This is a genomic window from Kitasatospora sp. GAS204B (assembly GCF_029892155.1).
Taxonomy (GTDB): Bacteria; Actinomycetota; Actinomycetes; order Streptomycetales; family Streptomycetaceae; genus Kitasatospora.
Window position 1 is genome coordinate 1 of sequence record NZ_JARZAG010000044.1, and the last position, 42,039, is coordinate 42,039.

29 protein-coding genes are annotated in these 42,039 nt (G+C 72.6%); 13 read left to right on the forward strand and 16 right to left on the reverse strand.

The annotated features are described in order from the left end of the window. Positions 1–90: 90 nt before the first annotated feature. From polX to P3T41_RS34810, 3 genes are read right to left on the reverse strand one after another with little or no spacing between them, the layout of a single operon-like run. Positions 91–1,809 carry a DNA polymerase/3'-5' exonuclease PolX gene (gene polX, locus P3T41_RS34800; RefSeq protein ID WP_280694654.1) on the reverse strand — a complete coding sequence of 573 codons (1,719 nt, stop codon included), beginning with the start codon at positions 1,807–1,809 and terminating at the stop codon, positions 91–93. Between the two features lie 9 nt (positions 1,810–1,818). Then, positions 1,819–2,685, reverse strand: a complete 867-nt coding sequence (locus P3T41_RS34805) for a glycoprotein (RefSeq protein ID WP_280694655.1) — start codon at positions 2,683–2,685, stop codon at positions 1,819–1,821. After that, entirely contained in the window at positions 2,682–3,239 is a 558-nt protein-coding gene (locus P3T41_RS34810) for a sigma-70 family RNA polymerase sigma factor (RefSeq protein ID WP_280694656.1), read from the reverse strand. Before P3T41_RS34810 ends, P3T41_RS34805 begins: the two co-directional genes overlap by 4 nt. Before the next feature lie 400 nt (positions 3,240–3,639). Between P3T41_RS34810 and P3T41_RS34815 the strand changes: the two genes are divergently transcribed. Continuing rightward, positions 3,640–4,446, forward strand: coding sequence for an SAM-dependent methyltransferase (locus P3T41_RS34815; protein ID WP_280694657.1), 807 nt, complete (start codon positions 3,640–3,642; stop codon positions 4,444–4,446). A gap of 91 nt (positions 4,447–4,537) precedes the next feature. On the opposite strand, the gene P3T41_RS34820 is transcribed toward P3T41_RS34815, so the two are convergent. From P3T41_RS34820 to P3T41_RS34830, 3 genes are all read right to left on the reverse strand, one after another. Further along, entirely contained in the window at positions 4,538–5,872 is a 1,335-nt protein-coding gene (locus tag P3T41_RS34820; protein ID WP_280694658.1) for a globin domain-containing protein, read from the reverse strand. 415 nt (positions 5,873–6,287) lie between these two features. Continuing rightward, the gene (locus P3T41_RS34825; RefSeq protein ID WP_280694659.1) at positions 6,288–6,551 is read right to left on the reverse strand and encodes a hypothetical protein; all 264 of its coding nucleotides are present in this window, start codon (positions 6,549–6,551) and stop codon (positions 6,288–6,290) included. Between the two features lie 13 nt (positions 6,552–6,564). After that, positions 6,565–8,319: a sodium:solute symporter family protein gene (locus P3T41_RS34830; protein ID WP_280694660.1), complete on the reverse strand. Its 1,755-nt coding sequence runs from the start codon at positions 8,317–8,319 to the stop codon at positions 6,565–6,567. Positions 8,320–8,713: 394 nt separating this feature from the next. Here P3T41_RS34830 and P3T41_RS34835 point away from each other — a divergent pair, with 394 nt between their 5' ends. Continuing rightward, the gene (locus P3T41_RS34835) at positions 8,714–10,507 is read left to right on the forward strand and encodes an alkaline phosphatase family protein (protein WP_280694661.1); all 1,794 of its coding nucleotides are present in this window, start codon (positions 8,714–8,716) and stop codon (positions 10,505–10,507) included. An 86-nt stretch (positions 10,508–10,593) separates the two neighbouring features. Here P3T41_RS34835 and P3T41_RS34840 read toward each other — a convergent pair whose 3' ends face one another. Further along, positions 10,594–12,213, reverse strand: coding sequence for a SpoIIE family protein phosphatase (locus P3T41_RS34840; RefSeq protein ID WP_280694662.1), 1,620 nt, complete (start codon positions 12,211–12,213; stop codon positions 10,594–10,596). A gap of 576 nt (positions 12,214–12,789) precedes the next feature. Here P3T41_RS34840 and P3T41_RS34845 point away from each other — a divergent pair. The 9 genes from P3T41_RS34845 (at position 12,790) to P3T41_RS34885 (ending at position 26,581) form a co-directional block, all read left to right on the forward strand. Further along, positions 12,790–14,229, forward strand: a complete 1,440-nt coding sequence (locus P3T41_RS34845) for a family 2B encapsulin nanocompartment shell protein (protein WP_280694663.1) — start codon at positions 12,790–12,792, stop codon at positions 14,227–14,229. Between the two features lie 3 nt (positions 14,230–14,232). Further along, positions 14,233–15,384 (forward strand): family 2 encapsulin nanocompartment cargo protein terpene cyclase, encoded by a 1,152-nt coding sequence (locus P3T41_RS34850; RefSeq protein ID WP_280694665.1) that lies wholly within the window; start codon positions 14,233–14,235, stop codon positions 15,382–15,384. Positions 15,385–15,455: 71 nt separating this feature from the next. After that, positions 15,456–16,334 (forward strand): geranyl diphosphate 2-C-methyltransferase, encoded by an 879-nt coding sequence (locus tag P3T41_RS34855; protein WP_280694666.1) that lies wholly within the window; start codon positions 15,456–15,458, stop codon positions 16,332–16,334. A gap of 245 nt (positions 16,335–16,579) precedes the next feature. After that, on the forward strand, positions 16,580–17,221 hold the full coding sequence (locus P3T41_RS34860) for a hypothetical protein (protein ID WP_280694667.1): 642 nt from the start codon (positions 16,580–16,582) through the stop codon (positions 17,219–17,221). Between the two features lie 132 nt (positions 17,222–17,353). Then, positions 17,354–18,223 carry an aldo/keto reductase gene (locus tag P3T41_RS34865; protein WP_280694668.1) on the forward strand — a complete coding sequence of 290 codons (870 nt, stop codon included), beginning with the start codon at positions 17,354–17,356 and terminating at the stop codon, positions 18,221–18,223. A gap of 84 nt (positions 18,224–18,307) precedes the next feature. Then, on the forward strand, positions 18,308–18,652 hold the full coding sequence (locus P3T41_RS34870; protein WP_280694669.1) for a CU044_2847 family protein: 345 nt from the start codon (positions 18,308–18,310) through the stop codon (positions 18,650–18,652). Positions 18,653–18,656: 4 nt separating this feature from the next. Further along, entirely contained in the window at positions 18,657–20,426 is a 1,770-nt protein-coding gene (locus tag P3T41_RS34875) for a trypsin-like peptidase domain-containing protein (RefSeq protein WP_280694670.1), read from the forward strand. Between the two features lie 58 nt (positions 20,427–20,484). Beyond that, on the forward strand, positions 20,485–21,516 hold the full coding sequence (locus P3T41_RS34880) for a MoxR family ATPase (protein ID WP_280694671.1): 1,032 nt from the start codon (positions 20,485–20,487) through the stop codon (positions 21,514–21,516). After that, positions 21,506–26,581, forward strand: a complete 5,076-nt coding sequence (locus P3T41_RS34885; RefSeq protein ID WP_280694672.1) for an SAV_2336 N-terminal domain-related protein — start codon at positions 21,506–21,508, stop codon at positions 26,579–26,581. Before P3T41_RS34880 ends, P3T41_RS34885 begins: the two co-directional genes overlap by 11 nt. 6 nt (positions 26,582–26,587) lie before the next feature. On the opposite strand, the gene P3T41_RS34890 is transcribed toward P3T41_RS34885, so the two are convergent. Genes P3T41_RS34890 through dacB form a run of 6 tightly spaced genes read right to left on the reverse strand, consistent with a single transcriptional unit; the run spans position 26,588 to position 33,756 of the window. Next, on the reverse strand, positions 26,588–28,147 hold the full coding sequence (locus P3T41_RS34890; RefSeq protein WP_280694673.1) for an NAD(P)/FAD-dependent oxidoreductase: 1,560 nt from the start codon (positions 28,145–28,147) through the stop codon (positions 26,588–26,590). A gap of 3 nt (positions 28,148–28,150) precedes the next feature. Then, the gene (locus tag P3T41_RS34895; protein WP_280694674.1) at positions 28,151–28,597 is read right to left on the reverse strand and encodes a nucleoside deaminase; all 447 of its coding nucleotides are present in this window, start codon (positions 28,595–28,597) and stop codon (positions 28,151–28,153) included. 60 nt (positions 28,598–28,657) lie between these two features. Beyond that, the gene (locus P3T41_RS34900) at positions 28,658–29,602 is read right to left on the reverse strand and encodes an ABC transporter permease (protein ID WP_280694675.1); all 945 of its coding nucleotides are present in this window, start codon (positions 29,600–29,602) and stop codon (positions 28,658–28,660) included. After that, the gene (locus P3T41_RS34905; protein WP_280694676.1) at positions 29,595–30,521 is read right to left on the reverse strand and encodes an ABC transporter permease; all 927 of its coding nucleotides are present in this window, start codon (positions 30,519–30,521) and stop codon (positions 29,595–29,597) included. The genes P3T41_RS34900 and P3T41_RS34905 overlap by 8 nt, the downstream gene beginning before the upstream one ends. A 32-nt stretch (positions 30,522–30,553) precedes the next feature. After that, a complete protein-coding gene (locus P3T41_RS34910; protein WP_280694677.1) occupies positions 30,554–32,209 on the reverse strand; it encodes an ABC transporter substrate-binding protein in 1,656 nt (551 codons plus the stop codon). Beyond that, the gene (gene dacB, locus P3T41_RS34915; RefSeq protein WP_280694678.1) at positions 32,203–33,756 is read right to left on the reverse strand and encodes a D-alanyl-D-alanine carboxypeptidase/D-alanyl-D-alanine-endopeptidase; all 1,554 of its coding nucleotides are present in this window, start codon (positions 33,754–33,756) and stop codon (positions 32,203–32,205) included. The genes P3T41_RS34910 and dacB overlap by 7 nt, the downstream gene beginning before the upstream one ends. 336 nt (positions 33,757–34,092) lie before the next feature. Here dacB and P3T41_RS34920 point away from each other — a divergent pair, with 336 nt between their 5' ends. Then, entirely contained in the window at positions 34,093–36,396 is a 2,304-nt protein-coding gene (locus P3T41_RS34920) for a SpoIIE family protein phosphatase (RefSeq protein WP_280694680.1), read from the forward strand. Positions 36,397–36,414: 18 nt separating this feature from the next. Here P3T41_RS34920 and P3T41_RS34925 read toward each other — a convergent pair whose 3' ends face one another. The 3 genes from P3T41_RS34925 to P3T41_RS34935 all read right to left on the reverse strand — a co-directional run bounded on the left by P3T41_RS34925 (position 36,415) and on the right by P3T41_RS34935 (position 40,642). Further along, positions 36,415–39,324 (reverse strand): LuxR family transcriptional regulator, encoded by a 2,910-nt coding sequence (locus P3T41_RS34925; RefSeq protein WP_280694681.1) that lies wholly within the window; start codon positions 39,322–39,324, stop codon positions 36,415–36,417. A 109-nt stretch (positions 39,325–39,433) separates the two neighbouring features. Beyond that, positions 39,434–39,619: a hypothetical protein gene (locus P3T41_RS34930; RefSeq protein WP_280694682.1), complete on the reverse strand. Its 186-nt coding sequence runs from the start codon at positions 39,617–39,619 to the stop codon at positions 39,434–39,436. Positions 39,620–39,769: 150 nt separating this feature from the next. Continuing rightward, the gene (locus P3T41_RS34935) at positions 39,770–40,642 is read right to left on the reverse strand and encodes a hypothetical protein (protein WP_280694683.1); all 873 of its coding nucleotides are present in this window, start codon (positions 40,640–40,642) and stop codon (positions 39,770–39,772) included. A gap of 303 nt (positions 40,643–40,945) precedes the next feature. On the opposite strand from P3T41_RS34935, the gene P3T41_RS34940 reads away from it, so the two are divergent. After that, a complete protein-coding gene (locus tag P3T41_RS34940) occupies positions 40,946–41,941 on the forward strand; it encodes a helix-turn-helix domain-containing protein (RefSeq protein ID WP_280694684.1) in 996 nt (331 codons plus the stop codon). Positions 41,942–42,039: the final 98 nt, after the last annotated feature.

The following is a 42,039-nucleotide window of genomic DNA, read 5'->3' on the forward strand; positions in this document are numbered from 1 at the left end:
GACCTCGGCCATCTCCCCAGGTGTCACACACCATCAACGCGCCAACCGGGACAAAGACACGCCACAGCGAGTACACCTGACCAAGCCCTACTAGGCGTGGCGCAGGAATCGGCGCAGGCGGGTGAGGGGCCAGGTGTTGATGATCTCGTCGCTGGTGAGCCAGCCGCGTTGGGCGGTGCCGATGCCGTAGCGCAGGTTGGCCAGGTGCGGGATCGAGTGCGCGTCGGTGTTCACCGCGAAGCGGACGCCGTGGCGGCGGGCCGCCAGGAGCTGTTCGTCGTTCAGATCGAGGCGTTCGGGCGAGGAGTTGACCTCCAGAGCGGTACCGGTGCGGGCACAGGCGGCGTAGAGCGCGTCGAGGTCGACGTCGATGGGTGGGCGCCGACCGAGCAGGCGGGTGGTGGGGTGGCCGATGATGTGGACGTACGGGTTCTCGCAGGCCCGCACCAGGCGGCGGGTCTGCTCGGCGCGGTCGGCCCGGAAGTGGGAGTGGATCGAGGCCACGCAGAGGTCGAAGCCGGCCAGGAACTCGGGCGGCCAGTCGACGTCGCCGTCCGGGCCGATGTTGAGTTCGGTGCCGTGCAGCAGGCGCATCTTCCCGAAGTGGCCGTCGAGTTCGCGTAGCCGCTCACGTTGGGCGAGCATCTTCTCGTCCGTCATCCGCTGCATCGAGAGGTCCGGCGCGTGGTCGGTGACGGCGTAGTACGCGTAGCCGCGCTCGGCCGCTGCCGCGAGCATGTCCGCCAGCGTGGCCAGGCCGTCGGTCAGGTCGGTGTGGGTGTGCAGATCGCCGCGCACCTCGCGCTCGGTGACCAGGTCCGGCAGCTCGCCGCTCAGGCCCGCCTCGATCTCGCCGCGGTCCTCGCGAAGGGTGGGCGGGATCCAGGGCAGGCCGAGTGCCTGGTAGATCTCGAGCTCCGTCCGGGAGGCCAGCTTCCGGCCGCCCGCCACCTCGAACAGGCCGTACTCGGAGAGCTTGAGGCCGGCCTTGACGGCTCGGGCGCGCAGCTTGATGTTGTGCGCCTTGGAGCCCGTGAAGTAGACCAGCGCGGCGCCCCAGTCCTCGGGCGGGACCACCCGCAGGTCCACCTGGAGGCCGTCGGTGGTCCGGATCGAGGTCTTGGTGGGGCCGCTGACCAGGACCTCCGCGGTGCCGGGCAGCGCCTTCAGGGCCGCCATCAGCGGGGCGGAGTCCTTGGCGGCGGCGAGGATGTCGAGGTCGCCGACGGTCTCCCGCAGCCGGCGCAGCGAGCCCGCGCACCCGCACCGCACGCAGCCCGGCACCTCGGCCAGCCGGGCCACCAGCTCGTCCGCCAGCTCGGTCGCGACGTTCAGCAGGGTGCGCCCGCCGCCCTGGCGCAGCTGCTCGATGCCGTGCCGGATGTTCTCCGCCGTGCGCGGCCCCAGCCGGGGCAGGTCGTTCAACCGCTCGTCCCGGGTCGCCGCCAGCAGCTCGTCGACCGTGGCGATGCCCAGTTCCCGGTAGATGATCGCGGCCTTCTTGGGGCCCACGGTGGGGATCGCCATGATCTCCCGCAGGCCGGGCGGGACCTTCGCGCGCAGCTGTTCCAGGGTGGCGATGCGCCCGTGGGTCAGGTACTCGGTGATCTTCTGCGCGGTCGACTTCCCGACGCCGGGGATCTCCAGCAGCCCCGCCGCGTCGAGCTGGGCGAGGTCCCGGTGGTACCCGCCCACCGCCCGGGCGGCCTTCTCGTAGGAGCGCGCGCGGTAGGCGTCGCCGCCGGTCAGCAGGATGAGGTCGGCGTACTCCTGCAGCAGTGCCGCGACCCCGTCGTTGAGACGGGCCATGGGGCCAGTCTAGGCGGGGCGGGGCGGGCGGGTGCGGCAGCTGGGGGCGGCCTCGAAGTCTCCGGCCTCGAGCTCTGCGGCGTCGAGCTCTCCGGCCTCGAGCTCTGCGGCGTCGAGTGCGGGTGCGTCGGGTGCTGGGGCTGCGGGTGCGGTGCGGGCGGGCCCGGTCCGGGGCTCCAGGCCGTCGATGGCGAACGCGTCCGGCCGCGGCACGTGCCCGAAGTCGGGATCGTCGGCCCTGACCGGGAGTTGGTTGATCACCGCCTCCAGGGCCGCCGGGAGCCGGGGCGCCAGGCCGCGGTGGCAGCGGGCCAGGATGTCGCGGCGGACGGCCTCGGGCAGCAGCGGCTGGCTGGAGCGCAGCGGCCGCGGCGGGGTCGGGCGGGCCCGCTCGGCGAGGTCGCGGGACCAGGCCAGCCAGTAGTCCGCGTCGCCCGACTCGCCCAGCCGCAGGTGGTGCAGGTGCAGGCAGTAGGCGGAGATCCGGCTGCCGGAGCCGGCCGCGAAGCGCCACCAGAACTCGGCGCCGTCGACCCGCTCGCTGGCGTAGAGCAGCGCGGCGAACACCTCGGCGCCCTCGGGATGGATCTGCCGGCTGTTGACCAGCAGGTCCAGGCCGCGGGCCGCCTCCGGCGCGTCCAGGATCAGCGCGACGACCAGGCCGAGTTCGAACTTCGCCTGCTCGTGCTCCGAGGGCAGGTTGGCCGGGGCAGCGGTGAGCCGGGCCTGGCGGGCGGCCGCGATCAGCTCCTCGTAGGGGCGGACGGGAGCGGGAACCGAGAGCGCGGGCTCCAGCCGCGCGCCCGCCTGGTCGGTGCCGTCGGGCTCGCAGCCGAGCCACTCGGGCAGCGCCGCCGACCTGGGCCGCCGGGTCACCGCTCGGCCCGCCGATCCGGCAGCTCGCCGATCCCCAGCCGCCGGGCCAGCCGCTCGCGGGCGTGCCGCAGGTTGCTGCGGACGGTCTCCACCGGGCGGTCCAGGTAGGCGGCGATCTCCGGGTCGTCGAGGTCGAGCACGTAACGCAGGATCACCACGTCACGTTGCCGGTCCGGCAGTGCCAGGATGGCGCCGTACAGGCCGACCTGGTCCGCCTCGCTGCGCAGGCTGTCGCCGGCCAGCTCCTTGAAGCGGTCGATCACCACGGCGAAGGTGGTGGCCTCGACCGCCACCTGGTCCTGGTTCCAAGCCCAGTCGTTGAGATGGGACTTGAGTAACCGCCAGGCGTACGCGGCGGGCACCTGGTGGCGCAGCGCGTGCGGCCACTGCCGGGCCAGTTCGGCCGTCATCGCCGCCACCACCAGCTCGGCGTCGGCGCGGTTGCCGATCGTGGTGCGCGCGAAGGCCAGCCAGGCCCGGCCGTGGACCTCGCAGAACACCTGGTAGGAGAGCCATAGCCGGGCATTGGCCGCGCCCTCACCGGTGCTGTCCACCGCAGGCCCTCCCGGGCGCCCGGTTGTGCGGCCGCCCTTGTCCATCGTCATCGGTCCTGCCTTCGTCAAGGTTCTCGGCGTTCTCAGCGTTCTCTGCGTGCTCGGTGTTCGAGCCGCGGCGCGGCCGGGCCGCCGCAGGAGGAGTCGTGCCCACCCTCGACGACCATGGAACCAGAGTGGGCTCGTCCCGGTGTAGGAGAAGAGCTGTTTGTGATGCTCAGATGATCCCACTAACTGACATGGTGTCATATGCGCATGGCATAGCTACTTCAGGGTTGCCCGGATGATGCGTTGCCGAGTGGGGAATCATGGTGCTCGTCCAGTTGTGCGGTCGGCTGCGGGGCCGCCGCGGAGCACCACCGGCGGTCGTGCGGCCACCGGGATCACGGAGGGGGATTCGATGACCGACTACGACGGTGTCAACCTGGAGCTGCACCGGGCGCACTCGGCCCGGATGTACGACTACTTCCTCGGCGGCGTCACCAACTTCGCCGCCGACCGCGAGGCGGCGGGCCAGGTGAAGGCCGTGATGCCGTTCGTGCAGACCACCGCCCGGGTCAACCGCGCCTTCATGCACCGCTCCGCCCGGGCGCTGGCCGAGGCCGGCATCGACCAGTTCCTCGACATCGGCACCGGCATCCCCACCTCGCCGAACCTCCATGAGATCGCCCAGAGCGTCAACCGCGCGGCCCGGGTGGTCTACGCCGACAACGACCCGATCGTCCTGGCACACGCCAAGGCACTGCTGATCGGCGCCCCCGAGGGCCGCACCGCCTACGTCCAGGCCGACGTCACGGACCCGGCCGCGCTGCTCGCCTCGGCGGAGCTGCGCGACACCCTCGACTTCGACCGCCCGATCGCGCTGAGCCTCAACGCCCTGCTGCACTTCATCCCCGACGACCGCGGGACCCACGGGATCGTGGAGCACTTCAAGGGCGCTCTGGTCTCCGGGAGCGCCGTCGCGATGACCCACGTGACGGAGGACTTCGCGCCCACCGAGATCGCCCGGCTGGTGCAGATCTACCAGTCCGCCGGCACACCGCTGCAGGCCCGCAGCAAGGCGGAGTTCGCCCGCTTCTTCGGCGACTGGGAGCTGGTGGCGCCCGGCATCGTGCCCACCCAGCGCTGGCGCCCGGACAGCCCCGAGGGCGCGATGGTGAGCGACGAGGAGTCCTCGGTGTATGCGGGGGTGGCGCTCAAGCCCTGAGCCGCCGGTTCTCAAGCCGACTGCTCGTCAACGTCCGTGCACCGGCCGTCCTTATGGCCGACTTTGTGGCCGACGCACGGACATTGACGCGTCAGGCGAGGTCGTCCAGCGCCACGAACGGGTCGTGGTGGATCCGGTGCAGGGGTACCCCACCCCGGGCCAGCACCCGGGCGGCCGTGACGATCATCGGGGCGGGTCCGCTGAGGTAGGCGTCGTGCTGCTTCCAGGGACCGGAATCGGCGAGCACCTTGGGCAGGAAGGCGGCGCCGTCGCGGGCCTCCTGGTCGGCGACGGCGGCGCGCACGGTGAGCCAGCGGTGGCGCTGGGACATCCGCAGCAGGTCGTCCAGCCCGTACAGGCCGGCGGCGGTGCGGGCACCGAGGAAGACGTCCACCCGTCGGCGCAGGCCGTTCAGTGCGGCCTGCTCGACCAGTGCGCGGATCGGGGCGAGTCCGGTGCCGCCCGCGATGCAGACGATGTCCCTGGCCGAGGCCGGATCGAGCACCATGTCGCCCTGCGGCGCGCCCAGTTGCAGCACGTCGCCGACCGCGGCACGCTGCACCAGCGCGCCGCTGACCCGGCCGCCGGGTACCTGCTGGACGTGGAAGGTGATGGTGCCGTCGGGCCGCGGGGCGTTGGCGGGGGAGAGGTAGCGCCACAGCTTCGGCCACCACGGGGTCGCCACGCTGACGTACTGCCCGCCGACGAAGGGGTACGGCTGGTCGGTCCGCACGGTCAACTCGGCGATCTCGTCGCCGTGTCGGTGGTGCGCGACGATCTGGGCGCCCCAGACGGCGGGGCGGATCGCCGCGTCGGCCCTGGCGGCCTGGTCCATCACCTCGGCGACCGTGGTGTACGCCCGGGACCAGGCGGCGGCGGTCCCGGCGTTCCAGGCGGGGCCCGCGTAGTGCGCCAGGGTGGCCAGCAGGCACTCGCCGACCGCCGCGTAATGTGCGCTTTCGGTGCCGAACTTGCGATGGTCGCGGCCCAGGTGTTCGCAGAACCTCGCCAGATTGGCGGGATCGTCCACCAGATCGACGATCATCAGCAGGGCCCGCAGCAAGCGGTCGTGCTGGACGTCCATGTCGGGCGGGAACAGTTCGCGGACCTGCGGATAGCGCCCGAACAAGGTCGCGTAGAAGAAGCCCGGCAGGTTCGCGGCATGCGGTTCGACCACGGAGAGACTGGCCCGGATCAGCGCACTGTCGTTCGCGGCCTGATCCACCGGGGCAGGCTGCGGGGCGAACGGCCCGGCCGTCGGCGCATTCGCCGACTGGGCCGAATTGCTCGGGAGTACGGCCCCGCCGGCCGGAACGGGCCGCTGCGGCGGCACCACGGCAGGCTGCGGAAGCGGTGGCTGCCAGCCGCTCTCCGGAATCGAGGGCTTGCGGACCTCGCCGGCAGCGCGCTTGGCGCGGAACTTCACGGTGGAGCTCTCCTGTCCAGCTCATCCTCCCCCCGGAGCTGTCGCTGTACGGCCAGAAACAATTCGATTCTGCCCACAGCTGCGCTGGGCCTGGCAAGCAGCGACCGGTGAAGCATTTGTGAAACCGCTGGTGTCCGTTCCGGGGCAGGTCAAGTCGCTGCTCGGGGTGGGTTATTACTGGTTATGACGGTAATCTGCAAGGTTTCTGGGAAGGCGAATGCCGTCCGCCTGTCGTCCGCCTGCCGTGCGCCGCGGAACCTTTCGCGGCGGGACCGTCAATTTTCCCGTTCGCCACCGTTCGACGTTTCACTGCTGCCGTTTGACTGATTCTCGCGGTCGCTGCGATCTCGTCCGGGGACTCACCGGTCCACGAACTGTGGTTGCGCGTCAGCGTACTGAAGAAGCGTCAGTGCGATCAACTCGGGGTCGGACCCTGTTCGGTCGGGCCCTGCTCCGCCTGCTCCGTCCCGCTCCGTTCCGGCAGGCGGAGCGGGCGCAGGCCGGCCCAGGTGCCGAACAGGGCCGCCCCGATGAGCATGCCGATGCCCACCCAGAGGTTCACGTTCACGCCGCCGGCCCGGGCCAGGTCCAGATCGGTGGTGAAGGCGGCGCCCAGGACGGTGAGGACGGTGCCGTAGAGGGTGAAGAGCATGGCGAGGATCCAGCGCAGGTCGAACATGGGGGAGTCCCTCTCACCAGAAGAGCACGTTGAGCACGGTCGCCAGCACCAGTGCTCCGACCCCGAGCAGCACGGGGTTGCGGTACCAGCCGGAGTCCTCCGGGGCGAGCGCTTCACGGTGCGTCTGACGTGGGGTCAGCGACCAGACCAGGCCGGCCAGTTCGCGGTCCGGCTTGGGTTCGGTGACCAGTGAGACGACGACGCTGACCGTGATGTCCAGCACGAAGGCGGCGCTGGCCGCGACGAAGCTGGGGCCCTGCCCGGACATGTGCAGCACGTGGTGCCGGTTCAGCTGGTCGACGGTGACGGCCGCGGCGGTACCGACGATCAGGCCGACCCCGCCCGCCATCGGAGTGGTCCGCTTCCAGAACATGCCCAGGATGAAGGTGGCGAAGAGCGGGGCGTTGAAGAAGGAGAACAGGGTCTGGAGGTAGTCCATGATGTTGTTGTAGCCACTGGCGATGAACGCCGTGCCGATCGCGATCGCGCAGCCCAGCACGGTGACCGTGCGCCCGACCCGCAGGTAGTACGCGTCCGGGCGGTCCTTGACCACGTACGCCTGCCACAGGTCGTAGGTGAAGACCGTGTTGAACGAGCTGACGTTGGCGGCCATGCCGGCCATGAAGGCGGCCAGCAGGCCGGTGATCGCCACGCCCAGCATGCCGGTCGGCAGCAGGTCGCGGATCAGCAGTTCGATCGCGTTGTTGTACGTCACCCCGTTCTTCAGCGTGCCGTCGCTGGCCTTGTACGCCGCCAGCTCCGGGGAGAGCACGGCAGCCAGCATCCCGGGGATCACGATCACCAGGGCGATCAGTGCTTTCGGGTACGCGCCGATCAGCGGGGTGCGGCGGGCGGCGGACGTGTTGCGGGCGGCCAGCGCGCGCTGCACCTCGGCGAAGTTGGTGGTCCAGTAGCCGAAGGAGAGCACGAAGCCGAGCCCGAAGACGATGCCGATCACCGAGAGCGCGGCGTTCTCGATGCCGGTGAGGTTGCTGCCGGGCCAGGAGTGCAGTTGGGCGGCCGCGTCGTTGTTCGTGGCCTTGATCCGATCGGTCAACCCGTGCCAGCCGCCGACCTTGTGCAGGCCGACCAGGGTGAGCGGCACCAGCATCGCCACGATCACGAAGAACTGCATCACCTCGTTGTAGACCGCCGCCGACAGCCCGCCCAGCGTGGTGTAGGCCAGCACGATCACGGCGGCGGCCACGATCGACACCCAGAGCGGCCAGCCCAGCAGCAGGTTGACCACGGTGGCCAGCGCGTAGAGGTTGACTCCGGCGATCAGCACCTGGGCGACGGCGAAGCTGAGCCCGTTGACCAGGTGCGCGAACCTGCCGAAGCGCCGCAGCAGGAACTCGGGGACGCTGCGCACCTTCGAGCCGTAGTAGAAGGGCATCATCACCAGGCCGAGGAAGACCATGGCCGGGATCGCGCCGATCCAGTAGTAGTGGAAGGTCGGCACGCCGAACTGGGCGCCGTTGGCCGTCATGCCGAAGATCTCGACCGCACCGAGGTTGGCGGAGATGAACGCCAGACCCGTCAGCCAGGCGGGCAGCGAGCGGCCGGACAGGAAGAAGTCCAGGCTGGAGGAGACCGAGCGCCGGGCGAGCGCGCCGATGCCGAGCACGACGGCGAAGTAGACGGCGAGCAGCGCGTAGTCGATCGGCCTGGCGTTCAGCCGCAGGCCGGCGTCGGCGAGCTGATGGGTGGCCGGCTGGTGTGTGGTCAGCTGCTGCGGGGCCACGTTGCTGATGGCCGGGATCTTCATGAACCTCACCCCCTCGGGGCGTCCCGTTCTAGCAGCGCGGGGCGACGGCCCGGGCTGCTCGTCACCCGGGGGTGGGCGTTTCGACTGGGCCGACCGGCTGCGCGGCTGGGTGGCCGAGCGACTCGGTGCCTGTGCGGCTGGGTGGGCGAGCGGCTGGGTGGGCGAGCGCCCGACCGCTGGACCGGCATCCGTGTCCGAAACCGGGCAGGCGGCAGGGCGAGGCCATCTTGTCTATACAACTCACCTCAGATCCCGGCCATTTCGGCCAGCATGCGTTGGCCGACCGTTAGCCGCGAGGACAGCCCGGAGCGCTACTTATGACGTGGCACGGGCAAGAGAGTTGCCATCGACGCAACTCGGCGCGATGGCGAACGACTGAAGGGTCGGCGGACATATGAGACGACTTTGGCGAGCACTGGGCGCGGTTCTCGCCCTGCTGGGCGCGCTGATCACGGTGCAGCCCGCGAGCGCGGCTGCCACCAGCGGCAACCTGATCGTGAACGGCAGTGCCGAGGCGGGCTACTGCACCAAGGACTGGACCGCTGCCACCACCATGCCGGGCTGGACGGTGCTCTCCGGCAGCCCGGACGTGGTCTGCTACTCGGTCGGCAGCTTCGGCCACCCGGCCAGCCCGGCGCCCGGCAACGCCTTCTTCGCCCCCGGCAACCAGGGTGACGGCGCGATGGAGCAGACCGTGGACGTCTCCTCCGCCGCCGGCGCCATCGACGGCGGCGGCATCAGCTACAACCTCTCGGGCTGGCTGGGCGGTTGGACCAGCTACGCGGGCAACGTCCAGGTCTCGCTGAAGTTCCAGGACGCCTCGGGCGCGCAGCTCGGTTCGACCGCGAACCTGCCCACGGTCTCGGCCGCGGACCGCTCCAACACCACCGAGTTCCTGGCCCGCGCCAGCACCGGCGCCGTCCCGGCCGGCACCCGCTCGATCCAGGTCGAGGCCCAGTTCCTGCAGAGCTCGGGCGAGTCCGGCTACCTGGACAACCTCTCGTTGACCCTGAACACCCCGGTCACCGCCGCCACCCTGGCGCCGCCGGTCTCCAAGGTGCCGGGCTACGACCACGTCTTCATGGTCATGATGGAGAACACCGACTACTCGGCGGTGATGGGCGACCCGACCGACACGCCGTACATCCACAGTCTGATGGCGCAGGGCGCGTCGATGAACAACTACCACGCCGTGTACCACCCGAGCGACGAGAACTACCTGGCCGTCGCGGGCGGTGACACCTACACCACCGGTGCCACCTACTGGCCGAACATCAACGCGCCGGGCACCAACCTGGGCGACAAGCTCGACGCCGCCGGCAAGAGCTGGAAGGCGTACGAGCAGGGCATGGGCACCCCCTGCAACACCACCACCCAGTACGACGCCAAGTACGAGCCGGACGACGCCCCGTTCATCAACTACACCGATGTCAGCGGCAACGCGTCCCGCTGCGCCGCGCACCTGTTCGACACCACTCAGCTGACCACCGACCTGAAGAGCGCGGCCACCACCCCGGCCTTCTCCTGGGTCGCCGCCGACGACTACTACGACGGCGAGGCCTCCGGCAACGGCAACACCACCAGCCTGCAGACCCAGGACGGTTGGCTGAAGCAGACGCTGGCGCCGATCATGCAGTCGCCGGCCTGGACCACCCAGAAGTCGCTGCTGATCCTCACCTGGGACGAGGACACCAGCAACGCCGACAACCAGGTGGCCGCGGTCGTCGACGGCTCGCAGGGCACCGTCCCGGCCGGCACCACCAGCGCCAGCCGCTACGACCACTACAGCACCGCCCGCACCATCGAGGCGGCGCTGGGCCTGCCCGGCATCACCGCCAACGACACCTACGCGACCCCGCTGAACGACGCCTTCGCGCCCACCACCGCCCCGGCGCCGACCACCACGCTGACCACCGGCACGCCGAGCGTCGCCAACGGCTCGAGCGTCACCTTCCAGTACGCGACGCCGGCCGCGACCACCAGCTCGACCAACTGGATCGGCATCTACCCGGCCGGCGCGACGCCCGGTTCGCAGTCCTCGATCACCTGGCAGTACGCGCCGAACGGCAGCGGCAGCCTGACCTTCGACACCACCAAGCTCAACGGTCCGGGCAGCTATGACGTCTGGTACCTCTACAACGACGGCTACACGGCGCTCGCCGGCCCGCTCACCCTCACCGTGAGCTGACCGACGACGGACCGCGAAGCCGATGGCGGCCGGCAGCACTCCCGCAGGGGGGTGCGGCCGGCCGCCGTCATGGTTGCCGGGCCCCGTCAGCCGCGACCCGGCTCCTGCGGTGGCCGGGCGCGGGCCGCGAGCAGGGCCGTGTCGTCCTGGGCCGGGGTGGCGGCGAGTTGGTGCAGGACGGTGTCCAGCAGGTCCTCCAGGTCGGCGCCGGCTTGCAGGGGCAGGTCGGCGAGCCGGGCCAGTGAGACGTCGATGTCCTCGTGGCGGCGCTCCACCAGGCCGTCGGTGTAGAGCAGCAGCACCTGGGCGGGCAGCAGGGGGCGGGTGACCTGTGCGTAGTCGGCCAGCCCGCTGCCCAGGGGTGGACCGGTGGGCAACTCAACGAGTTCGGTGGGCAGGCCGGGGGTGATCAGGGCGGGCGGCAGGTGGCCGGCGCTGGCGAAGGTCCAGCGTCGGCGGTTGGGGTCGGCCAGGGCGAGCAGGCAGGTGGCGGGGCGGGCGGTCTCGTTCTCCGAGATCAGCGCGTCCAACTGACGCAGGATCCGATGCGGCGGCAGGTCCATGCTGGCGGTGTAGCGGAGCATCGAGCGGTAGGTGCTCATGTCGACGGCCGCCTCGACGCCGTGGCCCATCACGTCGCCGATCACCAGCAGGGTCCGCCCGAACGGCAGCCGGACGGCCTCGTACCAGTCGCCGCCGACCACCGAGCTGCTGCCGGACGGCAGGTAGCGGGTGGCCAGTTGCAGGTTGGGGTGCGGGGTGGCCGGGTCGGCGAGCAGGGCCCGCTGCAGGTCCAGCGCGACGCCCTGGGAGCTGGTGTAGCGCAGCGCGTTGTCGATGCTGAGCGCGGCGTGCCCGCACAGGTCCTCGATCAGCACCAGGCCCTCGCCGCCGAACTCCGGTGCGGCGGCGCCCGGTCGGGCCAGCCAGAGGATGCCGACGGTGCGTCCGCGCGCGATCAGCGGGACGGCCAGCGACTGCTCGGCGCCGCCCGGCGCGGCGAGTTCGGCGGGCGCCTCGCCGAGCACCGGTTGGCCGGTGGTCAGGCACTGGGCGGCCACGGAGTCGTCGCCGTACCGCACGCTCTCGCCGGGCTGGGCCAGGCCGGCCAGCCGTGGCGTGAGCGCGGGAGTGGCCGCCAGCGCGGCGCGGTGCAGCCGGATCCGGCCGGTGACAGTACCGGAGTGGCTGCCCGGCAGCAGGTCGACGGCCGCGAACTCGGCGATGCCGGTGTCCACCGCGAACCGGGCCAGCTCGATGCAGGTGGTGTCCGCGTCCAGCGTGCTGCCGATCCGGTCGGCGGCGGTCTTCAGCAGGGTCAGCCGGGCCCGGACCTGCTCGTCGGCGGCGACCGTGACCAGCACCCCCGCCGCCGCGTGGTCGGACTCCAGGCGGCGGCAGCGCAGCGTCACCCCTGGGCCCAGGCTCAGCTCGGCGGACTGCGCCCCGGCGAGCGCCTGTCGGAGCGCCGGCCCGAGCTCGCGCAGCGAGGTGTCGGCCACCGGGTGGCCGAGCAGTTCGGCGGCCGAGCAGCCGGTCAGGGCGAGAAAGGCGAGGTTGGCCCGCACCCAGCGCAGCTCCGGATCCACGATGGCCAGGCCCACCGGCGCGCTGTCGAACGCGGCGCGCACCAGGGCGGCCTCGCCCGCGACGGCCGGCTCGCCGTGTGCGGAGTCGGCGTTCTGGCCCGAGGTCTCGGCGTGCACCGTCTTTCTCCTGCCCTCCTGCCCCCGCGGGCAAAACCGCACCTCTGCCCCCGCGGGCAAAACCGCACTCCGTCCATGATCGCGCCGCCTCGGGCGAAACGCATCAAGGAGCGAGCTGTCGCCCAGTGTGCCTGGCCTGCCATGGTGACGCACCATCGGGGCCGACGGGCGGTGACCCGCTGAGCGATCGTCAGGAGGCGTGCGGCGAAACCGGTTGCGACCTGCTGGGCGCGCCCGGCGGTGTGGTGGCGGATTGTAGGGGGCCGGGGCCGCACCGTGTTCGGGGCTCGTCATGATCAAGCCACTGTCGATCATCGCGTCCACCCGGGCATTTAGCGGAATGATCGATTCCGTCTGTACTCGGTGTAGCTCCTGATATCCGCTCTGACCTGGCGCGATGCCCCACTCGCGATCGTCGGGTCGAGGGCTGGAGGTTGGCGCGTTCGATCCGTACTGCTGTTCCCGGTGGGCTTATCGTTCTCACACCTGGCACGGGTGATCGAGAGCGGTTGCCCTTGCTGTACGCCGCCGCTATTGACATGGGCATGCCCTCATTCTCTCCCCTGGAGCGCCTCGATGACGATAGAACCGGACGCCACCCCCGCCGCCGCCCCCACCCAGTTCAGCCTGAGCACCGCCGCCGCGCGCACCCTGACCACCACCACCAAGTCCGTGCCCCAGATGCGCGGCATCACCTCACGCTGGCTGCTGCGCCGGCTCCCGTGGGTGCAGGTGTCCGGCGGCACCTACCGGGTCAACCGGCGGCTCTCGCTGGCCGTCGGCCGCGGCCGGGTCGGCTTCGTCCAGTCCGGGGCGGACGACGTCCGGATCATCCCCGAGACGCTGCGCGAACTGCCGGTGCTGCGCGAGTTCGGCGACGACGCGCTGCTGACCGAGCTGGCCGGCCGGTTCGTGGTGCGGGAGTTCCGCGCGGGCGAGGTGATCGCGGAGCGCGGCCGGCCGGTGGAGGAGGTCTTCGTCATCGCGCACGGCCGGATGGAGCGGATCGCGGCCGGCAAGTACGGCGACGAGGAGAAGACCATCGGCGTCCTGGCCGACGGCGACCACCTGGGTGACGAGGCCCTGCTGGACCTGGGGGCCGGCAGCGCGCGCGGGGCCGCGCCGCGCTGGAGTGCCACGGTCAGGGCCGCCACCGCCGGGACGCTGCTGGTGCTGCGCTGGGACGCCTTCCTCGACCTGTTCGACCGCTCCGCCGAACTGCGCGAGCAGGTCGGCAAGTTCGTCGCCAACAGCGAGCGGCGGGTGAACTCCAAGGGCGAGGTGGAGGTCGCCGTCGCCGCCGGGCACGAGGGCGAGGCGGAGATCCCCGGCTCCTTCGTGGACTACGAGCTCTCGCCGCGCGAGTACGAACTCTCGCTCACCCAGACCATCCTGCGGATGCACACCCGGGTCGCCGACCTCTACAACGACCCGATGAACCAGCTCGAGGAACAACTGCGGCTGACCGTCGAGGAGATCCGCGAGCGCCAGGAGTGGGAGCTGCTGAACAACCGTCAGTTCGGCCTGCTCCACAACGCCGCCTACGACCAGCGGATCAACACCTGGTCCGGGCCGCCCACTCCGGACGACATGGACGACCTGCTCTCGATGCGGCGCGGCACCGACCTCTTCCTCGCCCACCCCAAGGCCATCGCGGCGTTCTTCCGCGAGTGCACCAAGCGCGGCATCTACCCGGACAGCACCACGGTCGACGGTCACCAGGTGCCGGCCTGGCGCGGCGTGCCGATCTTCCCCAGCGGCAAGATCCCGATCACCGGCGGGCACACCTCCTCGATCCTCGCGATGCGCACCGGCGAGAAGGACCAGGGGGTCATCGGGTTGCACCAGACCGGCATTCCCGACGAGTTCGAGCCCAGCCTGAACGTCCGTTTCATGGGGATCGACGACAAGGCGATCATGCGCTACCTGGTGACCGCCTACTACTCGGTGGCGATCCTGGTCCAGGACGCCGTCGGGGTCCTGGAGAACGTCGACATCGCCGCGCCGAGGTCCTGACCGGTGGCCGTCTTCGAAGCCCTGCCCCCCGCCCGGCCGGGACGGCCGCCGGCCCCTCCCGTCGCCCGCCGGCTGCCGACCGGACCGACCGGCCTGGGCACCTCGGCGGCCCGCGTCGGCGAGTTGCTGCGGCCACGCGGCGCGGCGGCCGGTTCGGCCGCCGCGCGGCCCGAGCGTGCCCGACCTGCCTCCGACGCCGCGCTGCCCGAGCTGTACTGCCCGCCGCACCTGCGCGACGATCCGGCGCTCGGCCAGGAGATCGACGACCGGCTGGTCCGCTGGGCCGAGCAGGTCGGCATCTACGCCGGCCAGTTGGAGAAGTTCCGCCACGCCGGCTACGGACGCCTGGTCATGCTCACCCACCCCGACACCGACGACCCGGACCGGCTGCTGGCCGCGGCGCGCTGCATGGCGGCCGAGTTCGCCGTCGACGACTACTTCTGCGACGAGGCCGCCACCGGCGACCACCCCGAACGCCTCGGGCCGCAGCTGATGCTCGCCCAGTCGGCGATCGACCCGGCCCAGCTGCCAGGGCGCCACGCCGAGGCCTACCAGCGCGAGATGACCACCCAGCCCGTCTGGCACGCGCTGCGCGACTCCGTCGAGCGGCTCGCCGAGTACGCCAGCGGCGCCCAGATCACCCGCCTGCGCCAGGAGATCGCCGGGCTCTTCCTCGGCATGGACGCCGAGGCCGGCTGGCGGATCGGCGGTCGCCCGCCGGCCGTCTGGGAGTACCTGGCGAACCGTCAGATGAACAGCTTCCTGCCCTGCATGACGCTGGTGGACACGATGGGCGGCTACGAGCTGCCCGCCACCGTCTACGGCAGCTCCGCGGTCCGCCGGGCCACCGTGCAGGCCGCGCTCGCCTCGGTGCTGCTCAACGACGTCTACTCGATGCGCAAGGAGGGCGGTGCGGCGGGCCTGGAGTACAACCTGCCCACCGTGATCGCGGCGGAGGAGGGCTGTTCGCTGGCCGAGGCCACCCACCGGGCCGCCGACCTGCACAACGAGCTCGTGCACTCCTTCGAGGCCGCCGCCGCCGCGCTCAGCGCCAGCGGCGACCCGCTGCTGACCCGCTACCTGGGCGCGCTGTGGGCCTGGCTCGGCGGCAACAAGGAGTGGCACGCCAGCAGTCCCCGCTACAACCAGCCGTAACCAGGCATGGCCATTCCTGGCCATGCCTGACCACACCCGACCATTCCTGACCATTCCTGAGGACGGACATCATGACCCTGCTCGACAGCGCCACCCCGAACGCCCGGTCCACCCAGGTGCTGGCCACCAAGTACCAGCAGTCCGTGGCCGAGTACTGGAACAACGAGAAGGCGCCGGTCAACCTGCGGCTCGGTGAGGTCAGCGGAACCTTCCACCACCACTACGGCATCGGCGAGGTCGACCGGTCCGTGCTGGAGGGCGACGAGGCCACCCGCGAGCAGCGGATCGTGGCGGAGCTGCACCGCCTGGAGGCGGCCCAGGCCGAGTACCTGCTCGACCAGCTCGGCCCGCTCGGCGCCGGGGACCGGATCCTGGACGCCGGGTCCGGACGGGGCGGCACCAGCTTCCTGGCGAACCTCCGCTTCGGCTGCCAGGTGGACGGCATCTCGATCTCCGAGGAGCAGGTGCGGTTCGCCAACAACCAGGCGGGCGAGCGCGGGGTCGCCGACAAGGTGGCCTTCCACTTCCGCAACATGTTGCACAACGAGTTCCCCGACGCCACCTTCCAGGCGATCTGGAACAACGAGAGCACCATGTACGTCGACCTGCACAAGCTCTTCGCCGAGCACAGCCGGGTGCTGCGCCCTGGCGGCCGGTACGTCACGATCACCGGCTGCTACAACGACGTGCACGGTCGGCAGCCGTCCCGCGCGGTCAGCCAGATCGACGCGCACTACATCTGCGACATCCACCCGCGCAGCGAGTACTTCGCGGCGATGTCGGCCAACGACCTGGTCCCGATCAGCGTGGTCGACCTGACCGCCGCCACCATCCCCTACTGGGAGTTGCGGGCCCAGGCCGAGGTGGCGAGCGGCATCGAGGACGCGTTCCTGACGGCCTATCGCGAGGGCAGTTTCCACTACTTGATGATCGCTGCGGACAAGATCTGACCGCTCACAGCGGGTAGCGAGCGCAGGTGGACCGGCCGGGCGCCCGTCGCGGGTCGGCCTGGCCGGCACCGCTGACAGGCGTTCCTGGACGGCCGGGACCGCCGCCCGTGGAGGAAGGCGGCCGGTGGGCACAGACTGAGAGGTGGAGACCGAGCAGGGGACGGCTGCCGGTCCGCGCGGCGAACGCCCCGCGGGTCCGGGAGCAGGAACCTGCCGGTCGCGACCCGGCAGTCAGGAGGTGCGCCATGTCCAGCGCATCCGTCTCGCACAGGCATGCCGGCGCCGGCACGCCTCTGGCGCGCCAGGTGCGGCGCGCGCTCGGCCGGGACGACAGCCCCCTGTGCCGTCCGGTGGACCGCTCGCGCAGCCGGCTGCTGATCGCGCTGGCGGCGGCGATGGTGCTGGCGGTCGCGGTCGGGACACTGGTCGCGCTGATCCTGCTCGGTGGCATGCGGGCGCAGGCGCGGCAGCTCACGCTGCACCGCCACCAGGTCACCGCCGCCACGCTGAGCGCCGCCACCGACAGCCCCGCGCGCTCCCCGTGGGCGGCGCAGGCCGATGCCGCCTGGACCTACCCGCAGTCGGTGCCGCACACCGGCGTGATCGGGGTGCCGATCGGCACCCCGCGGGGCGGCCAGGTGCCGCTCTTCGTCGACGACGGCGGCGCTCCGGCCGCGCCGCCGCAGCCCGACAGCGAGCTGGCGACCGCCGCCGCGCTGTACGGGATCGGCGCGCTGAGCGGGTTCGGCGCCGTGTCGCTGGTCGGCTACCGGGTGCGACGGCACACGCTGGACCACCGGGCCGAGCGCGACTGGGAGCTGGCCTGGGAGCGGGTCGAGCCGGGCTGGTCGGGGCGCGGGCACCGGCGGGGGACCGGGGAGCTGTAAGCCGCCGGGGCAGCTCGGTGACCATCTTGACGGCTTGTCAGCCGGTCGCCCTCCGGCGCGGGGACTGGCACCACGACAGGCCTTAGGCTGCCCGCGTCACCATTCACTCCTACCGAGCTCGGGAGTCTCCTGATGAGCGCCACCACCACGCGTCCCGCCGATGCGTCCGGCACCTTCGCCCTGGGCGGGGACCTGCCCGTCAACCGGCTCGGCTTCGGGGCCATGCGGCTCACCGGCCCCGGCATCTGGGGCGACCCGGCGGACCCGGCCGAGGCGGTGCGGGTGCTGCGCCGCGCGGTCGAGCTGGGCATCACCTTCATCGACACCGCCGACTCCTACGGGCCGTTCGTCAGCGAGCAGCTGATCCGCCAGGCGCTGCACCCCTACGCCGACGACCTGGTGATCGCCACCAAGGGCGGGCTGACCCGCTCGGGACCGGACGCCTGGAGTCCGGTCGGCCGCCCCGAGTACCTGCGCCAGCAGACCGAGCTGAGCCTGCGGCACCTCGGTGTCGAACGGATCGACCTGTACCAGCTGCACCGCATCGACCCCCAGGTGCCGCTGGCCGACCAGCTCGGCGAGCTCGTGCTGCTGCAGCAGGAGGGCAAGATCCGCCACATCGGCCTCTCCGAGGTCAGCGTCGAGGAACTGGTCGAGGCCCGCGCGATCGCGGAGATCGTCTCCGTGCAGAACCTCTACAACCTGGCCAACCGCCGCTCCGAGGCGGTGCTCGCCTACGCCGAGGCCGAGAACATCGCCTTCATCCCCTGGTACCCGGTCGCCACCGGTGACCTCGCCCGCCCCGGCGGCCCGCTCGACACCATCGCCAAGGACCGCGGCGCCAGTCCCGCCCAGCTCGCCCTCGCCTGGCTGCTCCGCCGCTCCCCGGTGCTGCTGCCGATCCCCGGCACCTCCCGCGTCGCGCACCTGGAGGAGAACACGGCGGCCGCGCTGCTGACGCTGACCGACGAGGAGTTCCAGGCCCTGGCCGACGCCGTCTGACGGCCGGTCAGCCAGCTGGTGGCGGCAGGCCATACCGTCCGACAGAATGACGGGCACACGATGCTTGGAATGGTGGGGGGTCTGGTGGACACGCTGGTTCAGTTCAAGACGGACAGTGGCGCCGACGTGGTCGTCGAGATGGACGACCGGCGGCCGGGTTCCCGGCCGGTATCGCGAGCCGACGACGCCCTCGCGCAGGCCACCGGGACCTTCGACAAGGCGCTGCGGAACATCCACAGTGCGGCGGAGTCCGCACTGCGGGTGTTCCGTGAGGGCGAACTCCGGCCCGACTCGGTGGAGATCGAGTTCGGGGTCAAGCTGACCGCCGAGGCCGGGGCGGTGATCGCCAAGAGCGCGGTGGAGGGGCATCTCGTCGTGAAGCTCTCATGGGCACCCGGCGAGCGCGAGGCGACGACCGGGAGCCGGTGAGCAGGTGGGCGCCAACTCCTGGCACGTTCAGGTGGTCTGCCGCGGCGAGATCGGGGCGGGGTTCCTGATCTCCGACCGGCACGTGATGACGTGCGCCCACGTGGTCGCCGGGGACGACCGGGCGGATGCGTACTTCGCGGCCCACGCCGAACTGGGCACCATCGGCGCCACCGTGGTGCTGCGCGGCGAATGGGCGGGCGGGGCGGCGGATCCGGGCGATGTCGCCGTGCTGGAGCTCGAGCGTCCGGTCGACATCAGGCCGGCCGACTTCGCCGACCCGCAGGCGGCGTACGCGTTTCCGTCGCCCAAACTGGTCAGCTATGGCTTCCCGGTCGGCTACGACGAGGGAACACTGGCCGAATCCCGGGCCACCACGCGGCAGTTGAGCGCCGACGAGTGGGTGCAACTGGAGGCGTGGACCGGCTACGGTCACGCGCTCGCCTCGGGGTTCAGCGGGGCGGCCGCGGTCCTGGCGGAGTCCGGTCGGGTGGCGGGCATGGTCTCGGCCGCCTCGAACGAGCCGGACGTCCGGGTCGGGCGCATGCTGCCGGTCCAGGTCCTGGCCAGGTACTGGCCGCCGCTGGCGGATGCGATACCGACCCCGGGGTTCGGCACGGGCAGCAAGCAGCAGCTGCGCGAGCTGCTGGAGCAGGCGGGCGGGCTGCCAGCCGAGTACTCGCTGGAGAGCCTGTACAGCAGCGCGGTCGGGCCGCTGGGCCCCGCGCACCTGTCCGAGGGGTTCCGCTCACTGTGGGACGTCGCCTGGTACGTGATGACCGAGGTGGCGGCGGCACCGGACCGCTCGCCGGTGGCCGAGTTCGCCGGCTGCCTGGCGGACCGGATCGAGGACCCGGGCATCCGGTACCGGCTGCGGGAGTGGGCCCGGCGGCACCGACCGGAGCCGGTGGCCCGGCCCGCGGCCGGCGCGACCGCCGAGGCCGGCGGGCCCGCGCGGACCGGAGCGCGCTGGTCGCCGATCCTGGTGGAGATCGACCGCAGCGGGGCGGACCGCAACACCTTCCTGGTGGAGGTGTCGGCGTTCCGGAACGGCTGCCGCCGGGTGGTGGGCACCCGGACGCTCCCGAAGGGCAAGATCCGCGCATACGTGCTGGAGCAGATCGACGAGGCGTTCCGGGAACTCGACCGCGGCAGCGAGGAACTGATCGCGTTCGCCGTGCCGCGCGAGTGGGTCAACCAGCCGATCGACCGCTGGCACCGCGCCAAGGGCGACGCGACTCCGCTGGGGTGCTTCTCACCGCTTGTCCTGATGGACCTGGACCGGCGGCGCAGCGGGGCACTCCAGTACAAGATCCAGCAGAAGTGGGAGCTGCTGGACCGGGAATCCGCGTCCGTGGTGCACCGGATCGAATGCGGCAGCAGGCCGGATCCGGGGAAGCTGACCGTCCAACTCCGATCGAAGCACGAGCTGGTGGGGTTCGCAGCGCCGCCTGCGGGTTCCGGCGCCAAGCGGCTGCTCGAGGCGGGGCTGAACGCCGCCGTGCCGATCATGGTGTGGCCGCGCCTCGGCTGCGCGGGAGGTCATTCGGGTGAGGGCGAGGGGGACTGCCAGGGGCGGGCCTTTCTTGACGAGCTGTCACAGCAGCTGGTCGACATCCGCCCGGCCGACCTCCCCGGCCATGTCCGGCAGCTCAGGGAGCGGGCCTTCGTCGAGGAGGGCGAGCATCCGCACTGGGCACAGGACCTGGTGCTCCTCTGGGAGGACCCGCGCTGGTTCCCCGAGCCGGGCGACTACCGGCGGTCCCCGGTGAGCTGACCGGCGCGGTGCGGCTGAGCCCGAAGTCCTATGCCTGGAGCGAGTGTTGGAGCAGAGCATGTCCTTGTGGCCGATCTTCACCGGTGCGTCGGAACCGCACGACGGCATCGCGCAGTTGCCCCCGCCGCCGCCCTGGCGGGCCTTCAACGGCGGGCCCGCGCTGCCGCCGCCCGCGGCGGAGGGGGACACCGAGGCCTCGCCGGACCAGGTGCACCGGGCGCGCACCTACAAGCCGACCGAGAAGAGCGTGCAACTGGTCAACGCCGCTCTCTACCTGCGGCGCCCGCTGCTGATCACCGGCCCGCCGGGCAGCGGCAAGTCCAGCCTGCCCTACGCGGTGGCGCGTGAACTGGGCCTGGGACCGGTGCTCCGCTGGAACATCACCAGCCGCAGCACGCTCGGCGACGGGCTCTACCAGTACGATCCGCTCTCCCGGCTGTATGCCGCCAGCCGCGCGGCCGGTGCTGTCCCGCCCGGTGAGGGGCCGAGCGGAGGCGACGGCGAGGCCATCGAGGACCATCTGCGGCTCGGCCCGCTCGGCACCGCGCTGCTTCCCTACGAGCGCCCCCGGGTGCTGCTCATCGACGAGATCGACAAGAGCGATCTGGACCTGCCGAACGACCTGCTGAACATCCTGGAGGAGGGCGAGTACGAGATCCCGGAACTCGTCCGGCTCGCGCGCCAGGCCCCCGCGGCTCAGGTGATGGCCTTCGGCAGCGACCGGCGGGTCCCGCTGCGGCGCGGTCAGGTGCGCTGCCGGGCCTTCCCGTTCGTCGTGCTGACCAGCAACGGGGAGCGCGAGTTCCCGCCCGCGTTCCTGCGCCGCTGCGTCACGTTGCGGCTGCGCCGCCCCGGACCGGCGCACCTGGAGGAGATCGTCCGCGCGCACCTGGGCGAGTTGGACGAGAACACCCACTGGATGATCGAGAAGTTCCTGGAGCGCAGCAGCGACGGCGAGTTGGCGACGGACCAACTGCTCAACGCGATCTATCTGACCGGTGCCGCCGGGTTGGAGGCCGAGTCGCGCGAAGGCCTGGCGGAGAGCCTGATGGCCTATCTGAGCTCCGAAGCGGACTCCGATGGCCTCTGAACTCCCGGCGCTGGCCCGGCTCGCCGATCTGCTCGCCCGGGCCGGTGGGCGGCGGCCCACCGGCACCGAGCTGGCCGAGCTCATCTGGCTGGCCGGACAGCGGCGAGGCACACCGGCCGGTGCGCCGGCCGGGAGTGAACCGGGCACCGGAGCCGGCACGGTGGACGGGAGGGGCGAGGAGGGGCTGCCGCCGGCCCCCGCGCCGGTGGGGGAGAGTGCCGGGCCGGGTGCGCCCCGGATGCCGCTGCACGTCGGCAAACGGTCGGCCGCCGGCCGCACCGCAGCCGATCCCGCCGGCCCGCACCAGCCGCTGCTCACGCCCGTTGCGCCGATGCTGGCCCACCCCCTGCCGCTGCAGCGGGCCCTGCGCCCGCTCAAGCGGTTGGTCCCCGCACCGGCCGGCTGGGACCTCGACGAGGACCGCACCGCCCACCGGATCGCCGCGCAAGGGGCGGGGCCGGGCTCCTGGCTGCCGGTCCTGCGCCCCAGCAGCGAGCGCTGGCTGGACCTGTTGCTCGTCTTCGACGACGGCCCGACCATGCACATGTGGCGCCCTCTGGTGCGTGATCTGCACCGCACCATCGCCCAGACCGGCGCCTTCCGCACCATCCGCTCGGCCCGCGTCACGGCGGACGGGGCGCTGCGCGGCGACCAGCGCGGCGGAGCTGCCCGGGGCCGGACGGTGGCGATCGTGCTGAGCGACTGCATGGGACCGCAGTGGCGGGCAGGCGCGGCCGGTGACCGCTGGTACCGCACCCTGCACCGCTGGACGGCCGGCTTGCCGGTCGCCGTCGTGCAGCCGCTGCCGGAGCGCCTGTGGCGGCGCACCGCGCTGCCCGCCGTCGCCGGCCTGCTGGCCGCCCGAGGCCCGGCGGCGCCCAAATCCACGCTCCGGTTCACCCCCTACCGTGGGACGGGCCGCGCCGACCGTGCTGTTCCGCTGCCGGTGCTGGAGCCGACTGCCGGCTGGCTCTCGCACTGGGCCGCGCTCGTCGCCGGGCACGGCGGCACGCAGGTGCCGGGTGCGGCGGCCTGGCTGGGCCCGACGCCACCGTCGACGGTGGGCGGCGAAGAGGCGGTGGACGATGCGGACTTCGCGAGCCTGGCCCCCGAGGACCTGGTGCTGCGGTTCCGGGCCCTGGCCTCCCCGGAGGCGTTCCGGCTCGCCGGCCACCTCGCGGTGGGGGAGGCGTACCTTCCGCTGATGCGGCTGGTGCAGGCCGAGGTCGAGCGGCAGCCGCAGCCGCAGCAACTCGCGGAGGTGATCCTCAGCGGGATGCTGAAAACCGGTCAGGGCAGTGAAGGGTGGTACGAGTTCCGGCCCGGGGTGCGCTCGGTGCTGCTGCGGACGTTGCCGCGGTCGGCGGTCGCGCACACGGCCGACCTACTGGAGCGGGTCAGCGGCGCGATCGAGGAGCGGGCGGGGGCGGTCCCCGGGGAGTTCCGGGCGCTGGTCGCGGCGCGCGACGGGGGCGGGGGAGCGGGCGAGGGCGTGCCGCACGGGGCGCCGTTCGCGCTGGTCAGCGCGGAGACGGTGGAGCTGCTGCGGGGGGCGGCGGGGTCGGCACCGGAGCGGGAGGGGCGAACCGACCTGGTGGACGGTCAGTACCGGCTGGTCGAGCGGATCAGCCGAGGCGGCATGGGCGAGCTCTGGCAGGCCGTGGACGAGGCGGACGGGCAGCCAGTCGCCGTCAAGCTCTTCCGCCTGTCGGCCGAACGCGCTGCGGACCGGTCGGTGCCGTCGCCCGCCACGTTCCTCCGACTGGCCGAGGCGCTCGGGGGGCTGCACCACCCAGGGGTCGTGGAGACGTACGCCGCCGGAGTCCACGGCGACTTGTACTTCCTCGCGCTGGAGGCAGTCGAGGGGCCTGACCTACGGACTGTGCTGCACGATGCCGGCGGGCCGATCGCGCTGGCGCAGGCGGTGGCGATCGGGCAGCAGGTGGCCGCCGCGCTGGAATACCTCCATTCCCAGCACGTGGTTCACGGTCACCTCACACCCGCCAACATCCTGTTCCGCGCGAGCGGCGAAGCCGTTATCCGCGACTTCGGATTCGACTGGATCGGCCGATCGGCGGCGGGCGAGACCGGCTACCTGGCGCCAGAACATGTGCGCGGTGCACGACCCGACCATCGCAGCGACCTGTACTCACTCGGCTGCGTCCTCTACGAGATGGTCACCGGCGTGCGGCCGTACAGCGACCCTCATGTCCCGGGCCGCCTCAGGCCCGTTGCCCAGTTCCGGCCCGAGGTGTCCCACACCCTGGAGCTGCTCATCCTCGACCTGTTGCAGCAGAACCCGCGCCTGCGGCCGGCTGACGCGGCTGAGGTGGGCCGCCGCCTTGCCGCGCGGGACGTCCTCCGTGCACCCGGCGACGCTCCGGAGCGCACGCCGAGCTTCAACCTGCTCGGACCGGTCCGCGTTTGGAGCGGGAGACGCCTCCTCGTCCTTGACGCAGCCCAGGTGGCCTTGCTCGTCCCGTTGTTGATGAGCGCAGGCCGTCAGGTGTCCTTCGAGGACCTCGCCGGCCTGCTGGGAGAGAGCTGGACGCATGCTGAGACGCTGCACCATGTGCTGACCCTGCGGGCTGCTCTGCGCGGTGAACTCCCGGAAGCGGTGCGTGGGCTGCTGGTCGTATCGGACGGGGGCTGCCTCCTGCGGATCGACCCGGACCATGTCGACGCGCTGCTCTTCGAGCGGCAGTTGGCTGCAGCTGACGCGGCCCGCTCGGCGGGCGACGTGGGTGCCACCCGACAGCACCTCCTCGACGCGCTCGAGCTCTGGGGCGGGACGCCGCTGGAGGGTGTGCCCGGACCGTACGCGGAAGGCGAGCGACGTCGCCTGGTCGAGCGCTGGCTGGACGCGCAAGAGGACCGGATGGAGTGTGAGTTGCTGCTCGACCGGGCCGTCGAGACCGTTGTCGCGCTGGAGGTGCTCGCTGCTGACTACCCGCGGCGGCAGCGGCTGGTCGGCCTCCTGATGCTGGCGCTCTACCGCAGTGGCCGACGGGAGGAAGCGCTGGCTCGGTATGCCCTGAACCAGCAACTCGGCCCCGAGCCGGGACCGGAGCTCGCCAGGCTGCACGCCCGCATGTTGGCCCGCGACCCGGGCCTGCTGCTGCCCTCCGGCCTGTCGGCAGCCTGGGCGGGGGCTGACGTGTCCGACGATCAAGGCCTGAGCTTCTCGGTGCTCGGCCCGCTGGAGGTCAGGCGTGGAGACCAGGTGCTGGCCCTCGGCCCACTGCGGCAGCAGGCGGTGCTCGCCGCGCTCCTGCTCAACCACGGCAAGCCCGTGACGACCGAGGCCCTGGTTGAAGGCCTATGGGACTACCAGCCGCCGCCGCAGGCCGTCGGGGTGCTGCGGGGGTATATGTCGCGTTTGCGTTCGGTCCTCGAACCCGATCGGGCGCCTCGCGAGCCGGCGAAAGTCCTGCTGTCGAGTCGGGACGGGTACATGCTGCGGATTCCGCCCACGGCATTCGACCTGTCCGCTTTCGACCGAGGAATGGACGAGGCTGCTGCGGCACTGGAGGCCCAAGATCTGGGGACCGCATACGAGTTGTTGGTCTCTGCCCTGTCGCTGTGGCAGGGCAGCCCGCTCGCGGGCATCCCGGGTCCGTACGTCGACAGGCAGCGCAGGATTCTGACGGAGCGTCATATCACCGCAGCTGAGAAGAGGTTCGCGGTGGCGTTGGAACTCGGCCTGCACGACGAGATCACGGTCGAACTCGTCGCGCTCTCCAGCGAGCATCCGCTGCACGAGCGGCTGCGCGAGCTGCTGATGCTCGCACTCTACCGGTGCGGGCGGCAGGCGGACTCGCTCGCCGTCTATGCGGAGACCCGCAGGTTGCTGGTCGCGGAGTTGGGAGTCGAGCCGGTCCCGGCCCTGGCAGCCTTGCACAGGCGGATCCTGGCCGGAGACCCTGATCTCATGGCCGTGGCCCCGAGTGCGCCGCCACCCGTCGGCGAACCGCGAAGCCGCTCCAAGCCTGCCCAACTTCCGCCCGACATGGCCGATTTCACCGGGCGGGCGGAACTGCTGGGTCGCCTTGAGGATGACCTCACCGGCCGATCCGGGGCAGTTCCAGCGGTGACCTTGCTGGTCGGAGTCGAAGGGGTGGGCAAGAAGGCCATTGCCGTCCGCCTGGCGCACCGCCTGCGATCGGCGTTTCCTGACGGACAGCTGTATGCCGATCTCGGTGGCAGCGGTGCTGGGCCGGCCGACCCGGCGGCCGTCCTCGGCGGGTTCCTCGAGGCCTTGGGCGTGGCGACTCCTCCCGGCCGGCTTGACCAGCGCGTCACGCTCTACCGCTCACTGCTCGCCGACCGGCAGATGCTCATCCTGCTGAACGACGCGAAGGATCGGGACCAGCTCATGCCGCTCCTCCCCAGGGGCGTCGGCAGCATCGTGCTGGCCACCAGCCCTTCGAGTCTCACTGGCATCCATGAAGCGCGATTGGTGGAAGTCCCGGTGCTGACGCCTCGGGAGGCGCTGGCGCTCTTCTCGGCGATCGTCGGACCGCAGCGGGTGGCGGCGGAGCCGGAGGCAGCCTTCCAGGTGGTCACCGACTGCGGTCTCCTGCCACACCGGGTTCGCACGGCCGGTGAGCTGCTCACGGCGCGACCACGCTGGAGCGTCGCAGACCTGGTCCGCCGCTCAGGCCGTGGGATTACGGCGGAAGCGGCCGCTCTCGCCCACGCCGCAGCGGTCTCGCTCGTCCGCCTGGCGGATTCGGACGAGTGGCCGGAATGTCGGGACGGGCTGCTTCAGCTCTGGCACGGGGCCGGTCGCCTCCAGGCGTCGGCAGCGGAGGAGCTTGACCTGCTGCGTATGCAGACTCTCGCAGCCCGCCCACGGGTCGGCGCGCGTGCTGAGGTGGCCATTGCCGAGTGGAGCATTCGCATCCAGCACCGGCTGGAGGCCCATCCCGGTGGAGTGGACGAGCTGCGCGGCTTGCTGGCCCGGTGGGCCGGGTCGGCAGCGGGGAGGTCCGCGACCGGCCCGCTGGTCTCACGGCACTACCGCATCGAGCAGCCTTCCGAGGCACGAGACCCGGCACCCTGAAGCGCGTCAGCGCTCCAGCACCGCCATCGCCGCGTTGTGCCCCGGGATGCCGCTGACGCCGCCGCCGCGCACCGCGCCCGCGCCGCAGAGCAGTACGTTCGGGTGCGCGGTGGCCACGCCCCAGCGGTCGGCGGCGCCGTCACCGTCGCTGTACGGGAAGGCCAGGTCGCGGTGGAAGATGTTGCCGCCGGGCAGGCCGAGTTCGCGTTCCAGGTCCAGCGGGGTCTTCACCTCGAGGCAGGGGCGCCCGTGCTCGTCCAGGGCCAGGCAGTCGGCGAGCGGTTCGTCGAGGACGGCGTCCAGCGGCGCCAGCACCGCCCGCAACGCCGCCTGCGCGGTGGTCCCCGCGGTGAAGAGCCGGGCCGGCTGGTGCAGGCCGAAGAGGGTGAGGGTCTGGTAGCCCTGGGCGGCGAGCTCGGGGCCGAGGATCGAGGGGTCGGTGAGCGAGTGGCAGTACAGCTCGGAGGGGGCCGGCGAAGGCAACTGCCCGGCCTCGGCCTGCCGGTGGGCGGCGGCCAGCTCGCGGTAGGACTCGGCGAGGTGCAGCGTGCCGGCGAAGGCGTCGCGCGGGTCCACCGAGCGGTCCCGCAGCCGGGGCAGCCGCCGCAACAGCATGTTGACCTTGAGCTGCGCGCCCTCGGGGGCCGGCTCGGCCGGCGGCTCGCCGAGCAGCCGGGCCAGGGTGTGCGGCGCGGCGTTGCAGAGCACCCAGCGGGCGCCGACCCGGTGGTCGCCCGCCTCGTCACGGTAGGTGACCTCGGCGGCGGCGCCGTCGGCGGCCACCGCGGTCACCTCGCAGCCGGTGCGCAGCTCGGCGCCGGCCGCCCGGGCCGCGTCGGCCAGCGCGTCGGTGAGCGCGCCCATGCCGCCGACCGGCACCGCCCAGTCGCCGGTGCCGCCGCCGATCACGTGGTAGAGGAAGCAGCGGTTCTGTCGCAGCGACGGGTCGTGCGCCCAGGTCTGGGTGCCGATCAGCGCGTCGGTGAGGACCACGCCCCGGACCAGGTCGTCGGCGAAATGCCGCTCCACGCTCTCGCCGAGCGGCCGCTCGAAGAGCGTCGTCCAGGCCGCCTCGTCGCCCACCCGCCGGCGCAGCTCCGCGCGGGTCGGCAGCGGCTCGGTGAGCGAGGGGAAGACTCGCTCGGCCACCTGCCCGGTCATCCCGTAGAACTCCTGCCAGGCCTTGAACTCGCGCTCCGAGCCAGTCAGTTCGTGAAACGAGGCGGCCGTGCGGGCCTGGTCCGCGTGGTCCACCAGCAGGCCGGTGGCCTGGCCCTCGCGCACGGCCGGCGTGTACGAGGAGATGCGCCGCCGCCGCACCGCGAAGCGCAGGCCCAGCTCGTCGACGATCTTGCGTGGCAGCAGGCTGACCAGGTAGGAGTACCGGGAGAGCCGGGCGGGCAGGCCGGCGAAGGCCTGGCTGGACACGGCAGCCCCGCCGGTGTGCGCCAGCCGCTCCAGCAGCAGCACGTTGCGCCCGGCCCCGGCCAAGTAGGCGGCGGCGACCAGTCCGTTGTGGCCGCCGCCGACGATCACCGCGTCGTAGTGGGGGAGTTCAGCGGGCACCTGTCACCTTCCGATGTCCTCGGACCAGAGTTCGGGTCGGGCGGCGATGAACTCCCGCATCAGCGTGACGCATTCGGCGTCGTCGAGGACGGTCACCCGCACCCCGTGCTCGGCCAGCCAGTCGTGCCCGCCGTGGAAGGTCTCGGCCTCGCCCACCACCAGCCGCCCGATGCCGAACTGCCGCACCAGTCCGCTGCAGTACCAGCAGGGCGACAGCGTGGTGACCATCGTGGTGCGCCGGTAGCCGCGCAGCCGGCCGGCCGCGCGGAAGGCCGCCGTCTCGGCGTGCATGGACGGATCGCCGTCCTGCACGCGGCGGTTGTGGCCGCGCCCGAGCAACTCGCCGTCGGCGCCGAAGAGCGCCGCGCCGATCGGGATGCCGCCCTCGGCCAGGCCGAGCCGGGCTTCCGCCAGCGCCACCGAGAGCATCGTCCGCGGGTCCGTCGCCATGTCACCACTCTCCCTGACGGTGGCACCACAGGGCAATGCTGCGCCGCCGGCGGTCGACGGTCACCGCAGGGTCGGGTCGTAGGCGTCCCGGACGGCGTCGCCGAGCAGCAGCAGGCTCAGCACGGTGCCCGACAGGAACAGCGCCGGGAACAGCAGCAGATGCGGGAAGTCGAGCAGGTAGGCCTGCGCGGCGTTCAGCTGGAGCCCCCAGGAGAGGGCCGGATACTGCAGCCCGACGCCCAGGAAGTCCAGGGTGGCCTCGCCCGAGATGACGTTCCCGACGTTCAGCATGGCGACCACCACCACCGGTGTCACGGCGTTCGGCAGGATGTGACGGAGCATCAGTCGCAGCGGGCCCGCCCCAGTGGCGCGCGCGGCCCGGACGTACTCGGCGTCCTTCACCCCGAGCACCTGGGCCCGCATCACCCTGGTCATGGTGGTCCAGCCGAGCACCACCAGTACCAGCGTCATGGCGCCGAGCCCGTGACCGGGGAAGGCGACCAGGATCACCGTGGCGCCGAGCAGGAACGGCAGGCCGAAGAAGACGTCGGTGGTCCGCGAGAGCAGGCCGTCCACCCAGCCGCCGTAGAACCCGGCCAGCAGGCCGAGCAGCACCGACAGCGCCAGTGCCCCGGCGGTCACCGCGAGGCCGATCAGCAGCGGCGGGCGGCTGCCCCGGACGATCTGCGCCAGGTAGTCGCAGCCCTGGGTGTCGAAGCCGAACGGGTGGCCCGGGCTCGGCCCGACCCTGGCGTCGATCAGCTCGCAGCGCCCGCTGTCATGGGTGAGCAGGGCGATGAACGGGTCCGGGAAGAGCGCCATCAGCGCGACCAGCAGCAGGAAGGCGGCGCAGGCCAGCAGGCCGGGCCGGGCGGTCAGCCGGCGTGGCCGGCGCAGGGTGGGCCGGGCCGGTGGCAGCAGGTCGGGCGGCGGTGGCGCGCCGAGTTCGGGTGAGCCGAGTTCGGGAGAGCCGGGCGCGGCGGGCACCTCGGCCGGGCTAGTCATGCCGGATCCGCGGGTCGAGCAGCCCGTACAGCACGTCGACCGTCAGGTTGGCCAGGCAGAAGACCAGGACCAGCACCGTGGTGACGCCCACCACCGTCGGCCCCTCGCGCAGTTGGATCGCCTGGAAGACCTGCTGGCCGATCCCCGGCAGGTTGAAGATGTACTCGGTGACCACCGCCCCCGCCAGCAGCGAGCCTAGCTCCACGCCGAGGAAGGTGACCACCGGGAGCAGCGAGTTGCGCAGCGCGTGCCGCACCACCACCCGCCGCCGGGGCAGCCCCTTGGCGGTCGCGGTGCGCACGTAGTCGGCGCGCAGGTGCTCCAGCAGCGAGGTGCGGGTGAGCCGGGCGACGTAGCCGGCCCCGAAGGAGGCCAGCACCAGGCCGGGCAGCAGGTAGGCGGTCGGCCAGCCGGCGTCGGTGCCGGAGACCGGGAACCAGCCGAGCCGCACGCCGAGCACCAGTTGGGCCAGGTAGCCGAGGATGTAGACGGGCACGGCGATCACCAGGGTGGTGCCGCCCAGCACCAGGCGGTCCGCCCAGCGGCCCCGGTGCAGCCCGGCCCAGACCCCGAGCACGGTGCCGAGGCCGGCCTCCAGCAACCAGGCGGTCAGGCCCAGGCGCAGCGTCACCTGCCAGCGCCCGGCCAGCGCCTGGGCCACCGGCTCGCCGGTGAAGGTGCGGCCCAGATCGCCGCGCAGCAGCCCGCGCAGGTACGCGGCGTACTGCACGAAGAGCGGCTGGTCCAGGTGGTAGCGGTGGCGCAGCTCGGCGAGCACCGAGGCCGGCACCGGCCGGTCGCCGGCCAGGCCCTGGATCGGGTCGCCGGGCAGCACGAAGACCAGGGTGTAGATCAGGAAGGTGGTGGCCAACAGCACGGGGACGGTGTACAGCAGTCGGCGTAGCAGATAGCGACCCATCAGTTCTCTTTCTGATCTCTTTCTGACGACGGTCAATGACGGACCGTGATCTGCTCCAGGCGCAACCCGGCCGCGTACGGGTCGAGCTGGACGTTGCCCACCCGGCCGCTCCAGGCGGTCTGGTCCTGCCAGTTCCACAGCGGGATCAGCGGCAGTTGCTGGAGCGCGAGGTCCTCGGCCTGGTGGTAGTGGGCGATGCTCTGCTCGGCTGTGGCGGCGGCGTCGCCCTGGGCGAGCAGGGCGTTGAAGGCGGGGTCGGACCAGCCCGAGCGGGTGCCGGGGCCGAGCAGCCCGGCCAGGTAGTTCTGCTCGCTGGGGTAGTCGGCGACCCAGTTCTGCCGGTAGGGCCCGGTGGCCTGATGGTGGTTGAGGATCGGGCCGAGGTCGGCGGCGGCCATGGTGCGCAGCGCGACGTCCCGGATGCCCAGGTTCTGCCGCAGCTCGTTGGCCACGGCCGTCATCCACTGCAGGTACGTGGGATCGGAGTTGGCGAAGTACAGCGCCAACGTGCCGGTGAACCCGCCGGCTTGCTGGAACAGCTGCCTGGCCTCGGTGGGGCGGTACTCGCAGGTCTCGCCGCAGGCGCCCGCGCGGTGGCCGGGGATGGTGGCGCCCACCAGCGAGTCGGCCGGGGTGAAGACCTCGTTGTAGATGGCCCGGGTGATGCCCGGTCGGTCGATCGCCATGGAGATCGCCCGGCGCAGCTGCGGGTTCGCGTAGCGCGGATCCCAGATCGGCAGCCCGAGGTAGTCCATCGTGCCGCTGGGCCGCACCGCGTAGTGCCGGCCGAAGGTGCGCTTGGCCTCGTAGGCCCGGGCGGCGGGCACGCTGGTGACGAAGTCGACGTGGCCGGCCCGCAGTTCGGTGAAGGCGGTGTCCTTGCTGGTGAAGATCCTGAAGTGCACGGCATCGGCCATCGGGGGACGCGGGCCGGTGTAGGAGGCGGCCCGCTTGAGGTCGATCCGCTGGTTGTGCCGCCAGGGGCCGTCCAGTTGGAACGGGCCGTTGCCCACCGGGTGCAGGTCGAATCCGTCCGGGTCGGTGAAGGCGGCCTGCGGGAGCGGGGCGAAGGCGGGGAAGCTGAGCAGCATCGGGAACTGGCTGAACGGGGCCTTCAGGGTGACCCTAAGCGTGTGGTCGTCCAGCACCTGGAGGCCGCTCAGATGGCGGGTGGTCGGCAGCCGGCCGTCGGGCGGGTTGAGGTCGTCGTAGCCGGCGATCTGGGTGAAGTAGGAGTTGGCGTCCCAGCCGCTCGGTCCGTAGGCGGCGGCGTCCCAGGCGGCGGCGAAGCCGGCGGCGGTGACCGGCTCGCCGTTCTGGAAGACGGCGCCCTGACGGAGCGTCATGGTCCAGACCTGCTGGTCGGTGCTGGTCAGCGAGCTGGCGGCGAGCGGGACGGGGTGGCCGTCCTGCGGGTCCAGGGCGAGCGGGGTGTCGAAGACGCCCTGCAACACCTGCAAGGCGTAGCTGCTGGTGGTGCGGCCGGGGGTGAGGTGGTCGGGCTCGGTGAGCGCGACCGAGTACGCGCCGCCGGGGACGGCCGGGACGGGCCGGTCGTCCTCGGCGGCGGTGCGCGCGCAGCTGGCGCCCGCGAAGGCCACCAGCGCGAAGGCCAGCAGCGTGCGGGGCAGCAGCCGCCGCCCGGGGCCACGTTCGGACCGTCGCTCGGGCCGCCGTCCGGTCAGCACCGGGCGGCCGCCGCGCAGGCGGACTCCCAGTCGTGCGGGGCGGCGGGGACCGCCCGCTGCGGCGCCGCCGCCGCGTCGGAGGCGAGCCGGACCAGCAGCGCGTCGATCACCGGGCGCGGGCTGTCGGCGGCGAAGTTGTTGATCAGCACGCTGAAGGCGAGCGTGCGCCCGTCGGCCCGGTCCAGGTAGCCGGCCAGCGCGTCCACGCCGGTCATCGATCCGGTCTTCGCGTGCACCCGCCCCTCGGCGGCGGTGCCGCGCAGCCGGTTGGTGAGGGTGCCGCCGACCATCCGGCGCGGGTCCCCGGCCACCGGCAGCGCGTCGTACCAGGCGGTGAACCACGGCTGGCTGCGGGCGAAGCGCAGCAGCGACACCAGCCGCTGACCGGTCGTCAGGTTCTGCCGCGACAGCCCCGAGCCGTCCACCTGGCGGGCCGCCGTGGTCTCCAGGCCGTTGCGCCGCAGGAAGCCGCGCACCTGGTCCAGCCCGGCCGCCCAACTGCCGTCGCCGGACCTGACCACGCCGATCTCCTTCACCAGGTGCTCGGCGATGCCGTTGTTGCTGAGCTTGAGGAAGGGCACCAGCAGCGCGCCGAGCGGCGCCGAGTCGTGCGCGGCCAGCACGGTGGCAGCCGCCGGTGCCTGGCCGGTGTGCACCCCGCCGCGCACCGTCACGCCGTGCCGGGCCAGCGCCGCCGTGAAGACGGTGGCTGCCAGGCGCGCCGGGTCGTCCACCGCCACCCACTCCTCGGTGGGGCCGGCGTCGGCCGGCAGGCTGCCGGAGAGCACCAGGTCGTTGCCGCCGGGGTGGCGGTCCACCGCGACGGTGTCCGCGCTGCCGGCCGGCCCGGTGGCGGCCTGCCCGCTGAGCCGCACCGGTGCTTCGGGCGGGGTGATCCGCACCGCCGCCGGGTGCCCGGGTGAGGCGTCGGGGGTGAGGGTCAGGCGCACGCTGTCCACGTCGTCGTCGCCGTCGGTGGTCAGCGTGAGGGCGGAGATCTGCGGGCTGTAGTAGGCGGCCTGGTCGTCCCAGGCCCAGGCGGCGCCGAGCGGGACGTCGTCGTAGCGGGAGGCGTCGGCCAGCACCGAGCCGGTCACCTCGGTGACCCCGGCGGCGGCCACCCGGCCGGCCAGCGCGTCCAGGTCGGCGGGCAACAGGCTGGGGTCACCGCCGCCGCGCAGCACCAGGTCGCCGCCGAGCTGCCCCGCCGTGCGCTGGCCGGCCGCCAGGACCTGGGTGGTGAAGCGGTGCTCCTGGCCGAGCAGGTCGAGCGCGGCGGCCGCGGTGACGGTCTTCAGCGTGGAGGCGGGCATCATCAGCGCGCCGGGCTCGTGCTGGTAGAGCACCTCGCCGGTGGCGGCGTCGGTGACCAGGACGGAGGTCTCGGCCCCGGTGAGCCGGGCGTCGGTGAGCAGCTGGTCCAGGTCCGCGCGGAGCGAGCCGGGCGCGGTGGCGGGCACCTCGCTCCGTGCGGAGCCGGTCAGCAGCAGCGCGACGAGGACGGCGGCGAGCGGCGCGGCCAGCCGCCGGGCCGGAATGCTGGGCACTGGGCCTCCAGGGGCGAACGGGCTGCGGGACACCACCTTCGCGCCGGGCGGCCCCTGGCGGCGGTGGGTGACACGCCGCAGGCCAGAATTCCCTCGCCCGGCGGACCTGTTGTCAGCTGGTATGACTGTGCGATGAGCATGCAGCGCCCGGTCTGCGGCGGGCCCGCCGGCCTGCGTGCCGCGCTCGGCGACCCGCAGGTCAGCGGGTCGCTCGCCGGGCCGATCGGCGAGTCCGCGTGATCCGTGGCGGCCGCGCCGGGACATCTGCCACCCGGACGGGCCAAGATGGTAGGAGTCGCGCGGGTGCAGCCCGGCGGCGCGAGCGAGGTGGTTGCGGTGAGCGGGTCACAGCCGACGTCCTCGCGGCTCGAAGCAGGGGCCGTCGAGTCGTCGACCGGTGCCCGGCTCGGTGCAGGGGCGGTCGAGTCGCCGACCGGTGCCCGGCTCGGTGCAGGGGCGGTCGAGTCGCCGACCGGTGCCCGGCTCGGTGCAGGGGCGGTCGAGCCGTCGACCGGTGCCCGGCTCGGTGCAGGGGCCGTCGAGCCGTCGACCGATGCCCGGCTCGCCGCGCTGGCCGAGCCGCTGCGGTCGGCGCCCGAGCTGATCGGCGCCTACCAGGGCGGGGTCTACCTGCTCTCCCCGGACGAGGACGTGCTGGAGCTGACGCTGAGCTTCGGGGCGATCCGCCAGTTCACCCGGGGCTGGCAGCACGTGGCGCTGGCCTCGACGATCCCGGTGACGGACGCGGTGCGCACCGGGGCGCGGATCTGGGTGGGCGGCGGGGAGGAGATGGCGCGGCGGTACCCGCGAGTGGCGGTCGGCATGCCGTACGCGTTCTGCCTGGCGGCCGCGCCGCTGGTCGCGGCCGAGCGCGCCTACGGGGCGGTGTTCTTCATCTGGCCGGCCGCGCACCCCGCCGAGCTGTCGCAGCGCGAGCGGCACGGACTGGCCGAGATCGCCCGGCGGCTGACCGAGCTGCTGGCCCGCGCCGATCCGCCGATCCGGCCCGCCCCGCGCCCGGTGCCGGTCAGCCCGCCCGGCGGCGCCGCCGACCCGCTCCTCGCGACGGTGGCGCGGCTGCCGGACGGCGTCTGCTCGCTGGGGCTGGACGGGCGGCTGGCCCTGGTCACCACGCAGGCCGCGCGCCTGCTCGGGCGGCCGGTCGAGCAGCTGCTGGGGGTCAAACCGTGGACGGCGCTGCCGTGGCTGCGCGACCCGATCTACGAGTACCACTACCGGGCCGCCATGATCAGCGGCGAGCCCTCCTCCTTCGTCGCGCTGCGCCCGCCGGACCACTGGCTCTCCTTCCGGCTCTTCCCCGACCCGTACGGGGTCACCGTGCGGGTCGCGGCCGCCGCGGTCACCGACCGCGCGCTGCCGGACGCTCCGCCGATGTCCGACCCGCTGGCCGACCCGATGCCGCACACCCGCCCGGGCGCGCTCTACCACATCCTGCACCTGGCCACCGCGCTGACCGAGGCGGCCAGCGTGCAGGACGTGGTGAGCATGGTCTCCGACCAGATCGTGCCGGGCTTCGGCGGCCAGGCCGTCGCGGTGCTGCTGGCCGAGAGCGGCAAGCTGCGGCTGGTCGGCCACCGCGGCTACCCGCCCGGGCTGGTCGATCAGTTCGACGGCACCCCGCTGACCGAGTCCACCCCCGGGGTGCAGGCCGCGACCGTCCCCGCACCGGCCTTCTTCGAGACCCGGGGCGAGCTGGAGCGGCTCTACGCGGGACGCCCCGAGACGCAGGACGGCATGGCGGCCTGGGCCTACCTGCCGCTGGTCACCTCCGGGCGGCTGATCGGGACCTGCGTGCTGGCCTTCGCCGAGCCGCACCGCTTCGCCCTGGAGGAGCGGGCCGTGCTGACCGCGCTCGGCGGCCTGATCGCCCAGGCGCTGGACCGGGCCCGGCTCTACGACACCAAATCGGGGCTGGCCCGCGGCCTGCAGGACCGCCTGCTGCCGAGCGTGCTGCCCACCATCCCGGGCCTGCGGACCGCCGCCCGCTACCTGCCGGCCACCGAGGGGATGGACATCGGCGGCGACTTCTACGACCTGATCCGGGTCGACCGCGACGCGGTGGCGGTGGTGATCGGGGACGTCCAGGGCCACAACGTCAACGCGGCCGCGCTGATGGGCCAGATCCGCACCGCCGTGCGCGCCTTCGCCACCGCCGACTCCGACCCCAGCACCGTCATGGCCCGCACCAACCGGCTGGTCCTCGACCTGGGCACCAACCTGCTCGCCAGCTGCGCCTACCTGCGGGTGGACCTGCCGCGCCGGCAGGCCTGGCTGGCCGACGCCGGGCACCCGGTGCCGGTGCTGCGCAGCCCCGACGGCCGGGCCCGGCTGCTCGCCCCGCGCAGCGGCGTGGTGCTGAACGTCGACCCGGCCGCCGAGTACCCGCAGACGCTGATCCGGCTGCCGGTCGGCACCACCCTGCTGCTCTACACCGACGGCCTGGTCGAGACCCCGGGCGGCGACCTGGACCAGGCGCTGGCCAGGCTCACCAGCACGCTGGCCCGGCACGGCGGCGAACCCCTGGACCAGCTGGCCGACACGCTGATCGACCAGTCGGGGCAGGCCGAGCACCGCACCGACGACGTGGCGCTGCTGCTGGTCCGCTCGGTGGCCGACTGACCTCGAACGGCAGTCGGGTCAGGACAGTTCGAGACCGGTCACCAGGACGGACAGCGCCCGGCGGTCCGCGCTGTCCAACTTGACCATCAGGCTGGCCACATGCTTCTCCACCGTGCGCGGCGAGATGAAGAGCAGCTTGGCGATCTCCGGGTTCGCCCGCCGCTCGCCGAGCAGCATCAGCACCTCGAACTCACGGGCGGTGACGCCCTTGCCCGCCAGCTGCGGCGGCACGGCCTCGTTGCCGGTGCGGCGCTGCATCACCCGCACCCCCGCCTTGCGCAGCAGGGCGCGGCAGGCACCGGCCAGCGCGGCCACGTCGCTGCCGTGGAAGTACTCCTCGGCGGCCCGCAGCCAGTCCACCGGCGCGCCCCAGCCGTCGGCCAGCGCCGCCTCGGCGACCAGCCGCAGCACCAGATGACGGGCCATCGGGAAGGGTGCGGCAGCGGTGCGCGCCTGGGCCAGCTTCGCCGCGGCCGCGGCCGCCTGTCCGGTGCGGCCCAGCAGGACGGCCTCAGCTGCCAGCACGAACTGCAGGTTCCATCTCAGCTGTGCGGCATGGGCGGCCGAAGTCTCGGCCAGCAGCTCCTCGCCGGCACGGTCGGCCAGCACCTCGAGCAGCACGCCCAGCCCGTAGCGCCCTGACTGGTAGTAGATCGTCGGGTGCGTGCGCTCCCACTCGCGCACCCGCGCCATCTCCGCCTCCGCACCCGGCCGGTCCTCGCCCAGCAACGCGCAGATCGCCCGGTGCCCGAAGACCACCGGCGCGTGGAAGGACTGCTCGCCGCCGCGCCTGCGGAACTCGGCCAGCGTCGCCCGCATCCCCTCGCGGCGGCCCTGGTGCGCCTGCGCCGCGATCTTGATCACCAGGCAGAACTGCGACTCGCCGTCCTGGTGCATGCGGACCGTCGACTCCAGCAGCCGATCGGCCAGTGCCTCGGCCTGGTCGAACTCGCAGTACAGCACCTGCTGCATCGCGATCGTGGCGTCGGCCTGCGCCGCGGCGGTGACCGCGCCCAGGGTGAGCGCCGCCTGGCGGGCCAGCTGGATCTGCTCAGCCTCCCCGGTGCGCATCAACTCGTTGGTGGCCAACCGGATCTGGGCCCGCAGCCGCCAGATCGGCAACCCGTGCGCGTCCGCCGTGCCGAACATGTGGCGCAGGTGCACGTCCGCCTCGTCGAAGCTGTGCCGCCGGGCCAGCAGCGCCAGCACCTGGCGGCCCTGGCAGGCGGTGGCCGGCAGCGGCACCTGCTCGGCGGTCCGCACCGCGCGCAGCGCCAGCTCCTCGGCCCGCGTCGCCCGGTCGTCGCCCTGGCTGCCGGCCAGCGTGAGCAGATGCGCCTCGACCACGTCCAGCGCCGCCAGCTGGCCGGGGACGGCCGAGTCGGTGAGCAGCCGGCGGGCCAGCGCCACCTGCTCCGCAGCCTTCTCCCAGTGACCGCCCACCACGCAGACCCAGGCCAGCCGGGTCAGCAACTCGGCCCGCTGCTGCGGCGAGAGCAGCACCGAGCCGTACAGGTCAGCGCCCCGGCGCAGCGCCCGCTCGACGTCGCCCGCCTCGGTCAGCGCGTAGAGCAGCGACTCCAGCACCTCGGCCCGCCGATCGGGGTGCGAGTCGGCCGGCACCAGCTCCAGCGCCTGGTCCAGCAGCCGCTCCGCCGAGGCCGCCGCGCCCTCGCCGAGCGCCCGGCGCCCGGCCCGGGCGTAGAGCAGCCCGGCGGCCGCCCGGTCGCCGGTGGCCAGCCGCAGCCGAGCGGCCAACTGGCACAGCTCGCCCGGCAGATCGGGGTCGAGCGACTCCACCGCGTTCGCCGCCGCGGCGGCCAGCGCCCGGCGCTGGGCCGGCAGCACCGCGCTGGCCAGCGCCTCGGCGGTCCACGAGTGGCGGAAGGCGCACCAGTCGGGCGCGCTGGACGAGGGCGCGAGCAACTGCGCCTCGGTCCCGGCCCGCACCAGCGCGTGCAACTCGTCCTCGGCGAGGCCGCAGACCTGGCGCAGCGCGTCCAGCGGGAATCGGCGTCCGATGATCGCGGCGGCCTGCAGCGCGGTGTGCCACTCGGTGCCCAGCCGCCGGGCGCGGTCGTTCACGCTGGAGGCCACCGTGGACGGCATGTCGCGCGGCACGCCCTCGACCATCCGCCAGCCCTCACGGGTGCGGGCCAGGGCGCCCGAGTCGATGCCGCCGCGGAGCAGTTCCTCCACGATGAACGGGTTGCCGTCGGCACTCTGGGTGAGCCAGCCGAGCAGGCCCGACGGCAGCTCGGCCGGCTCGACGCCCAGGCAGGCGGCGGCGAGTTCGGCCACCTGATCATCCGTCAGCGCCGCCAGCTCCAGCAGCCGGGCCACCCGGTGGCGGGCGCTCGACCGGGCCAGGCTCAGCGCGGGCGAGGGGGTGGAACGGACCGTGGCCAGCAGCAGCACCGGGAGGTCGGCCAGGTTGTCCACCAGGTACTCGACGATGCTCATCGTCTCGGCGTCGCAGTCCTGCAGATCGCTCAGGCAGATCAGCGCACCGCGCCCGCGGCCGACCACGTTGAGCAGGCGCAGAACCGATTCTGCCAACACCACCGGCGAATCGTCGCTCTCGTACGGGAGGGTGTCGCGCCACTCGGGGATCAGGCGTCCCAGCGCCGGTCGGTAGGGGGCCAACTCGGGATCGTCCGGTACGGCGCCCGAGCGGACGATCGAGAACAGCGCCTCGGTGAGCGGCCGGTAGGGGACCGTCGCGCCGGCCTGGGTGGCCCGGCCGCGCAGTACGGCCATCCCGCCGTCGGCGGCCATCGTGAGGCACTCCTGAACGAGCCGCGACTTGCCGAGGCCCGCGTCGGCGACCATGAAGACCGCCCCGCCGCGGCCGGCTCGTGCTCCGCTGAGCGCGCTGTCGAGGAGGCTGAGCTCCGCTTCCCGCCCGATCACTATCGGTGACGACACCTGCACCCGCGCAACCTACCCCAAACCTCTTGGGGTATGCACGTCCTGAGGTTATTTCAGCGAGAATCCGTTTGAATATCGAACATTCAGTTCCGGTCGCGAGGTTGCGTCAGCCGTTGGCGGTGCCGCCGTCGGCCGGGCAGTTGGTGGTCGTGGTGACGACGCAGGTGGAGGTGGAGTCCGCGTAGGCGGTACCGGCGCTTGCGGCGGTCGCGCCCAGTGCGCCGAGGAGCACCAGGGCGCTCAGGGTGGCGGCGGAGATCGCGGACTTCAGCTGGAACTTCTTCATCGTCATCGCCTGCTCTCTGTCGTATCCGGCTTCGAGAAGAAGCCTGTCAGCGCAGGTGAACGGCCACATGGGTGTGACTCACCCATATCTTCGAGCGGGCACCCATGGGGGATGGGTAGGGGAGTGGGCTCCTCGCCGGGTGGGGCGCGGCATCGGTCAGTCGGCCTCGGTCGGCCACGGCTCGACCGCCAGCACCCCCGGCCGCGGTTCCACCGGCAGGTCCACGGCCAGCAGCGTGTCCAGGTACTCGGCCCGGCTGATCGAGCGGGTGTCGAGCGCCGCCGTGTACTGGTGCGGCACCTGCGTGTCGATGAACGTCGCCCGACCGCGCAGCCGCCGGCTCAGATCGGCGAAGGCCACCAAGGTCGCCTGCGGCAGCCGGCCGAACGCCGAGTCCACGCTGAACACCTGGCCGATCCCGATCCCGAAGAGGCCCGCGATCAACTCCTCGCCCTGCCAGACCTCGATGCTGTGCGCCCAGCCCGCCGCGTGCAGGCTGAGCAGCGAGGCCCGGAACGGCTCGGTGATCCAGCCCGCGTCCGCCCCGGTCCGGCACCCGTCGACCACGCCGGCGAACGCGTGGTCGCAGGTGGCGATCCAGCGTCCCCCGCTCTGCGGCCAGCGTCGCAGCCGCCGGGACAGCTGTCCGGTGCCGACCCTGAGCACCGGGCGGCGGGCCGGGCTCCACCAGGTCAGCGCGTAGGCGTCGGGGTCCTCGACGCCCGGGAACGCGGTGATCCGGCCGTCCGCGACATGACGGGCGTACAACTCCCGCTGTGCGTCGGCGGAGTGCGGTCGCGGGCAGGACGGACGCGGACAGGACGGATGCGGACAGGACGGTTGCGGACAGGACGGGTACGGACAGGATGGGTGCGGCTGATGGCGGGCGAAGGGGAAGGCGCCGTGGCGGTACGCCTCCAGCAGACGGTGCGGCGCGGTGGAGCCGCCGACCGCGATGGGCAGATCCAGCTCGGCTGCCGAGAGGTCGACCCGCTCCCAGGGCATGTCGGCGAAAGCGGTGGTGTGCATGCTTGCCAACCTGCCGCTTCCGCCGCCCGCTGGCATGGGTGAAAGCACCCCATATTCGCGGACTGCGCCGGCTCTCCAGCGGTACTGCGGCAGGTCCCGGGCCGTGCCGCCGCGCCCGGATCCGCCCGGATCCGCCCGGCTCTCGTGCGGCATTCGTCGCGGCATTCGGTCGTGCTGGACCGACGAACATGGGTAGTCGCTACGCATCCGCGCCGATCCGACGCCCCGTTAACTGAAGTGCATGGAGGCCGGTCGCCCGTCAACTGGCGACGGCGCACAGGTCACGATCGAGGAGCGTAGGAAATGCGGACCTCACTGGGGATCGATTCAGTGGCACAGCAGGTCTACCTGGCCATGGTGGCCGAGCCGCGCGCCGATGTGCACAAACTGGCCGAGCGGTTGGACCGGCGTCCCGAGTCCGTGGAAGAGGCGCTGGGCCAGCTCGCCGGGCTCGACCTGATCGCCCCCGGCGACGGGGCCACCGGCTGGCTGCCGGTCGAACCCGAGGTCGGGCTGCCCGCCATGCTGGCCCGCCAGCAGGCCGAACTGGCGCAGCGTCAGCAGCAGTTCGAGGACAGCCGATTGGCGGTCGCGCAACTGCTGGCCACCCATGGCCGCCGCACCCAGGGCCAGGTGCCCGGCGTGGAGTGGGTGTCCGGCGAGGCGGCGCTGTGGCGGCGGGTGGCCGAACTGGCCGAGGACTGCCGGCAGGAGGTGCTCACCCTGGGCCCCACCGAGCGACTGACCGACTCCGTCCTGGAGGCCGCCCGGGCGCTGGACGAGACCGTGCTGCGGCGCGGCGTGCGCTCCCGCGCCGTCCTGCTGGAGAGCACCCGCAACGACAACTCCGCGATGCCCTACCTGCGGTGGAAGACGGACACGCTCGGTGGTGTGCGCACGCTGCCCTCGCTGCCGGTCTGGATGATCCTGATCGACCGGCAGCACCTGGTGGTGCCGGTCAGCACCTTCCGCTCCGTGCTGGGCGGTCTGGTCTGCACCGCCGAGTCGATGGTCAACGCCTTCGCCGCCCTGTTCGCCACCCACTGGCGCGAGGCCATCGCGCTCACCGAGGCCCGCCCCCGCACCGGCGGCCACCTCTCCCTCCAGGAGCAGCACATCCTTCGGCTCTGGGCCCAGGGCCTCACCGACGCCTCCGCCGCCCGCCAGATGGACGTCTCGCTGCGCACCGTCCGCCGGCTCTCCGATCGCCTCACCGACCGCTTCGGCGCCCACAGCCGCTTCCAGCTGGGCGCGATGGCGATCGCGGAGGGGAGCATCCGGGCCGAGGACATGATCTAGGGCCAATACCGGTGACTTTGGTGGGTTCTGGTCGTTGGGTGGGGTATGCCAAGGCCGGGTCAGTTGAAGTCGTCGGGGGTTGATCGGTTCTCGGATCG

Bases quoted from the DNA above. Each gene is read 5' to 3' on its own strand.
- polX (WP_280694654.1), bottom strand. From the start codon at position 1,809: ATGGCCCGTCTCAACGACGGGGTCGCGGCACTGCTGCAGGAGTACGCC.
- P3T41_RS34815 (WP_280694657.1), top strand. From the start codon at position 3,640: ATGACCGACTACGACGGTGTCAACCTGGAGCTGCACCGGGCGCACTCG.
- P3T41_RS34825 (WP_280694659.1), bottom strand. From the start codon at position 6,551: ATGTTCGACCTGCGCTGGATCCTCGCCATGCTCTTCACCCTCTACGGC.
- P3T41_RS34830 (WP_280694660.1), bottom strand. From the start codon at position 8,319: ATGAAGATCCCGGCCATCAGCAACGTGGCCCCGCAGCAGCTGACCACA.
- P3T41_RS34835 (WP_280694661.1), top strand. From the start codon at position 8,714: ATGAGACGACTTTGGCGAGCACTGGGCGCGGTTCTCGCCCTGCTGGGC.
- P3T41_RS34845 (WP_280694663.1), top strand. From the start codon at position 12,790: ATGACGATAGAACCGGACGCCACCCCCGCCGCCGCCCCCACCCAGTTC.
- P3T41_RS34855 (WP_280694666.1), top strand. From the start codon at position 15,456: ATGACCCTGCTCGACAGCGCCACCCCGAACGCCCGGTCCACCCAGGTG.
- P3T41_RS34860 (WP_280694667.1), top strand. From the start codon at position 16,580: ATGTCCAGCGCATCCGTCTCGCACAGGCATGCCGGCGCCGGCACGCCT.
- P3T41_RS34865 (WP_280694668.1), top strand. From the start codon at position 17,354: ATGAGCGCCACCACCACGCGTCCCGCCGATGCGTCCGGCACCTTCGCC.
- P3T41_RS34880 (WP_280694671.1), top strand. From the start codon at position 20,485: ATGTCCTTGTGGCCGATCTTCACCGGTGCGTCGGAACCGCACGACGGC.
- P3T41_RS34885 (WP_280694672.1), top strand. From the start codon at position 21,506: ATGGCCTCTGAACTCCCGGCGCTGGCCCGGCTCGCCGATCTGCTCGCC.
- P3T41_RS34895 (WP_280694674.1), bottom strand. From the start codon at position 28,597: ATGGCGACGGACCCGCGGACGATGCTCTCGGTGGCGCTGGCGGAAGCC.
- P3T41_RS34900 (WP_280694675.1), bottom strand. From the start codon at position 29,602: ATGACTAGCCCGGCCGAGGTGCCCGCCGCGCCCGGCTCTCCCGAACTC.
- P3T41_RS34905 (WP_280694676.1), bottom strand. From the start codon at position 30,521: ATGGGTCGCTATCTGCTACGCCGACTGCTGTACACCGTCCCCGTGCTG.
- P3T41_RS34930 (WP_280694682.1), bottom strand. From the start codon at position 39,619: ATGACGATGAAGAAGTTCCAGCTGAAGTCCGCGATCTCCGCCGCCACC.
- P3T41_RS34935 (WP_280694683.1), bottom strand. From the start codon at position 40,642: ATGCACACCACCGCTTTCGCCGACATGCCCTGGGAGCGGGTCGACCTC.
- P3T41_RS34940 (WP_280694684.1), top strand. From the start codon at position 40,946: ATGCGGACCTCACTGGGGATCGATTCAGTGGCACAGCAGGTCTACCTG.